39 protein-coding genes and 2 tRNA genes are annotated in these 54,979 nt (G+C 46.4%); 29 read left to right on the top strand and 12 right to left on the bottom strand.

Annotated elements, in window-relative coordinates; translation table 11 throughout:
- Window positions 1–197 precede the first annotated feature (197 nt).
- On the top strand, window positions 198–932 hold the full coding sequence (locus tag QLG00_RS05480; protein ID WP_004934138.1) for a class I SAM-dependent methyltransferase: 735 nt from the start codon (window positions 198–200) through the stop codon (window positions 930–932).
- 31 nt (window positions 933–963) lie between these two features.
- Here QLG00_RS05480 and QLG00_RS05475 read toward each other — a convergent pair whose 3' ends face one another.
- The 4 genes from QLG00_RS05475 to ompR all read right to left on the bottom strand — a co-directional run bounded on the left by QLG00_RS05475 (window position 964) and on the right by ompR (window position 5,480).
- Window positions 964–1,383: a GNAT family acetyltransferase gene (locus QLG00_RS05475; RefSeq protein ID WP_004934141.1), complete on the bottom strand. Its 420-nt coding sequence runs from the start codon at window positions 1,381–1,383 to the stop codon at window positions 964–966.
- 126 nt (window positions 1,384–1,509) lie between these two features.
- The gene (locus tag QLG00_RS05470) at window positions 1,510–3,024 is read right to left on the bottom strand and encodes an acetyl-CoA hydrolase/transferase family protein (protein WP_004934143.1); all 1,515 of its coding nucleotides are present in this window, start codon (window positions 3,022–3,024) and stop codon (window positions 1,510–1,512) included.
- A gap of 206 nt (window positions 3,025–3,230) precedes the next feature.
- Window positions 3,231–4,688 carry an ATP-binding protein gene (locus QLG00_RS05465; protein ID WP_004934146.1) on the bottom strand — a complete coding sequence of 486 codons (1,458 nt, stop codon included), beginning with the start codon at window positions 4,686–4,688 and terminating at the stop codon, window positions 3,231–3,233.
- Between the two features lie 27 nt (window positions 4,689–4,715).
- The gene (ompR, locus tag QLG00_RS05460) at window positions 4,716–5,480 is read right to left on the bottom strand and encodes a two-component system response regulator OmpR (protein ID WP_004934149.1); all 765 of its coding nucleotides are present in this window, start codon (window positions 5,478–5,480) and stop codon (window positions 4,716–4,718) included.
- Between the two features lie 517 nt (window positions 5,481–5,997).
- Here ompR and QLG00_RS05455 point away from each other — a divergent pair.
- Together QLG00_RS05455 and QLG00_RS05450 are read left to right on the top strand one after the other, a co-directional pair.
- Window positions 5,998–8,355, top strand: coding sequence for a Tex family protein (locus QLG00_RS05455; protein WP_076033139.1), 2,358 nt, complete (start codon window positions 5,998–6,000; stop codon window positions 8,353–8,355).
- A 301-nt stretch (window positions 8,356–8,656) separates the two neighbouring features.
- On the top strand, window positions 8,657–10,840 hold the full coding sequence (locus QLG00_RS05450; RefSeq protein WP_282470632.1) for a SulP family inorganic anion transporter: 2,184 nt from the start codon (window positions 8,657–8,659) through the stop codon (window positions 10,838–10,840).
- Window positions 10,841–10,904: 64 nt separating this feature from the next.
- On the opposite strand, the gene QLG00_RS05445 is transcribed toward QLG00_RS05450, so the two are convergent.
- Together QLG00_RS05445 and QLG00_RS05440 are read right to left on the bottom strand one after the other, a co-directional pair.
- Entirely contained in the window at window positions 10,905–11,792 is an 888-nt protein-coding gene (locus tag QLG00_RS05445; RefSeq protein WP_004934161.1) for an SDR family NAD(P)-dependent oxidoreductase, read from the bottom strand.
- Window positions 11,793–12,059: 267 nt separating this feature from the next.
- Window positions 12,060–13,343, bottom strand: coding sequence for an aminotransferase class V-fold PLP-dependent enzyme (locus QLG00_RS05440; protein WP_282470631.1), 1,284 nt, complete (start codon window positions 13,341–13,343; stop codon window positions 12,060–12,062).
- Between the two features lie 253 nt (window positions 13,344–13,596).
- On the opposite strand from QLG00_RS05440, the gene QLG00_RS05435 reads away from it, so the two are divergent.
- The 7 genes from QLG00_RS05435 (at window position 13,597) to QLG00_RS05405 (ending at window position 24,622) form a co-directional block, all read left to right on the top strand.
- Window positions 13,597–15,318 (top strand): thiamine pyrophosphate-dependent enzyme, encoded by a 1,722-nt coding sequence (locus QLG00_RS05435; RefSeq protein ID WP_004934166.1) that lies wholly within the window; start codon window positions 13,597–13,599, stop codon window positions 15,316–15,318.
- A 220-nt stretch (window positions 15,319–15,538) separates the two neighbouring features.
- Window positions 15,539–17,200, top strand: a complete 1,662-nt coding sequence (ettA, locus tag QLG00_RS05430; protein ID WP_025094646.1) for an energy-dependent translational throttle protein EttA — start codon at window positions 15,539–15,541, stop codon at window positions 17,198–17,200.
- A gap of 121 nt (window positions 17,201–17,321) precedes the next feature.
- Entirely contained in the window at window positions 17,322–17,711 is a 390-nt protein-coding gene (locus tag QLG00_RS05425) for a cation efflux protein, CzcI-like (protein WP_282470630.1), read from the top strand.
- Window positions 17,712–17,757: 46 nt separating this feature from the next.
- The gene (locus QLG00_RS05420) at window positions 17,758–19,161 is read left to right on the top strand and encodes a TolC family protein (RefSeq protein WP_282470629.1); all 1,404 of its coding nucleotides are present in this window, start codon (window positions 17,758–17,760) and stop codon (window positions 19,159–19,161) included.
- The gene (locus QLG00_RS05415) at window positions 19,161–20,414 is read left to right on the top strand and encodes an efflux RND transporter periplasmic adaptor subunit (protein WP_282470628.1); all 1,254 of its coding nucleotides are present in this window, start codon (window positions 19,161–19,163) and stop codon (window positions 20,412–20,414) included. Before QLG00_RS05420 ends, QLG00_RS05415 begins: the two co-directional genes overlap by 1 nt.
- On the top strand, window positions 20,404–23,574 hold the full coding sequence (locus tag QLG00_RS05410; protein ID WP_282470627.1) for a CusA/CzcA family heavy metal efflux RND transporter: 3,171 nt from the start codon (window positions 20,404–20,406) through the stop codon (window positions 23,572–23,574). The genes QLG00_RS05415 and QLG00_RS05410 overlap by 11 nt, the downstream gene beginning before the upstream one ends.
- Before the next feature lie 118 nt (window positions 23,575–23,692).
- A complete protein-coding gene (locus QLG00_RS05405) occupies window positions 23,693–24,622 on the top strand; it encodes a cation diffusion facilitator family transporter (protein WP_282470626.1) in 930 nt (309 codons plus the stop codon).
- 35 nt (window positions 24,623–24,657) lie between these two features.
- Here the strand turns inward: QLG00_RS05405 and QLG00_RS05400 are convergent, their stop codons facing one another.
- The 5 genes from QLG00_RS05400 to QLG00_RS05380 all read right to left on the bottom strand — a co-directional run bounded on the left by QLG00_RS05400 (window position 24,658) and on the right by QLG00_RS05380 (window position 27,257).
- On the bottom strand, window positions 24,658–24,996 hold the full coding sequence (locus QLG00_RS05400) for a hypothetical protein (RefSeq protein ID WP_004934189.1): 339 nt from the start codon (window positions 24,994–24,996) through the stop codon (window positions 24,658–24,660).
- Between the two features lie 94 nt (window positions 24,997–25,090).
- Window positions 25,091–25,166, bottom strand: a tRNA-Glu gene (locus QLG00_RS05395).
- Between the two features lie 25 nt (window positions 25,167–25,191).
- Window positions 25,192–25,267: transfer RNA gene (locus QLG00_RS05390), tRNA-Ala, on the bottom strand.
- 57 nt (window positions 25,268–25,324) lie between these two features.
- On the bottom strand, window positions 25,325–26,833 hold the full coding sequence (gene gltX / locus QLG00_RS05385) for a glutamate--tRNA ligase (protein ID WP_104123928.1): 1,509 nt from the start codon (window positions 26,831–26,833) through the stop codon (window positions 25,325–25,327).
- 127 nt (window positions 26,834–26,960) lie between these two features.
- A complete protein-coding gene (locus tag QLG00_RS05380) occupies window positions 26,961–27,257 on the bottom strand; it encodes a hypothetical protein (protein ID WP_004934193.1) in 297 nt (98 codons plus the stop codon).
- Window positions 27,258–27,661: 404 nt separating this feature from the next.
- Here QLG00_RS05380 and QLG00_RS05375 point away from each other — a divergent pair, with 404 nt between their 5' ends.
- The 8 genes from QLG00_RS05375 to QLG00_RS05340 all read left to right on the top strand — a co-directional run bounded on the left by QLG00_RS05375 (window position 27,662) and on the right by QLG00_RS05340 (window position 36,948).
- Window positions 27,662–28,663: a sulfate ABC transporter substrate-binding protein gene (locus tag QLG00_RS05375; RefSeq protein WP_282470625.1), complete on the top strand. Its 1,002-nt coding sequence runs from the start codon at window positions 27,662–27,664 to the stop codon at window positions 28,661–28,663.
- A 261-nt stretch (window positions 28,664–28,924) separates the two neighbouring features.
- On the top strand, window positions 28,925–29,836 hold the full coding sequence (gene rsmH, locus QLG00_RS05370; RefSeq protein WP_282470624.1) for a 16S rRNA (cytosine(1402)-N(4))-methyltransferase RsmH: 912 nt from the start codon (window positions 28,925–28,927) through the stop codon (window positions 29,834–29,836).
- A 9-nt stretch (window positions 29,837–29,845) separates the two neighbouring features.
- Window positions 29,846–30,178 carry a cell division protein FtsL gene (locus tag QLG00_RS05365; protein ID WP_004934203.1) on the top strand — a complete coding sequence of 111 codons (333 nt, stop codon included), beginning with the start codon at window positions 29,846–29,848 and terminating at the stop codon, window positions 30,176–30,178.
- Window positions 30,179–30,188: 10 nt separating this feature from the next.
- Window positions 30,189–32,027 (top strand): penicillin-binding protein PBP3, encoded by a 1,839-nt coding sequence (ftsI, locus tag QLG00_RS05360; protein ID WP_004934206.1) that lies wholly within the window; start codon window positions 30,189–30,191, stop codon window positions 32,025–32,027.
- 10 nt (window positions 32,028–32,037) lie between these two features.
- Window positions 32,038–33,534: a UDP-N-acetylmuramoyl-L-alanyl-D-glutamate--2,6-diaminopimelate ligase gene (locus QLG00_RS05355; protein WP_282470623.1), complete on the top strand. Its 1,497-nt coding sequence runs from the start codon at window positions 32,038–32,040 to the stop codon at window positions 33,532–33,534.
- Between the two features lie 8 nt (window positions 33,535–33,542).
- A complete protein-coding gene (gene murF, locus QLG00_RS05350) occupies window positions 33,543–34,949 on the top strand; it encodes a UDP-N-acetylmuramoyl-tripeptide--D-alanyl-D-alanine ligase (RefSeq protein WP_282470622.1) in 1,407 nt (468 codons plus the stop codon).
- Window positions 34,950–36,068: a phospho-N-acetylmuramoyl-pentapeptide-transferase gene (gene mraY, locus QLG00_RS05345; RefSeq protein ID WP_004934213.1), complete on the top strand. Its 1,119-nt coding sequence runs from the start codon at window positions 34,950–34,952 to the stop codon at window positions 36,066–36,068.
- A gap of 58 nt (window positions 36,069–36,126) precedes the next feature.
- Complete coding sequence (locus tag QLG00_RS05340; RefSeq protein WP_048764516.1) at window positions 36,127–36,948, top strand: putative RNA methyltransferase; 822 nt, start codon at window positions 36,127–36,129, stop codon at window positions 36,946–36,948.
- A gap of 18 nt (window positions 36,949–36,966) precedes the next feature.
- On the opposite strand, the gene ponA is transcribed toward QLG00_RS05340, so the two are convergent.
- Entirely contained in the window at window positions 36,967–39,498 is a 2,532-nt protein-coding gene (gene ponA / locus QLG00_RS05335; protein WP_034440435.1) for a penicillin-binding protein PBP1a, read from the bottom strand.
- 167 nt (window positions 39,499–39,665) lie between these two features.
- Here ponA and QLG00_RS05330 point away from each other — a divergent pair, with 167 nt between their 5' ends.
- The 11 genes from QLG00_RS05330 to QLG00_RS05280 all read left to right on the top strand — a co-directional run bounded on the left by QLG00_RS05330 (window position 39,666) and on the right by QLG00_RS05280 (window position 54,810).
- The gene (locus tag QLG00_RS05330) at window positions 39,666–40,736 is read left to right on the top strand and encodes a pilus assembly protein PilM (RefSeq protein WP_004934220.1); all 1,071 of its coding nucleotides are present in this window, start codon (window positions 39,666–39,668) and stop codon (window positions 40,734–40,736) included.
- On the top strand, window positions 40,723–41,361 hold the full coding sequence (locus tag QLG00_RS05325) for a PilN domain-containing protein (RefSeq protein WP_282470633.1): 639 nt from the start codon (window positions 40,723–40,725) through the stop codon (window positions 41,359–41,361). The genes QLG00_RS05330 and QLG00_RS05325 overlap by 14 nt, the downstream gene beginning before the upstream one ends.
- A complete protein-coding gene (locus QLG00_RS05320; RefSeq protein ID WP_076033126.1) occupies window positions 41,358–42,092 on the top strand; it encodes a type 4a pilus biogenesis protein PilO in 735 nt (244 codons plus the stop codon). Before QLG00_RS05325 ends, QLG00_RS05320 begins: the two co-directional genes overlap by 4 nt.
- A complete protein-coding gene (locus QLG00_RS05315; protein WP_004934225.1) occupies window positions 42,092–42,616 on the top strand; it encodes a pilus assembly protein PilP in 525 nt (174 codons plus the stop codon). Before QLG00_RS05320 ends, QLG00_RS05315 begins: the two co-directional genes overlap by 1 nt.
- A gap of 59 nt (window positions 42,617–42,675) precedes the next feature.
- On the top strand, window positions 42,676–44,772 hold the full coding sequence (locus QLG00_RS05310; RefSeq protein WP_171304758.1) for a type IV pilus secretin PilQ family protein: 2,097 nt from the start codon (window positions 42,676–42,678) through the stop codon (window positions 44,770–44,772).
- 36 nt (window positions 44,773–44,808) lie between these two features.
- Window positions 44,809–45,351: a shikimate kinase AroK gene (gene aroK, locus QLG00_RS05305; RefSeq protein WP_004934229.1), complete on the top strand. Its 543-nt coding sequence runs from the start codon at window positions 44,809–44,811 to the stop codon at window positions 45,349–45,351.
- Window positions 45,352–45,374: 23 nt separating this feature from the next.
- Window positions 45,375–46,463, top strand: coding sequence for a 3-dehydroquinate synthase (aroB, locus tag QLG00_RS05300; RefSeq protein ID WP_076033597.1), 1,089 nt, complete (start codon window positions 45,375–45,377; stop codon window positions 46,461–46,463).
- A 9-nt stretch (window positions 46,464–46,472) separates the two neighbouring features.
- The gene (locus QLG00_RS05295; protein WP_004944984.1) at window positions 46,473–47,321 is read left to right on the top strand and encodes a hypothetical protein; all 849 of its coding nucleotides are present in this window, start codon (window positions 46,473–46,475) and stop codon (window positions 47,319–47,321) included.
- Between the two features lie 455 nt (window positions 47,322–47,776).
- Window positions 47,777–52,258 carry a glutamate synthase large subunit gene (gltB, locus tag QLG00_RS05290; protein ID WP_282470621.1) on the top strand — a complete coding sequence of 1,494 codons (4,482 nt, stop codon included), beginning with the start codon at window positions 47,777–47,779 and terminating at the stop codon, window positions 52,256–52,258.
- A 73-nt stretch (window positions 52,259–52,331) separates the two neighbouring features.
- Window positions 52,332–53,753 carry an FAD-dependent oxidoreductase gene (locus tag QLG00_RS05285; protein ID WP_282470620.1) on the top strand — a complete coding sequence of 474 codons (1,422 nt, stop codon included), beginning with the start codon at window positions 52,332–52,334 and terminating at the stop codon, window positions 53,751–53,753.
- Between the two features lie 166 nt (window positions 53,754–53,919).
- Complete coding sequence (locus QLG00_RS05280) at window positions 53,920–54,810, top strand: metal-dependent hydrolase (protein ID WP_119690403.1); 891 nt, start codon at window positions 53,920–53,922, stop codon at window positions 54,808–54,810.
- The last annotated feature ends 169 nt before the right edge of the window (window positions 54,811–54,979 follow it).

Genomic DNA, 54,979 nt, shown 5'->3' with positions numbered 1-54,979 from the left:
CGCGATAGCTCAGTCGGTAGAGCAACGGATTGAAAATCCGTGTGTCGGCAGTTCGATCCTGCCTCACGCCACCATATTCAAAAAAGCCTCTGATTCAATCAGGGGCTTTTTTTTGTCTGACAATTTTAGCTTGCCTGTAAAAATTTTCACTTATAGTAGCGCTATACAGGAAGAATAAAATATAAGGACAATCAGGCGTGAAGGATTTATTTTCACTGGACAGTCGGCGTTACCAGCAAGCTCGACCGATATATCCGCAAGCCATGCTTCAGCATCTCTTGAGTTACGTGCATACGCGTGATCTGGCATGGGATTGTGGTGCAGGTTCGGGCCAGCTCACGCATATGCTGGCACCTTATTTTGAGCAGGTGGTCGGCACAGACATCAGTCAAAGCCAGCTCGATCATGCCGAATATTACGACAACATCAGTTATCAGGTTCAACCTGCCGAAAAAACCACCTTTCCCGACCATTGCTTTGATTTGATTACTGTGGCGCAAGCCGTACACTGGTTTGACTTTGAGGCCTTTTATGCCGAGGTAAAGCGTACCCTGAAACCCCGTGGCATTTTTGCCATTATTGGATATGGACTGATTGAGGTGGATGATCCCTTGTTCCATATGCAGATTCAGCAGTTGTATCATCACACCTTGAGAGGGCATTGGGATCCAGAGCGGCGTTATATCGATCAGCATTACCGTACCATTCCATTTCCATTTCAGGAAATCCAGATGCCGAACTTTGACATTCGCTTGCGTTGGAGTTTTAAGCAATTAATACAGTATTTAGGCACATGGTCTGCTGTTCAGCATTATATTTTGCAAAAAGGTACAGATCCATTACAGGAGCTAAATGCAGCTTGCGCCGATCTGAATCAGATCGTTGAGGTGCGCTTTCCAGTGCTGCTACGTGTGGGTGTACAGGTACGCTAATAACCCACCAAGAGCATGTTAGTTCGATACTCTAATCCGAGATCAGTCGTTTACCTAAACAAATGGCATCGACTTCTTCGTAACCCAATTCATCGTAAAAGCCTTGTACATCCAGATTGTCCTTGCGTAACAGCAACTGGACCTTGGGGCAGCCACGCGCGATCAGACGCTTTTCTAGTTGCTGAACCAGAGCAGTGGCAACGCCCTGACGCTGATACTGCGGATGAACGGCCAGATAGCTGATCCAGCCACGGTGGCCGTCGTAACCGCCCATGACGGTCGCTACCAGTTGCTCGTCGCGAAGAGCCACTAAAAATAGCCCATCGTTTTGTTCAGTTTTACGGAAAATATCAATTTCAGCATTGTTCCACGGACGGCTCAGCCCGCAAAGTTCCCATAAACTGACAATATCTTCGATATCGGTATGGCTAAACTGGCGAATCATAAACATGGGTTGTTCTTCTTGTGATGATGTTTAAGCCTTAAGATAAAAGAAAAGAAATCACTTGATAAGCCTTTTTTTTGTATAAAAAAAGCACCCTGTGATCAGAGTGCTTTGGGTGAAAAAAAGGAAGGCTTAAGCAGATTTGGCTTCAGGCTCGATGGCCAGCATGTGTCCATTTTCTTCAAAATTTACATGCCAAGACAATGCTTCGCGTAGCAGATGTGGCGTATGTCCGCCTTTAGCACATGCACGGTTGAAGTAGTCATTAAGCGCATCTTGATACAGTGGGTGAACACAGTTTTTGATAATCGCCACAGCGCGCTCGCGCGGTGCCAGACCACGTAAGTCGGCCAGACCTTGCTCGGTCACCAAGATATCAACATCATGCTCAGAATGATCGACATGCGACACCATTGGGACGATCGACGAGATGTCACCGCCTTTTGCAATCGACTTGGTGACAAAGATAGCCAAGTGTGCATTTCGTGCAAAATCGCCCGAACCGCCAATGCCGTTCATCATTTTGGTTCCACACACGTGTGTTGAATTGACGTTACCGTAAATATCGAACTCAAGTGCAGTATTGATGCCGATAATCCCTAAACGACGTACCAACTCAGGGTGGTTTGAGATTTCTTGCGGACGAAGTACCAACTTGTCTTTGTAGGCTTCAATGTTGCCAAACACTTTTTCACCGCATTTCGCCGACAGGGTAATCGAGCTGCCCGATGCAAACTTCATTTTTCCAGCATCGATTAATTCAAAGGTACAGTCTTGAAGTACTTCAGAGTACATGACCAAATCTTCAAAGTTTGAATCTTTCAGGCCAGTCAGTACGGCGTTGGCAATTGAACCAATCCCTGCTTGAAGAGGGCCGAGATTTTGCGGTAAACGACCTTCAGCCACTTCTTTTTCAAAGAAAGCGATCAGGTGGTTGGCAATGCCTTGGGTTTCATCATCTGGAAGTGTCACAGTCGATGGCGAATCGGCAGTATCGTTAAATACAATCCCGACAATTTTTGCAGGATCAATCTGAATGGCGCTGGTACCAATTCGCTCGTCTACTTTGGTCAGTGAAATTGGCTGACGTGTTGGACGGTATGACGGAATATAAATATCGTGTAAGCCTTCGAACGCTTCGCTTAAAGAGGTATTGATTTCAACAATCACTTTTTCAGCAAAGATGGCAAAGCTTGCAGAGTTTCCAACAGAAGTGGTAGGAATAATGCCGCCATCCTCAGTAATCGCAATGGCTTCAATTACAGCAACGTCTGGGCGTTTGAGCTGTAAATTACGCATTTGTTCAACTGTTTCAGACAAGTGCTGATCAATAAACATTACTTCGCCATTATTAATGGCACGACGTAAGGTATTGTCGACTTGGAAGGGTAGGCGACGCGCCAATACACCCGCTTCGGTTAACTGTTTATCGAGGTCATTCCCTAAACTCGCGCCCGTAATTAATGTAATTTTTAACGGGTTTTGTTTTGCACGTTCAACTAAAGCTTGTGGGACCGCTTTCGCTTCTCCCGCACGAGTAAATCCGCTCATACCCACAGTCATACCGTCTTGGATATATGCTGCAGCATCATCTGCGCTAATCACTTTGTTGTGTAATGAGGCCAATCGGATACGATCTAAAGACATGGGTTTACTCTCAATCTGTTTTAGTTCACATGCCAGATTGTACCGTTGTTCGTTTACTTTTGACGTCGTGTTAGGCTAAGGTCTAATTTTTGAAAAAAATACAATAATCATATTTTGTGATGTACGCCTAACTTATTTATTTATCTAGAAAATAACATTGAGAAATAAGTAGCGACTCAAACAGGCCTGCTGAAAATATGTTCGGCTTAAAATCGATCTGAGAAACTTTGCTTAATTTTTTCAATCGGATTGGCTGGTAGTGGCTCAGGGGTTAAATGCTTTGGAAGAGGTAATAAAATACGCGCTTCGAGCCCACCTTCAGGACGATTATGAATCAGTAGCTCACCTTGGTGGATATCGACAATCCGTTTGACAATTGCCAGCCCCAAGCCGCTGCCCTGAATTGTTCGCGCTGAATTACCGCGGACAAAGGGTTGCATCAGTTCTTCGATCTGATCTTCTGGAATACCTTCGCCGTGGTCGGCGACAATAATCAGAATATGATCGCCTTCGACCTGTGCGGTCAGTTCGATTGGCTCTGCACCATAGCGTTTGGCATTGTTAATCAGATTGGCAATCAGGCGTTTTAGCGACAAGCTACGTGCAGGAATAATCGGAACATCTTGTGCTTCAAAGTGAATTTCGAGCGGTTTAAATTGAACCACCAATTCTTGCAGCAAAATATTAATATTGGTGTCGCGTAGTTCTTCGTCGGAGCCATCGCGCATATATGAAATAAACTGATTTAAAATGGCGTCCATATCATCGACATCATAGACCAGCCCTTCTCGTAAAAACTCATCGGGTAGCATTTCGGCAGTCAAACGAATTCGAGTGAGCGGCGTACGTAAATCGTGGGAAATACCCGCCAGCATGATTTGCCGATCACGTTCGGTTTGCTCAAGTGTATAGATCATGTGATTAAACGCTTGATTCACCTGACGAATTTCTAATGGACCATGGTTGGTGCCCAAATAGGGCGCCTTACCGGTTTTACTATAGGCATTGGCCGCATTTTGTAAGCGGCGCAGTGGGCGGTTAAGCTGACGCACCAAAGTCAAAATAATAATGGCAGACAGAAGCGGAACGCCAAGCAGCCAGCCAAACACCAGCTCAGGGCTATAGTTGGCATAGGTTTTTAAGGGTTCACGAACCCAATTGCCGTGCATTTCTGGCGTTTGAATCCAGATACGTGGGCTTGGCTTAAACTGGAAATACACAATGACATTATCGACTTTTAGCTCATTGGCCAGTTTATCTTCAACATGATTGGTAAAGAAATCCGCAATCACTTTGTCGCGGACATTGGGATATTCTTTGGGGTCTGTAACGTACTCGATTCCGACTCTGTTTTTGAGCCATGTATCGACGTCAACCTCAACATCACGATGAAAAATACGAATGTCGGGGTTATTGACCAGTTCCAGCTCGACAGCCAGATAGCGCGCATGTTGCTGGATTTCAGGCAAATATAAGGTGCGCCAAAAAAACCACAGCGACATCATCAGACTAAACACCACCACGAACAGCACCAGCACCGTGGTGCGCATTGCAGCTGAACGCGGTTTTATTTTGTCGAGAAAGCGTTCCCATCGGGTTCGTTTACGTTCGGAATACGCAACGTAATCGGTATACGCTTGCGGGTCGATGGGGTCGAGCTTCACTCAATCATCCTAAGTCTAAATTATGCCTTATTCTGCACCATCTGGAACAAATACATAGCCCACGCCCCACACGGTTTGGATATAACGTGCGCGTGCTGGGTTGTCTTCGATGAGGCGGCGCAAACGTGAAACCTGTACATCGATTGAACGTTCCATTGCACCCCATTCACGACCACGCGCCAAATTCATCAGTTTGTCACGGGTCAAAGGTTCACGTGGGTGTTGCACCAAGGCTTTCAAGACTGCAAATTCGCCTGTGGTGAGTGTCACCACTTGGCCTTCACGAGTCAGGGTGCGTGTAGAAAGATCGAGTGACCATGGGCCAAAGCTCACCACTTCAACTTGCTGACTTGGGGCGCCCGGCACTTCACGAACCTGACGACGCAGTACCGCACGGATACGTGCCAGTAGCTCGTTTGGATTAAACGGTTTTGGCAAATAGTCATCTGCACCGGCTTCTAACCCTGCAATTCGGTCAGAGTCGCTGCCGCGTGCAGTCAGCATGATGATCGGGGTGTCGATATTAGACTGACGTAAACGACGACAGATACTCAAACCGTCTTCCATTGGAAGCATAAAATCTAAAACAATTAAAGAAAATAATTCGCGCTGAAGCAAACGATCCATTTGAGTTGCATCGTGGGCCGTTTTAACAACAAAACCTTTGTCTTCCAAGAAGCGTTGCAAAAGGGTGCGCAAACGTACATCGTCATCGACGACAAGAATCCGTTCGACGCGATCGGTGTCGTTATGTACAGTTTCAGTATGTTCAGCAGGTACAACTAAACTCATGATGTACTCCCTTTATTTAAGTCATAATTTATAGATTATTGGATCAATGCAGTATAATGCCGATATTCTTGTTTAGACTATGTATCAAATTGCTCAAAATTACAATTTTCGGCGAAATTTGAAACCAAAAAACAACATCTTAAAAGCATTTGATGCACTGTATATCTTTCATGAATATTCCAGATTAATCCCTATTCACCATTCTTTGTATTTATGCCTCTAAGTGACTGTTTTTACAAGTGACAAGTTGATGAAATTTGTACGTTCGGTGCCAGATTCCTTAAAATAAAACAGCAGCCCATAAATGACGTATTAAATGTGCAAAATATCACATCTGTTTGAGTGGCCGCTCAGACCTATTAAATAGAATAAATGTACTGTAATTGATTCGAATTTTTGTCAAAACCCAGCGCATGATTCAAAAAAACGTTTTGAATAAGTAAAACAAGTGTGGATTTTATAGTCTCGGTCTTTATAATCAGTGCTTTTAAACTTAATCCTTGTGGAATCGAACACGATGACTGACTTAGTTCAGCAGTTGGCAAGCGAGCTTGCCGTACGTCCAAACCAAGTAGAAGCTGCCATCCGTTTAATTGATGAAGGTGCCAGTGTTCCTTTTATTGCCCGTTACCGTAAAGAGGTCACGCAAGGCTTAGACGATACGCAACTACGCCAACTCGACACACGCTTGTCTTATCTGCGTGATTTATATGAACGTCGTGAAAAAGTCATTGAGTCGCTAAAAGAACAGAACAAACTTTCCGATGATTTATTGGCACGTGTTAACGCTGCCGAAACCAAAAATGCACTTGAAGAAATTTACGCGCCATATCGTCCAAAGCGCACCAGTAAATCATTCAAGGCACGTGAAGCCGGTCTTGGGCCAGTAGCAGAGCGCATTGTTGCCGAGCAAATTGAACCAACAGAGGCGCTGGCTGGATTTGAGCATGCCGATTATCCAGATGCCGAGAGCCAGCTCGATGCCGTACAACATATTATTATTGATGACTGGGCGCAAAACATTGCCTTGACCACAGAGCTTAAAAGTCTGTTCGCCAAGACGGCCAGCCTCAAAAGTACGGTGGCTTCTGATGAGAAAAAAGAAGTTGGTAAAAAATTCCGTGATTACTTTGAGTTTTCTGAAAACTTAAACAAACTCCCTTCACACCGTTTACTTGCCATGCTACGCGGTCGTCAAGAAAATGTGTTGGGCCTTAAAGTAGACGGACAAGACGATGCACCTTTGGCACGCATTGAAACCGAATACAATCTGGATCAAGTACAGCCACAAGCCCGTCAGGATTTTTTAAAGCAAACGGCAAAACTGTTCTGGTTAGGTAAAATTCGTCCGCAAATCGAGCATTCTTTGCTGACCGAAAAACGCCTTGCAGCCGAAGCTGAAGCCATGCAGGTATTTGCAGAAAACTTGCGTCACTTATTATTGTCTGCACCAGCGGGCAGTCGCACCACTTTAGGTGTCGACCCTGGTATTCGTACCGGTGTAAAGCTGGCTGTGGTCAGCGAAGCGGGCGATGTATTGGCGCACAGTACCATCTACCCATTTGCACCTAAAGAAGACAAAGAAGGCTCGATTGCCGAGCTTGCACGTTTGTGCCGTGAATACAATGTGGATCTGATTGCAATTGGCAACGGTACAGCAAGCCGTGAAACTGAAGCCGTTGTTGCTGAAATGATGGCTGCCAATACCGATCTTAAACTGACACGTGTAACAGTCAGTGAAGCAGGGGCATCGGTTTACTCGGCAAGCGAGCTGGCAGCAGCAGAATTGCCTGAACTGGATGTATCGATTCGTGGTGCCGTATCTATTGCCCGTCGTTTACAAGATCCATTGGCGGAGCTGGTAAAAATCGATCCGAAATCGATTGGTGTGGGTCAGTATCAGCATGATGTCAATCAGACGGGTCTGGCAAAAACGCTCGATGCGGTGGTTGAAGACTGCGTAAACGCCGTGGGTGTCGATGTGAATACCGCATCGTCTGCCATTTTGGGTTACATCGCCGGTTTAAACAAAGCGATTGCTCAGCAAATTGTGGAATATCGTAAAGAGCATGGCCGTTTTGACAACCGCCAGTCGTTGAAAAATGTACCACGTTTGGGTGAGCGCACCTTTGAACAGGCAGCAGGTTTCTTGCGTGTCTTGAATGGTTCTGAACCACTTGATGCGTCTGCTGTCCATCCGGAAAGCTACGGTTTGGTGGAAAAAATGGTACAAGCCAAAGCCACGACTGTAAAAGACCTGATCGGTAATTCGGAAATTATTCGCCAGATCAAAGCAGATGAGTTTGTCGATGACACCTTTGGTTTACCAACCGTTCAGGATGTATTAACAGAGCTTGAAAAACCGGGCCGTGATCCACGTCCGGAATTCCGCACAGCCAAATTCCGTGATGACGTGACCGAAGTGGCACAGCTCACTGAAGGCATGCAGCTTGAAGGCGTAGTGACCAATGTCACCAACTTCGGTGCATTTGTGGATGTCGGCGTCCATCAGGATGGTCTGGTGCATATTTCTGAACTGGCGAATGAGTTTGTCTCGGATCCGCACAAAGTGGTGAAGCCGGGTCAGATCGTACAAGTTCGAGTGATTCAGGTCGATGTTGAGCGTAAGCGTGTCAATTTAAGTATGCGTCCTGAAGGTTCAGAAGCGCCGGCGAAAGCTGCGCGTGCGCCACGTCGCGAAAATAATGAGCCACGTCCTGAGCGTAAGCCACAGCATAAGCGTCCACAGCAGGCTGCACGTCAAGGCGATTCGAGCAAAAAGCCACAGCGTGCTAAGCAAGAAAAGCCTCAAGAACAAAAAATTGGCGGCCTAGGTGCTTTGTTGCTCCAAGCCGGCATCAAAGGTTCTAAATAAAAAGTTTGTAAGTAAAACTGAAATAAAAAACCTCCTGATGGGGAGGTTTTTTTACGCCTATTGTTTTTGCTTTAGGTATTGTCATTTCAATAATAAACCAGAGCGCAACATGAGGTGAATCTGAAGATCAACAAAAAAGTAGCGAAATATGCCTCAACAATAACAACCCAACAGCAGAACTCAACTTTAAGTCACTAAGATTGTCAGACAATATCAAGGCGCTCATGAGGAAAATGAGTCGATGTTTCATCTAGAGAAACTCGAAGTTGCGCTTAAATTATTTTAAAAAATGGTTATTTTTATGACGCTATTTGAAGTCAAAAACAGGTTACATATTAAAGATGCGCTTTCGGGACTGGTGGTCTTTTTGGTGGCATTGCCCTTGTGTCTGGGCATTGCACTGGCCTCTGGTGCCCCGATTTTATCCGGAATTCTGGCAGGCATTGTTGGTGGCATTGTGGTGGGTTTCTTAAGCGGTTCGCACATTAGTGTTGCCGGACCTGCCGCGGGCCTGACGGCAGTGATTTTGGTACAGTTAGAACAGTTAGGCGGCAATTATGCCGCCTTTTTATTGTGTATTATCTTTGCGGGTGGCTTACAGATTTTGTTCGGTCTGTTTAAGCTGGGTTTCTTTGCAAATTATATTCCCAACAATGTGATTTTAGGGCTTTTGGCCGCGATCGGTGTGATCTTGATTGCAACGCAGATTCCGTATCTGCTTGGGCTTGGAAATTTCTCTTGGCGCGAACTCTGGAGCGATCAGGGTATCAATCCCAATATTCAGCTAGATGCCGGTGCCATGGCCATTGGGTTGCTTAGTGTTGTGGTCATTTTAGTCTGGGATAAAACCCCTTTAAAAAAACTGGTCTTGCCTTCGGCACTGATTGCAGTCTTGGTTGCAGCAGTGCTGAATTACGTCTTGACCTACTTACAGTCACCATGGACCATTCAGACTGAAAATCTGATTCAGTTGCCTAATCTGCTCAATGCGACAGAAAGTGCTTTTATTTTTCCCGACTGGAGCGCGCTCACCAACCCACTGATTTATACTGGTGCGATCACTTTGGCAGTGGTGGCCTCGCTTGAAACGTTGTTAAATTTGGAAGCCGCCGACAAACTTGATCCACATAAGCGTGCCTCACCACCGAACCGTGAACTCTGGGCGCAGGGCACAGGCAATATTATTTCGGGTTTGATTGGTGGAATGCCAATTACATCAGTGATTGTGCGTAGCTCAGTTAACGCCAATACTGGCGCACGCAGTAAATGTTCCACCATTATTCATGGAATATTATTGTTACTCGCGGTGCTGTTTTTTGTGCCCCTCATGAACATGATTCCATTGTCTGCGCTGGCCGCAATCTTGATTTTAACAGGCTTTAAACTCACCCATCCAAGTCTGTTTAAAAAGCTTTATCAGCAAGGCTGGACGCAGTTTATTCCGTTTATGATTACCTTGGTGGCGATTTTACTGACCGATTTGCTTGTCGGGATTTTAATTGGTTTGGCCAGCAGTATCGTGTTTATCTTGTATGGGAATCTGCATAAAGGCGTGCGTGTGTATCGTGAAAAGCATTTGCACGGTGTGATTACCCGAATCGAACTGCCTTCTCAGGTGACTTTTTTAAATCGGGCATCGCTTATTTCTGCGCTTGAACGGGTACATAAGCATGAAAAACTGGTGATTGATGCCACACAGTCGGACAGTATCGATCCTGATATTTATCAAGTGATTCAGGAATACCAAAACGAAACAGCAATAAAACGCCAGATTGATTTAAAGTTGATCGGTTTTAAACAACATTATCAAGAACTCGATGATGCTGTATTAGATATCGACATCAGCACACGTGATTTGCAGTCCAAACTTAAGCCATCGGATGTGCTGAAATTACTTAAAGAGGGCAATCAGCGCTTTGTTAAAAATGAGCGTTTGCAGCGCGATATCTATCGCCAGATTCGCGTTACGGCAGATGAAGGCCAGCATCCGATTGCAGCAGTGCTGGGGTGTATGGATTCGCGTGCACCGACAGAAATGCTGTTTGATGTCGGCATCGGTGATTTGTTCAGTTTGCGTATCGCAGGAAATGTGGCCGGTCAGAAGGTGCTCGGCTCACTTGAATTTGCCTGTCAGGCCAAAGGCGCAAAAGTGATTGTGGTGTTGGGTCATACCGACTGTGGGGCAGTGACCAGTGCCTGCCAGCTGGCCTTGCAGAAACAAAGTGTGGCAGATATTAAGGAAATGCCGCATATTCAATATGTACTTGGGCCACTGATGCACTCGGTGGATAATGTCTATGACATCATGCAGCCTCGTAGTCTCACGCCCGCGTTTATTGATCAGGTGACTGCCATGAACGTGCATTACAATATTCAGTACATTATCAAGCACAGTGCCGTACTTCGAGAGATGCTTGAGCATCAACAGATTGATATTGTAGGCGCCATTTATGATGTGAAAACAGGCAAAGTCAACTTTCTCTGATCCCGACTTGATATTTCAAGTATAAAAAAAGCCTCTCATATAAAGAGGCTTTTTTTATACAAACTTACCAGTGTTCACCTGGGAATAAACGGGCGTAGGCACGCTGGAGCAAATTCAATTTTTCCTGTTCACCAATCGCGGCTGTCGAGCTTGGGAACAGATTAAAACCAATCGACATCAGAATATTATTGATATCCGGTGCAATCGCATAGGTAATTGAGGCCAAACGTCCAAGATGGGTCGCAATACGTTTTGGTCGTTTCACAATCGCGTAGACAATCAGATCGGCCGCTTCGTCTGGTGAAAGTGTCGGAACGTACTTATAAATTTTGGTCGGCGCGATCATTGGCGTACGAACCAAAGGCATGTAAATAGAGGTGATTGAAATTTTATGCTTGAGGACTTCGGCAGACAGGCAACGACTAAATGCATCTAGGGCAGCTTTAGACGCCACATAGGCAGAAAAACGTGTGGCATTGGCCAAAACACCAATCGAACTGATATTAATGATCTGACCATTTTTACGTTTGATCATATGAGGCAAGAGATTCAAGACCAAGCGCACTGCACCAAAGTAGTTGAGCTGCATGGTTCGTTCAAAATCGTGAAAACGGTCATACGATTCATGAACAGCACGGCGGATTGAACGCCCCGCATTGTTAATCAGGTAATCGACGTGATCGACATGTGCCATAACCTGTTTAGAAAGTTCATCAATGGCATTCATGTCGGTCAGGTCACACGGAAAAATAGAGGCGTGCCCACCTTTTTGCTCAATTTCAGCTTTTACTTCTTCAAGCGTTTCTTGAGTTCTGGCCACCAGTAAAACATGTGCTCCCGCAGCAGCAATCCGTTTGGCAATCGTCAGACCAATACCGCTAGAGGCACCTGTAATTAAGGCAACTTTACCTTTTACGTTCTGTTGAAAAAGAGCTTCAAGTTTTTTATTCACGCGTTTTTCCCTGATTTATGTCACAAAGCAATGGCTATAGTTATTTTAGTCGATTAGGTTCTTCAATAGGGTGAAATGAGACTCGTCGATGAAATTAATCTAAATTGATTTAAAGAAAAAATCTAGTAATAAGTCCATGAAATTACAAAAGTTTTTAGAGTAATTGCTCTAATTGAATTTAGCGGATAAGTTTACTTTTAGCACAAAATATTGAAGCAGTACAACAAAAAAAGCCTCTATTGAGAGGCGCTTTTTATAAAAGATCATTTACACCCGAGCCAATGCCTGTTCCAGATCGGCAAGTAAATCGTCAATATGCTCAATTCCAACCGAGAGTCGAACCATATCTTCTGAAACACCTGCAGCCTTGAGCTCATCTGAATTTAACTGACGGTGTGTGGTGGTAGCAGGATGACACGCCAGACTTTTTGCATCTCCGATATTGACGAGGCGGATAAAGAGTTGCAGTGCATCGATAAAACGCGTTCCGCCTTCACGACCATGCTCAACACCAAAGGATAATATGCCTGAGGGCGTACCCTTCACATATTTCTGAGCCAGCGCATGCTGCGGATGTTGCTCTAAACCCGCGTAATTCACCCATTTGACTTTCGGATGCTGTGTTAAATATTTCGCAACTTGAAGCGCATTTTCGGTATGTTTTTGCATGCGTAAAGAGAGTGTTTCAAGGCCCTGTAAAATGAGAAAAACACTCAAAGGGCTAATCGCTGCGCCTGTATTACGAAGTGGCACCACGCGCGCACGGGCAATATATGCGGCTTCTCCCAAAGCCTCAACATAATTGACGCCGTGATAGCTCGGATCTGGCGAATTTAACACTTTAAAGCGCTCAGGATATTTCGCCCAAGGAAATTTGCCGCTGTCGATAATCACGCCACCAATGCTATTGCCGTGACCGCCAATATATTTGGTCAATGAATGCACGATAATATCGGCACCAAATTCAAACGATTTTTGCAGCACGGGAGTGGCCACGGTATTGTCGACCACCACGGGCACGCCATATTCGTGGGCAATCTGGGCAATTGTTTCTAAGTCGATAATATTACCCAAAGGATTGCCTATCGATTCTACAAAAACCAGTTTGGTTTTCTCGTCAATTAAACTGCGCAACTGCTCTGGTTGTTGGTAATCAAAAAAGCGTACCTCAATACCCTGCTTGGGAAGGGTATGCGCAAATAAATTATAGGTGCCACCATACAGTGTAGACACAGACGCAATATTGTCGCCGGCTTCGGTGATGGTTTGAATGGCATAGCTAATGGCGGCCATACCTGATGCCAGTGCCAAGGCACCAATTCCCCCTTCGAGTGCGGTAAGGCGTTGCTCCAGCACGGCTGTAGTAGGGTTCATAATTCGCGTGTAAATATTGCCTTGTACTTTTAAATCGAAGAGGTCTGCACCGTGCTGGGTATTGTCGAAGGCATAAGACGTGGTTTGATAAATCGGAACGGCCACGGCTTTGGTGGTGGGGTCGGGCTGGTAACCTGCATGAATAGCCAGTGTTTCGTCTTGGTAGCGATGTGTCATTGTTTTTATTGAAGTGATCAAAGAATGATCCATTTTTTTAGCATATTCTTTATGCATGATTTAGACGTTTTTATGGAAAGTTCAGCAGGTTTAAGCATAATAATTTTAAGCTGGATTTTTGCCCAGCATCTTTATGACTTTACACGATGTTGAGAGAACGCCACAAAAACTTACTGGCAGTCTGAGCGTGGCAAGAACACTATAAAAATACAAGTTATTCAATTCATGATAAAAAAGCTGGAGAAGTGAAATAATGAGTACTCAAAAAGTATCTGATATTATCATTGAGGTGCTGGAGCAAGCAGGTGTTCAACGTTGCTACGGTATCGTGGGAGATACCTTAAACCATGTCACTGACTCTATGTCGAAGAGTAAAATTGAATGGATTCATGTGCGCCATGAAGAAGTAGGTGGCTTTGCAGCAGGTACAGATGCATTACTCAGTGGTCACTTAACGGCATGTGCTGGTTCTTGCGGGCCGGGCAGTCTGCACTTTATTAATGGCTTGTATGAATCACACCGAAACCGTGCGCCTGTTATTTTGATTGCCAGTCAGATTTCAACCGAAATGGCAGGATTTATCGACTTCCCGCAATATGTCGATTTTAAATCGGTTTATGCGAAAAATTCGGTTTTTTGTGAAGAAATCACGCAGCCTTCTCAGGCCAGACATATCATGAGTATGGCATGTCAGGCTGCCCTGACCAAGCGTGGTGTCGCCGTGGTCATTGTGCCAGCCAACATCAGTGAAGCATCGGCTGAAGCAGGCTTGCCTTTCGTGCCACGCCAAACACATCCAGACATATTGCCAAGTCAATCCGAGCTTAAGCAGATCGTTGAGCTGATTTCACAGCATCAAAAAATTGGTATTTATGCTGGTGCAGGATGTGAAGATGCACATGATCAGCTCGTGGCTTTTGCAGAGAAGTTAAAAGCACCTGTTGCCCATACTTCACGTGCCAAGGATTTTGTTGAATATGACAATCCGTACAACATGGGCATGACGGGTATTTTTGGCAATAAAGCGGGTTATCACACCCTCATGGATTGCGATTTACTGATTTTGCTGGGGGCCGATTTTGCATGGGCACAGTATTATCCAAGTCATGCCAAAATCTTGCAGATCGATATTGATCCGACACATTTAGGGCGACGCCATCCCATTACACTCGGTGCGGTAGGTAAAATTTCCTCGACGCTCAATGCCTTATTGCCACTACTTGAAACACGTCAAGAACGCGCATTTTTGGATCATTGTCTTGAACTGAAACATCAGAGTGATGAAACACGCCATAAAGAGGAACGCGTTGGAAAAGACGGACTGATTCATCCGCAGTATTTGGTGTCTTTGCTGAACCGTTACGCCGATCAGGATGCAATTTTCTTTGGCGATGGTGGCTCACCGATGGTCTGGGTGCTCAGACATATTGATGTAAACGGTAAACGCCGAACCTTTACCAGTTTATTGCACGGCACGATGGCCAATGCCATGCCACAGGCACTTGGCGCACAAAAAGCCTTTCCGAAGCGTCAGATTATTGCACTTTGTGGAGATGGGGGCTTGGCCATGTTGCTCGGTGATTTACTCACCACCATTCAGGAAAAACTACCGATCAAGATTGTGGTGTTTAACAACAGTTCACTGAATTTCGTGGAGCTTGAACAAAAAGTGGAAGGAATGCTTGACCATTATACGGACTTGGTTAATCCTGATTTTGGCAAGCTGGCCAGTGTGATTGGGCTGCATGGGCAGACCGTAACGCACGGTGCTGGCTTGGAGCAAGCAGTCGAACAATTTTTAAAGCATGATGGCCCAGCATTACTCGATGTGCATACTAATCCGATGGAACTGGTAATGCCGCCAGATCCGAATCTGAATCAGGTGTCGTCTACTTCACTTTATGCAATCAAGGCCTTGATGTCGGGCCGAGTAGATGACGTTAAAAATTTGTTGGTGAATAATTTTATTAAATAAATTTATTTAAAAGTATGCATCTTTGAGTCGGGATATCAGCAAAAAATGCATGATCTAGCGTCATGCATTTTTTATATCAGGAAACAATTTTGACGACATTTATCAGTCATAAAAACCGATTAAACTCAATCACGCCTTATTTTTTTGCCGCGTTCAGCATATAATAGCTGCTATTTTTCGCTCATTGCGATCTGTTGGTTTTTCAATTGAGGAGTCCTAAGTGGCCCAATATATTTACACGATGAACCGAGTGTCCAAGATGGTTCCGCCAAAGCGCGAAATCCTCAAGGATATCTCTTTATCATTTTTTCCGGGTGCCAAAATCGGTGTGCTCGGCTTAAACGGGGCAGGTAAATCGACCTTGCTTCGTATTATGGCGGGCGTAGACAAAGATTTCTCAGGTGAAGCACGTGCACAGCCGGGCATCAAAATTGGTTACCTCGAGCAGGAACCACCGCTAGATCCAAATAAAGACGTGCGTGGCAACGTTGAAGATGGCGTGCGTGAAGCCCTCGATGCGCTTGAGCGCCTTGATCAGGTTTTTGCTGAATATGCAGATCCAGATGCCGACTTCGACAAATTAGCCAAAGAGCAAGAAAAGCTTGAAGCAATTATTCAAACGTGGGATGCACATAACCTCGACAACCAGTTGGAAATTGCGGCAAATGCCTTGAATCTTCCAGCATGGGATGCCGATGTCTCTTTGCTTTCTGGTGGTGAGCGCCGCCGTGTTGCACTGTGCCGTTTGCTGTTGTCGAAGCCAGACATGTTGCTTCTTGACGAACCAACGAACCATTTGGATGCCGAATCGGTGTCTTGGTTAGAGCGTTTCTTGAAAGATTTCCCGGGCACCATCGTGGCGATTACGCACGACCGTTATTTCCTCGATAACGTCGCCGAGTGGATTTTGGAGCTTGACCGCGGGCATGGTATTCCATACCAAGGTAACTATACCTCTTGGTTAGAACAAAAGAATGCGCGTTTAGAGCAGGAACAAAAGCAAGAAGAATCATTTGCCAAAGCCTTGAAGAAAGAGCTTGAATGGGTTCGTTCGAATGCTAAAGGTCAGCAAAAGAAAAACAAAGCGCGTATGGAGCGTTTTGAAGAGCTGAACTCGAAAGAATTCCAACAACGAAATGAAACCTCTGAAATCTATATTCCACCTGGCCCGCGTTTGGGTAACAAAGTGGTTGAGGTTGAAGGCATCAGCAAATCATTTGATGGCCGTTTGCTTTATGAAAACCTGACCTTTACCGTTCCGCCAACGGCAATTGTTGGTATCGTGGGTCCAAACGGTGCCGGTAAAACCACCTTATTCCGTATGATGACTGGCGAGCAGCAGCCTGATACCGGTACGGTCACACTGGGTGAATCAGTGAAAGTGGCGTATGTAGGTCAGATTCGTGACACCTTAGATAACAACAAAACCGTATGGGAAGAAGTTTCTGGCGGTTTGGATATCTTAAAAATTGGTGATTACGAAATCGCATCGCGTGCTTATATTGGTCGCTTTAACTTTAAAGGCCAAGATCAGCAAAAACGTGTAGGTGAATTGTCTGGTGGTGAGCGTAACCGTTTACAACTGGCGAAAATCTTGCAAATGGGTGCCAACGTTATTTTGCTGGATGAACCATCAAACGACTTGGATATTGAAACCTTACGTGCGCTTGAAGATGCCATTCTAGTGTTCCCGGGTACTGTAATGGTGGTCTCGCATGACCGTTGGTTCCTCGACCGTATTGCAACGCACATCTTGTCATTTGAGAATGAACAGCCAGAATTCTACACAGGTAACTATGCAGAATACGAAGCGTACCGTCAGTCTCGCTTAGGTGACGATGCAGTGCAAAAGCGCAGCAAATACAAAAAAATTACAGGTTAATTCCTGCATGAAAAACCAGCCTACGGGCTGGTTTTTTTATATCAGCATGTGTAGGTAAAAGTAATTTTATTACATGCCACAGCGTTGCTATACTTGGCACGATTTTAAATGATGGCTTTGTATGAAGCGCTCGACTGTTTGGATAACCGTCTTGATGAGTTTGTTCATGTTCCAAACTTTTTGGAATGTGGCGGCCGCGTTTTGTGCACACGAATCGACCACTGCAACGGTGTCGTATCATTTTGGTCATCATGCGCCAGTGGCAGAGTCACATGCTGCACATTCATTCAGCGTATCTACAGCGTCAAATCCTGCGGTATTTCAGGATCATCACGATCATTTACCCACCTGCTTACACATATTGTCTATTGCTGAGCAGCAATCTGCCACAGAGCCATTACGTTTGGGTCAGCTGATTCAGCAGCATTATAGCTGGGCAAACGCGTATCAGTCGCCGCATTTATTTCACCCGAACCCGCCGCCTATTTTAACCCCGCTATTGGTGGGGTAGCCAAAACAACCCACCAGAAATATTAACTATTTCACAGGGTTATTTTATGTCTATTTTTCTTTCTTTACCGCGCGTATTGCGCGTGGATACGCATGGCGCTTCATTGATGCTCGGCGGGATATTACTGGGCGCATTATGGGTTTCACCCCCAGTATATGCAGCACAATACACATCGCCAGCTCATTCTAGAGCTGTTCAAACCACATCATCTGCTCTTCATTACGCCGAGATTTTAGCAAAAGTTCAACGTTATCAGGCGCATGTTCCGGTCTGGGAGGCCCAGCAAAAAATAGCCTATGCTGCCGTTCGGCAAAGCCAGCTCTGGTCTAATCCAAATGTGACTGTGCAACAGACCGGTTTTCAATCTGGCGATGATCAAGAGCTTGAGTTTGGGATGAGTCAAAAACTGGATCTATTTGGTGAACGCCGCGCCGCAACGCGATTGGCACAGATACAGGTGCAACAGGTCAATCATCGACAAATGTTATTCGATGCGCAGCTGAAACTGATTGTTAAAGCTGCCTATGCCGAGGTGGTGGTGGCTGATCAGCAGCATGCCATTTTGCTCAAGCAACTCAGCAGTAGCCAAAAAATTCTGGATGCTGCGCGTTTACGCTATAAAGCGGGCAGTATCGCACAGGTCGATTTTGATCGGAGTCTGATGAATCATGTTGAAAATCAACGTGCCTTTCAAGAAAGTGAACTTGGCTTAAATCTGGCCAAACAAAAAATGGCGGCACTTTGGGGAGAGTCAATCACGAACTATCAGGTGGCAGATGACACCGCAGCGATCTGGCCCGCTACAAGTACTTCTTTCGATGCGAAACCCAACCTATATACACGAGCCGTGCAGTTGCAGGCCGAGCAGCAGCGTTTAGAAATAGATTATTTAAAAGCACAGCGTCGGCCCAATCCGACCGTCACGCTTGGAGTGGTACAGAGCAAGCAGGCAGGCATGAGCGGACGTAATAATCAAATTCGTGCCGCTGTTGAAATTCCACTGAATCTGATTGATCGACAGCAGTATGCCTTGCAGGGCTATGCCGCCAAGCAGCAACTGTTAGATCAGCAGCAGCGTTTTTATGCACAGCAAAACCTCAATCAGCTCAAGCGACTTCAAACCGAGTTAACAGGGTTAAATACGCAATATCAGTTGATGCAAAAACAGCAGATCCCGCTCTCAGTCGAGGTACTCGACAAAATGCTACTCGGTTTTCAGGCGGGAAAATTCAGCATAACCGATGTACAGCAAGCTGCTTTGCAATTGCATGAGCAGCAGCTTAAAAAAAATCAACTTTTGAAACAGGCATGGCAAAGCACGCTGCAACTTGAAGCACGCACACTCGGGATTTCACCCGATACGATTATGTCGGCCGATGCCTTGGAACAACTCCAGTACACCCTCTGGCAAGACACGCAAAGCCTCAATACTGGTAATGGAGCAAACTAATGTTAACAAAAAAATCGCAGTGGTTTTGGGTGGTGCTGGTATTGATCATCAGTCTGGTCGTGGCAGGCATATTGCTATTTTCCGGCAAAAAATCGAGTGCTATGAAGGGGGGTGAAGCTGAGCATGCACATGCAGAGGCGCAAGAGGCTAAGACTGAAGAATCCGGTCATGAGGCACATCAAGAAAAAGCCACAGAGGCGCATCAAGAAGAGCAGCCCGAACTGATCTTTACAGCCCAGCAGCTTCAGCAATTTGGCATTGTGACTGATCGTGTGCGTTTGGGCGAAATTCAGCAACAGACCCGGCATCCAGCCAAACTGGTGGTCAATACCGATGCGCAGGCGCATGTGGGAGCATCTTTTATGGCGCAAGTCGAGCAAGTGAATGTCAGTCTTGGACAGTCGGTTAAAAGAGGGCAAGTCTTGGCGACACTGTTTGTTCCCGAGTTGATTGATCAGCAGGCCAATTTAAGTCTGGCACGTGAAGCACTCAATCTTGCAGCGCAAGACTATCAACGTGAGAAGCAACTGATGAATCAAGGGGTGTCTGCACGTCAGGACTATCAGCGTGCATACAATGCCTATCGTCAGGCACAAATTCAAGTTCAGGCGGCGACACAGCGGCTTTCGGCCTACGGGGCCAGCGCAGGAAGTCAGGGCCGATACGCTGTGCGTGCGCCGCTGAGTGGCACCATCAGCAGCAAAGACATTGTGGTGGGCGAGCAAGTCGCGACAGGTAAACCTTTGTTTGTCATTGATCAGCTCGATCAATTATGGCTGGAGTTTATTTTGCCCAATAGCAGCACAGTCGCCATGCAACCGGGTCAAAAAATAAAATTTATTTCCTTGCAAACCCAACATGAGTTTGAGGCACAAATTCAGAGCTTAATCGCACAGGCCGATCAAGACACTGGCCGTCTGCAAGTACGTGGCAAGGTGCTGACTGCGGCCAAAGAATTACGTCCGAATTTGATGGTTAATGTGCTGCTCGAAACACCTCATGCTGCACCTGTTTTACGTGTAGACAAGCGTGCGGTTCAGCAACGAGAAGGCCAGTCGGTGGTGTTTGTGGTCTTTCAAGACAAAAAAGGGCTGCGCTTTGAGCCAAAGCCTGTACAAACTGGTCGCTACTCAAGCGATGGTGCATGGGTTGAAATTGTTTCTGGGCTGACCCAACAGCAGCAGTATGTGCGTGAGGGGAGCTTCGTTTTAAAATCTGAACTGGAAAAAGGCGAGGCTGAGCATGGACACTAAGCACACAGATAGCTTGCCGCCTGCACAAGGGCTTTTTGATCGTTTGATCCAGTTCGCCATCCAGAATGCCATCTGGGTGTTGCTGTTTATGGTCGCATGGATCGGTATCGGCATTTACAGCTACAAAAATCTGGCGATTGACGCTGTTCCCGATATTACCAATGTACAAGTTCAAATCAATTCACAAGCCAATGGTTTTACTGCAACCGAAGTGGAGCAGCGGATTACCTATCCCATTGAAAATGCCATGGCCGGATTGCCCAGCATGGAGCAAACCCGTTCGATTTCCCGCTATGGTTTGTCGCAAGTCACGATTATTTTTAAGGATGGAACCGATATTTATTGGGCACGTCAGCTGATTAATCAGCGTTTACAGGAAGCAAAAAGTGCACTTCCAGCGAGTGTCGATCCACAAATGTCGCCAATTTCGACAGGGTTGGGGGAAATTTACCAGTGGGTGATCAAGGCTGAACCTCAGGCTAAAAAACCCGATGGCTCATCCTACACAGCAATGGATCTTAGGGAAATTCAAGACTGGATTGTACGTCCGCAGTTGCAGCGTGTGCCGGGAGTCGCCGAAATTAATAGCATTGGTGGATACAATAAAACCTATATTGTATCGCCAGATTTAAATCGGTTGCAGCAGCTTAATCTTTCCCTTACGACACTGCAACAAGCCCTGACCGACAATAACGAGAACCGTGGTGCAGGATTTATCGAAGACAATGGTCAGCAACTCACCGTCCGTGTGCCAGGCATGTTAAGCAGTATTCAAGACATCGAAAATGTTACGCTAGAGACCAAAAGTGGCTTGCCAATACGTGTCTCGGATGTTGCAAAGATCTCGATCGGACATGATCTGCGTACGGGTGGCGCCACCTACAATGGCGAAGAAACCGTGCTCGGCATCGCCATGATGATGATGGGCGAAAACAGCAAAACCGTGGCGCAGGCACTCGATACCAAAGTGGCACAAATCCAGACCTCTCTACCCGCGGGTGTGGTACTGGAAACCGTCTATAACCGCAGTACCTTGGTGGATCGGGCCATTCAGACCGTGGCCAAAAACCTGATTGAAGGCGCCATTTTGGTGATTGTGGTGCTGTTTATTTTTCTGGGTAATTTTCGGGCGGCATTGATTACCGCGTGTGTGATCCCGCTGTCGATGCTATTTACGCTAACGGGTATGGCACAGCAGCACATCAGTGCCAACCTGATGAGTCTGGGCGCACTCGATTTTGGCATCATTGTCGATGGTGCAGTGGTCATTGTGGAAAACTGTATCCGTCGACTGGCCGAAGCACAGCAGCTTCAAGGCCGTCTACTCACCCGTCAGGAGCGTTTTAAAGAAGTCTTTTTGGCAGCAAAACAGGCTCGTCGGCCGCTGCTTTTTGGTCAATTCATTATTATGGTGGTGTACTTGCCCATTTTTGCATTGTCTGGTGTTGAGGCAAAAATGTTTCATCCTATGGCGATTGCGGTGGTCTTGGCACTTTTAGGCGCCATGATTTTGTCGATTACCTTTGTACCCGCGGCTGTTGCCCTTTGGGTGACTGGAGAAGTGAAGGAAACCGAAAGCCGTTGGATGCTGGCACTGAAAAGAGCTTATGGAGCGTTGCTAGATTGGGCGTATGCATGGCGCCGTGTGGTGCTTACCGGTGTGGTTGGTATCTTACTCATTACAGCCGCGATATCGACCCGAGTGGGAAGTGAATTTGCACCACAGCTCAGTGAAGGAGATTTTGCCTTGCAACTGATGCGTGCACCCAGCACAGGAATTGAGGAATCACTAAAAATTCAGACACAGGTTGAACAACAGCTTTTAAAGCAATTTCCAGAAATCAAAGCGATTTTTGCACGAACAGGCACGGCAGAGGTCGCCACCGATGTGATGCCGCCAAATATTTCAGATGCCGTTATTTTGCTTAAACCACGTAAAGAATGGCCAGACTCAACCGAAACCATAGATGAACTGCGTGCTCGTATGTTGGATGCCGTGGCACAGCTACCGGGCAATAACAGCGAGTTTTCCCAGCCCATCGAATTACGTTTTAACGAACTAATCTCGGGCGTACGTAGTGATATCGGAGTCAAGGTGTTTGGCGATGATCTACAAGTTCTAAATCGTGAAGCAGAAAAAATCGCTCAGCAGCTTAAAACCATTTCAGGCGCCAGTGAGGTCAAAGTCGAGCAAACCGATGGCTTGCCGTTGCTCAATGTGAAGATCGATCATGCCTTGGCCGCGCAATATGGCCTCTCGATCAAAGCCATTCAGGATCTGGTGGCAACCAGTATCGGGGGCGCGAGTGTGGGGCAAATTTTACAAGGAGACCGACGCTTCGACTTTGTAATTCGACTAGATGATCAATTGCGTACTCCGCAGCAACTGGCGATGCTGCCGTTGCAATTGCCCAATGGTGGCCTGATTCAATTACAAGATGTGGCCATAGTAGAAACGATTTTGGGCTTTTCACAGGTGAGCCGTGAAAATGGCAAACGCCGTGTCATTGTGACCGCCAACGTACGTGATCGAGATCTCGGCTCTTTTGTGGCAGAGATGCAGCAAAGCTTGGCCCAGCAAAAATTGCCGAGTGGTTATTGGCTAGGTTATGGCGGGCAATTTGAAAATCTGGCTTCAGCCGCCGCACGCATGCAAATCGTGATTCCGCTGGCTTTGCTGATGATTTTTATTCTGCTCATGGCGGTATTTCACGACCTGCGCGAAAGCTTGCTGGTTTTTAGTGGCGTACCATTTGCGTTGTCGGGCGGTATTGTGGCGCTCTGGCTTCGTGATATTCCCTTGTCGATGTCGGCAGGTGTCGGATTTATTGCACTTTCGGGGGTGGCCGTGCTCAATGGTCTGGTGATGCTGACCTTTATTAAGGAGTTGCGCTCGACTCTGGATGTGCATAGCGCCACATGGCGCGGCGCGATTCTCCGCTTGCGCCCAGTGTTGATGACAGCATGTGTGGCATCGTTTGGTTTTATTCCTATGGCACTGGCCACAGGTACAGGAGCAGAAGTGCAGCGACCTTTGGCAACTGTGGTCATTGGCGGGATTTTATCCTCGACGCTGCTCACCTTGCTGATTTTACCCGTGGTATATCGCTGGATGAATGAGCGACGCGAACAAAAACACGCAATTGCTACCGATCATTAAACCACTGTAACGGGTCTTCATGTTACATCATGATGTCATGAAGACTCGATTGACTATTTTAAAACGTACATAGAGGCGTCTATTTACAACACATCGATTCAAAAATAAGGAGTTCAGTATGGGGACACATCACGGGCATGATCATAGTCATGCTGTTGTGACACAAGACAATGCCAAAAAGTTAACCTTTGCCTTGGTATTGACCTGTATTTTTTTAGTCGTCGAAGTGGTGGCTGGCTTCATTACACAAAGTTTAGCGTTGTTGTCCGATGCGGCGCATATGTTTACCGATGCTGCTGCCCTCGCAATTGCACTGGTGGCCATCAAAATTGCCAAACGCCCGGCAGATGACAAACGAACCTTCGGTTATCAGCGCTTTGAAATCTTGGCGGCCTTATTTAACGCCTTAATGTTGTTTGTGGTGGCGATCTATATTTTGTACGAGGCCTATCAGCGCTTTAGCCAACCTCCCGAAATCCAGAGTATGGGCATGTTGATTGTGGCCAGTCTCGGCTTGATCATTAATTTAATCTCGATGAAAATTTTGATGTCGAGTGCCACTGAAAATCTGAATATGAAAGGCGCTTATCTTGAGGTGCTCAGCGATGCTTTGGGGTCGGTTGGCGTGATCATCGGGGCAATCGTGATTTACTTCACCCAGTGGTATTGGGTCGATACCATTATTGCGGTCGCGATTGGCTTTTGGGTCTTGCCTCGTACATGGATTTTGCTGCGTCAGAGCATCAACATTTTGCTAGAAGGAGTGCCTGAAGAAATTGATGTGGAACAGCTTCGAGAGGATTTATTAAATTTAGAGGGAGTTGAAAGTATTCATCAGCTTAAGGTTTGGGCCATTACCTCTAAAAACATTCATTTAACGGTTCATTTGTTTGCACCTACCGCGGATCGTAATGCTTTGTACCATGCGGCCTATGAAATGCTGTCGCACAAACACGGCATTGCTGAAATTACCTTACAGATAGAAGAAGATGAATGTGTGGCACATGCACTTTCTCATGCACACCCAGAAAAAAACCATCTGCACTAACAGATGGTTTTTTTACATATGTCACATCAGATGACTTAGATTTGCCATTCGTGATGACATTCACGGCATTTCCAGTGTTTTTGCGATTGCATAAAAGATTGCATCGACAATTTAAAATCTGGTAAATCTCGCCAAAACATCAAACCAGAGCCCGCAGCCACCACAAAAACCACCACGGTTGCAATTTGCAGGTTGGTACCAGCGCCATCTCCAAAAATCCACATACTTAAACTGATCAGAACCAGTAATAGCAGAATAAAAATAGAAGGCAGCAAAATCACCAGACTTTTAGGAACCACGGGGCGTGCGCTGGTGGTGCCTTGACTAACCGGCATGATTTTTACACTTTGACATTTGGGGCAACGGTATTGCATGGGATCTCCATCTGGCTTTTTTCTCATTTTAGCGAAGAGTCAGCAAAATCAGAAATAAAAAAAGCCGCTGTAAGTCAGCGGCTTTTCTTGAATTTGGCGTCCCTACGGGGATTCGAACCCCGGTTACCGCCGTGAAAGGGCGATGTCCTAGGCCTCTAGACGATAGGGACTTGTGAGGCTACACAATCTGAGATTTGGTGGAGCCAAGCGGGATCGAACCGCTGACCTCTACAATGCCATTGTAGCGCTCTACCAACTGAGCTATGACCCCAGTCTGTGTGAGCGCAATATTAGGGGGATTGCGCTCATCCGTCAACTATAAAATCAATTAAGATTGATCAACTGCTTCATTTTTCGGCAATTTCAAGCTTTCATTGAGTTTTTCCCACACTTTTAGCTCTTTTTTGCTCGGTGCACCTACAATTTCAAGCGCACGACGTAAACGGGCGAAGGTTAAATCCGGGCCTAAGGTCACCATCGATTGCATCACTGGAGTAGAGCTGGTCGATCCGGCAATTGCAATAAAGAACGCAGGCATGAAATCACGCAGCTTGATGTCCATTTGATTGGCAAGATCCATCAGAATCTGACTCACGGTCTCGTTGTTCCAAGTAAACTGACTTTCTAAGCGCCAGATTGCAAATTGCAAGCTTTGGCGAACCTGTTCACTGCTTAGTTTTTTGCTTTCAAACATCTCTGCCGTAATGGTAGGCATATGATTAAAGTAAAAACCAGCCCAATTCACTGCCTCAGACAGCAAGTTGATACGTGGCTGAATCGCAGCAGCAATATCTTCAAGCGTCGCACGATCATTTTTCCAGCTGAGCAGGCGGTCAAGCAATTGCCCCGGCGTAAGCGATTTAATCCATTGCCCATTGAGCCAGTTTAATTTGTCGACATCAAAAATTGGACCGCCTAAAGATACACGTTGAATATCAAAATGCTCAATCATGTCTTGAAGCGTGAAGACTTCACGCTCGTCTGGCATAGACCAGCCCATGCGGCCCAAGTAGTTCAGCAATGCTTCTGGCAATACCCCAATATCGCGGTAATAATTGATCGATGTCGGGTTTTTACGCTTGGAAAGTTTGGATTTGTCTGGATTACGTAGCAACGGCATATGGCACAGCGTTGGCATTTCCCAACCAAAATATTGATACAACAACTGATGCTTCGGCGCAGACGGTAACCACTCTTCACCACGCAAAACGTGTGTAATTTCCATGAGGTGGTCATCCACCACGTTGGCCAAATGGTAGGTAGGTAAACCGTCTGTCTTGAGCAAGACTTGCATATCGACCTGTGCCCAAGGGATTTCGACTTCACCACGCAGTAAATCGTTAAATTTACAAATTCCCTCTTCAGGTACTTTCATGCGGATCACATGGGGTTCACCCGCAGCCAGACGGCGCTGTACTTCTTCTTCAGAAAGCTTGAGTCCGCGACCATCGTATTTTGGGGTTTCGCCACGCGCCTGCTGTTCGGCACGCATTTGGTCGAGTTCTTCTGCGGTTGCAAAGCAATAAAACGCGTGACCTTTTTCAACCAAATCCAGTGCGTATTGCTTATAAATCCCCATACGTTCAGATTGACGATACGGCGCATGTGGGCCACCCACATCTGGCCCTTCAGACCAGTTCAATCCTAACCAGCGCAAAGAATCCAAAATCATTTGCTCAGATTCTGGCGTCGAACGAAGCTGATCGGTATCTTCAATACGTAAAATGAATTCACCGCCATGTTGTTTGGCAAAGCACAGATTAAACAAAGCAATGTAAGCTGTACCTACATGGGGAAAACCGGTTGGAGAGGGTGCAATACGCGTACGAACTTTCATAGGGCCTAAAAAAACAAGATGAAATTTGAGAGACAGTATAACGGAAAAAGCCTGATATCTAGACCATTAATTTTAGTCAGAGATCAGGCTTTTGATGAATCACGTAGTGGGGGCTACGTTTAGAAAATTACGAGCTATGTGGTTGAAAGAGCGACTGGACAAAACGTGAAAAGCGCTGATGCTGCGTCGCAAAAAAGTTTTGAGATGCGGTCACGCGCAGACTATTGAGCATGATCAGGTCGTTGTCGTTGCCTAAGGCCGAGACATTGCGTTTTTGCTGATTGAGCGCCTTTTCAATTAAAGGCGACGGAGCAGTGGTGATTCCAGATGTTTTGACTGCACTATTGTCGAGTGATGCAGCAAATCCCATAGGCGCTAGAATACTTAAGCTCAAGCTGAGCCCCAAAATTTTAACAAACTGCATGTTCATTTCCCCAAAATTACAACGATGAATTGTTTTTAGCGTCCATCTTACGTAGCACTAATTGTACAAATTCACCATGTTTTATCAATATAAAATTTGAACTACGTCACATTTTTTACAAAAAGACAAAGAACTTGGTGAGCTTTTAGCGCGCTAGAGAGACTCCGCTGCTCCAAATCTATTATTTAGAAAAACTATGGACAAACAATGAAGATTGTAAGAATGATTCCTATTTGTTAAGTCAGGCTACACTTAATCTGATGATAAACATGAGTTTAGCCGAAAATTTATGCATAGCAGAAATAGCGATGAAGACTTATTTTTTTCGTATAACTATCCGATTGTAACTTTGTTTATGCTTTAAAGAGGTTTTTCTTATCAAAAAATAGTAAAGGTGAACAACAATGAAAAATATTTTAAAGTTGTCTTTTGTGGCATTGCTGGGGTGGGGTGCAGTACAAACGCATGCAGCAAAAGACTTTTTAAATGTGTCTTATGATCCTACACGTGAATTTTATCAGGAATATAACCAAACCTTTTCACACTTCTGGAAATCGCGAACAGGGCAGGAGATTAATTTTAAACAGTCACATGGTGGCTCTGGAAAGCAGGCACGAGCGGTCATAGATGGTTTACAGGCCGATGTGGTGACCTTGGCCTTGGCCAATGATATCGACGAAATTGTCAATGCCGGTCTGATCAAGAAAAACTGGCAGCAGCAATTTCCAAACAATGCAGCGCCGTATACGTCGACCATTGTATTTTTGGTTCGTAAAGGTAACCCTAAAGCCATTAAAGACTGGAATGATCTGACCAAACCGGGCGTGGAAATTATTACGCCAAATCCAAAAACTGGAGGAGCACCACGCTGGATTTATCTTTCGGCATGGGGGTATGCGCTGAAACAACCGGGGGGTAATGACAGCAAAGCCCGTGCCTTGGTTAAGGCCTTGTATCAAAATGTCAAAGTACTCGACTCGGGAGCGCGTGGCTCGCTGACTACTTTTGCCGAACGAGGCATTGGTGATGTTCTATTATCTTGGGAAAATGAAGCACTGCTGGCGACACAGGGCCTTGGCAAAGATAGGTTTGAAATTGTTTATCCTTCAATTTCGATTTTGGCTGAGCCATCGGTGGCGATTGTCGATAAAACGGTCGATAAGGATGGAAACCGTAATCTGGCCAAAGCGTATTTGAACTATCTGTATTCACCTGCGGGGCAAACACTGGCAGCCAAATACAACTTTAGACCGCGTAATCCACAGGTTGCAGCAAAATATGCAGCGAAATTTCCCAAGATTAAATTATTTACCATCGATTCCGTCTTTGGTGGCTGGGCCAAAGCGCAAAAGACCCATTTTGTGAATGGCGCCATCTTTGATCAGATTTATACAGAAAAGCCGTAATGTCGCATGATCTGAAGGGAGGTTGTATCTGCTGAATGTTTGAGCAGTTGAAGTGAGGGTAAAAGGCCAAAAATTCATCTGCTTGCTTTCAGTTTGAGTCAGACTGTGCTAAGTAATTGATTTAAAGCTAAACAAAAAAGAAAAATTAAATGAATTTATCGATAAAAAGTAATATTTCCCTACAAAAAGACATTTGGAGCTTTGCTCAAACAAGGTGATAATGTGCAGTTAAATTTTTAACATTTTTCTGACGCCTTACCTATGTCGCATATTTCTGTCTTACTTCATGAAACTGTAGATGCCTTACTGGCCAATCGCGACACAGGAATTTATATTGACGGCACCTTTGGCCGTGGCGGTCATACCCGTTTATTGCTGTCCAAACTGGGCCCAGATGCGCAAGTTTACGGATTTGACAAAGACCCGCAAGCGTTGGCGGTGGCACACCAGCTTGAGCAAGAAGATTCACGCTTTCACATTATTCATGCCAGTTTTGCCGATATTCAAGCCGAGTTGAACCAGCGGGGCATTGAGCATGTCGATGGCATTATGGCAGATCTTGGTGTGTCTTCTCCGCAGCTCGATCAGGCCGAACGTGGTTTTAGTTTTATGCAAGACGGTCCACTCGATATGCGTATGGACAACTCTCAGGGTCAGACCGCCGCAGAATGGTTGCTGCATATTGAAGAAGAAGCGTTAGCCAATATTATTTATCAGTATGGCGAAGAACGATACAGCCGCCGTATTGCCAGAGCCATTAAGCAAGCGGGTTTACTTGAAACTACAGCACAACTGGCGGAGTTGGTAAAAGCTGCACATCCGAAGTGGGAAAAACATAAACACCCAGCCACTCGCACCTTTCAGGCGATTCGAATTGCCATTAATAAAGAGCTTGAAGATATCGAGCAGTTTTTGCCACAGGCGGTCGATTTACTCAAACCTGAGGCCCGTCTGGCAGTGATTAGTTTCCATTCGCTTGAAGATCGATTGATTAAGCAGTTTATTCAAAAGGAATCGACCATTGCAGAAGATTCTGGCTGGGGCATGCCGCAACAGCAAATCGATACGCGTCGTTTAAAGAAAATTTCCCGGATACGGGCCAGTGAAGAAGAAGTAAAAGCCAATCCGCGTTCGCGTAGTGCATGGCTTCGGGTTGCTGAACGTTTAGTATAAAGGCAGAGCATGGATAAAAAAGACAACGTGGACAAAGCAGGATCATTGCCGATAAAAAAAATGATGGTATATGCCACAATGGTGATTCTGGTTTTTGTTAGTGCGCTGATGGTGGTATTTCAGGTGTTTGAGTATCGGCACGATTATCGAGAACTGAGTGGCTTCATGCGTGAAAAAGATGATCTGAATGCCGAGTGGGGACGCTTGCTGATTGAGCAACAAACCTTTGGTGCAACTGCGCAAATTGGTTCACGTGCCGTGACCCAATTACGCATGTACTCTCCACCTGCTGCGCAAACGGCAGTCATTTCATTGCCTATGACCTCTGAGCAAAAACACTAAGGCCTGCTGTATGATCGACAAGCGAACCAAGCAAACAAGAAAAAAACAGCAATCTATTACAGAGAAACCCACGCTGGCGTTTGATCTGTGGCGGTTCTACTTACTGTGGGCAGTGGTATTGCTCTGCTTTGCCATTTTGATTGCACGTGCCTTTTATGTACAGGTGATCAATAAGGATTTTCTGCAAAACAAGGCCAATGCCAATATTTTAAGAACAGAAAAGCTCAAAGCGATGCGCGGCGTGATTAGTGATCGTCATGGCGTGCCACTGGCGATCAGTACGCCAATTATGCGGGTCGTGGTTGATCCACGTGACTATTTCGATACCAAAAAAGAATACGATGAAATTTCTGCCGAGCTGAAAAAAGATCCGAACAATCGCAAGCTCAAGCGACAGTTACCAGACAAAAACCTTAATTTGGATGAACTGGCCGATGCAGTCGGGATGGATCGTGCTGAACTCAAAAAGCAGATGTATGCCCGACCGCGTTCGCGCTATCTGGTTTTGCAAAAAGAGATTCCGCCGCAGCAAGCAGATCTGATCATGAAGCGTAATTTTCAGGGTGTTTATACCGAGAAAAACTATAAGCGTTTCTATCCACAGCCGCAGGCCAATGCCCAGATCATAGGTTTAACCAATAGCGAAGGCATTGGGGTTGAAGGCTTGGAAATGCAGCTGAACAAGCAACTGGCCGGAATTGATGGTGAGCAGAAAGTCATTCGTGATAAGCGCGGTAATCGTTTAAAAATCTCCGAAGTCATCCGAGAGGGTGAGCCGGGCGAAAATATTACCTTGAGTATCGATTCACGTCTGCAATACATCATGTATCGTGAGTTAACTGCTGCGGGTGTGGCCAACAATGCGCGTTCGGCCTCTGCCATTGCAGTAGATGTAAAAACCGGTGAAATTCTGGCGATGGCGAGTTGGCCATCGTATAACCCGAATGACAAAAATGGTCTGTCAAATAAGGATGCCATGCGTAACCGCGGCGCGATTGATATGTTCGAGCCGGGCTCGACCATGAAGCCTTTTACGGTGGCAGCAGCGCTCGAAAGTGGTCAATATACGCCAAATACCATTGTCAATACCTCACCGGGCTCGATGCGTTTAGGCTGGCATACCATTCGTGATACGCATAACTATGGCGCGCTTACTCTAACAGGGGTAATTGTAAAGTCGTCCAACGTCGGTTCTGCCAAAATTGCCCTTTCGCTACCGAAAGATTCAATTCCGACCTTTTTCCGCCGTGTCGGTTTTGGTCAGCGCTCAGCCGTACATTTTCCCGGCGAGAGTGGTGGTCTGATTTTACCTGCAAGCAAGCTAACCCCGTCGCAAATTGGAACCATGGCCTACGGTTATGGCCTCAATGCCACCATTTTACAGTTGGCGCAAGGCTATGCCATGCTGGCCAATCATGGGGTAAAAATGCCATTGAGCCTGCGTAAACTGGATGAAAAACCTAAAGGTGAGCAGGTCCTCAACCCAAAAATTGCCGATCAGGTGCTGATGATGCTTGAGCAGGTGACGATGCCTGGGGGAACTGCAACACAGGCCAATATTCCGGGATATCGTGTTGGGGGTAAAACAGGAACCGCGCATAAATTACGTGCCGATGGTAAAGGCTATGCACAAAATGAATACCGCGCCCTGTTTGCGGGTGTAGCGCCAGTGAGCGATCCGCGCTTGGCCATGATTGTGGTGGTGGAAAACCCGCAAGGACGTTACTACGGCGGTTTGGTGGCAGCGCCTGTATTTACCAGAATGATGCAAGAATCACTTCGCTTAATGAATGTTCCACTCGATAAACCATTGGATACGCCAAGTAATCCAATTTTAAAACGCCAATAAGAGGTGGAGAATGCGCGTTTCATTTCAAATGATCGCTGCAGTAGATGCGGCGGTTTGCTGGCGAGATCAACCGTTTCAGGGATTTTGTCTCGACAGCCGTTTTATTAGAAAAGATCAGCTTTTTATTGCACTGACCAGTTATTCACAGCCAGAAAAAACCCGTGCTTTTGCCGAAGCGGCACTGGCACATGGTGCTTTAGGTGTGATTTGCGAACAGCCTTTGGGGCTGGAAAAAGAATGGGTGTGTCCAGATGTCCGCCACCGCATGGGTATCTGGCAACGTGCTTATTTGCAGCATACTGCACCTGTTGAGCCTGCACGGATTGTCGCCGTCACGGGGACCAATGGTAAAACCACCATTTCACGCCTGATTGCAGAGCTATTGACTCTACAACATCAGACCTGTGCCGTGATGGGCACCACTGGTAACGGAATTTTACCGCATTTAAATCCATCGACGCACACCACACTCGACGCACTACAGCTTCAGTCTGCCTTACATGACTATGCACAGCAAGGCGCCAAATTTGCTGCGCTAGAAGCCAGCTCGCATGGACTAGAGCAAGGCCGACTGCAAGGCTGTGCTATTGAAATCGCGGTATTTAGTAATTTAAGTCGTGATCATCTGGATTATCACGGCACGCTGGAAGCGTATGCAGAAGCCAAGTCGCGTTTGTTTGCCTTTGAATCATTAAAAGTTGCAATTATTCATCTAGACGATGCCTTTGCACCGCTCATGCTGCAAGTGGCTCGCGCGAATCCCGCTCAGCCTAAAGTGCTTACCTATTCGCTTCAACAGGCCGCAGACTATAGCGTTAAAGATTTAAGTTTTAGCTTGGAAGGCGCGCGCTTTACTTTGGTTACGCCGCAGGGCGAGTATCCGGTACACAGCCCATTGCTTGGGCATTTTAATGTCGAAAACTTGGTTGCTAGCTTAATTGCAGCAGAGCAAGCTGGTTTTGATCTGGCAGTGCTTTGTGCAAGCACCCTACAGCTCAAAGGCGCGCCAGGGCGTATGCAAGTGATCCGCGATCAAGAGCGCGTTTTTGTAGTGGATTATGCCCATACACCAGATGCGCTTGAACAAGTGCTGAAAACTTTGCAGCGTCATGTCGGACAGCGTTTATGGGCGGTGTTTGGTTGTGGTGGCGATCGAGATCGGGGTAAGCGCCCGCTGATGACCCAAGCAGCCTTAAATGGCGCAAATCCAGTCATTTTGACATCGGATAATCCACGGACAGAAAATCCAGAGCAGATTTTTACAGATATGAAAGCCGGCATCGATTTTTCTGGTCATGAGGTGTATGAACTACATGATCGACGTGATGCAATCCGTTATGTGGTCAATCATGCACAAGCGGGCGATATTGTGGTGATCGCTGGAAAAGGCCACGAAAATTATCAGGATATTCAGGGTGTACGCCATTGGTTTGATGATGTTGTCGAGGTACAAAATGCCCTAGACGCTCAGCATCAATCGATTTCTTCGGCCTCTTCTGCGCAGTAGGTTTTTTTATGCATACGTCGACAACCAGTACGGTGCCACTCGAGCCGTGGACCGCAGCACAATTACAGCACGCGACCCAAGGCCATTGGCACAACGGGCGTGCGCCAAGTACGCAAATTAAAAGAATTTTAACAGACTCACGCCACGCCGAAGCCGGCGATGTATTTCTTGCCCTCAAAGGTGAGCGCTTTGATGCCCATGACTTTGTGGCACAGGTGGCTGCCAACGGCTGTCAGATCGCGATTGTAGAGCGTCCACTGGATTTAGACATTTGCCAATTGGTGGTTTTGGACACCCGCTTGGCGCTTGGGCATTTGGGCGCTTATCGTCGTCAGCAATATCCAGACTTACAGGTCATGGCGCTAACTGGAAGTAGTGGTAAAACCACCACCAAAGAAATGTTGGGTAGCATCTTGTCGCGACTGGCGCCGACGCTGGTCACGCGCGGTAACTTAAATAACGATTTGGGTGTACCGATGATGCTGCTTGAGCTAAAACCCGAGCACCGTTATGCGGTCATGGAGCTGGGTGCCAGTCATCAGGGCGAAATTGACTATACGTCGAAACTGGTACAACCTCATGTGGCGGGTATTTTAAATATCGGTACGGCACATTTGGGTGAGTTTGGTGGGCGTGATGGTATCTGTCGTGCAAAATCCGAGATCTATCATCATATCGACGCTGCAGGCACTTCAATTGTGCCGGCCAATGACGACTTTACCCAGCAGATTCGCCAGGCCGTCCGTACCCAAAAACATTTAAGTTTTGGTGACGGGGGCGAGGTATATGCCACGGATGTGGTGCTGCATGCACAATCGAGTGAATTTCATCTACATACTCCACGTGGTCAAGCGCATGTGATTTTGCCCTTTGCCGGTGAACATAATGTCGATAATGCATTGGCCGCAACTGCCTTTGCCTTGGCAATGGGTATTGAGCTGAATGATATCGTGACAGGGCTTGAGCATGCGCAAGGCGCTAAAGGACGACTCAACTTTATTCGTCACCAGCAGCATCTGTTTATCGATGATACCTACAATGCTAATCCGGGATCCATGCGGGCTGCCGCAGGCGTACTGGCGCAGCAGATCGGTGTAAAAGTGATGGTGACGGGTGATATTGGTGAGCTCGGTGACGCCAGCACGCAGGAACATTTCGATTTAGGGCATGATCTTGTGCTCGAAGCGATTGATTATGTCGTGGCGGTAGGTGAGTATGCGGCTGCCATGCAACAGGGTGCCCAGCGTAGTAAGCATCCAGAAAAATTAACTGCGTTTGCAACACAGGCAGACGCGCTGCCATTTTTAATTGAATTAACACACCAACATCAACCCCAGTCCATGAGTTTCTTGTTTAAAGGTTCTCGTTATACCCATATGGAAACGTTGATGGCTGATTTGATGGAGAAACTTTAAATGCTGTTATGGTTGTTTGAACATCTATCGGGCTATAACAGCTCGTTCCAAGTGATTCGTTATTTAACATTACGTTCGTTGCTCAGTGTCCTTACGGCACTGGCAATTGGCTTGATGCTTGGTCCGATGATGATTCGTAAACTACAAGCATTGAAATACGGTCAGGCCGTTAGTTCTTTTGCACCTGAAAATCATGCCAAAAAAATGGGAACACCCACGATGGGCGGTGTCCTCATTTTACTCTCGATTGGAATCAGCACCTTACTCTGGGCAGATTTATCCAATCCATACGTTTGGATTGTGCTGGGCGTGATGGTGGTTTTTGGCGCTGTGGGCTGGGCCGATGACTGGATCAAAATTCGTTATAAAGACAATGCCGGACTGCCTGCACGTAAAAAGTTTTTCTGGACGTCGCTGGCCTCTATTGGTGCGGGAATCAGTTTGTATGTGATTGCACAACATCAAGACAATCCGATTCACACTGCCAACATGCTGGATTTATTGATTCCATTCTTTAAAAATCTCACCATTCCGTTGTCGGCCATTCCTTTGGGTCTGGCATTTATTGTATTTACTTATCTGGTAATCAATGGCGCTTCCAATGCGGTCAATCTGACCGACGGTTTGGATGGTTTGGCCATTATGCCGATTGTAATGGTGGCAGCAGGTTTAGGGGTATTTGCGTATTTGGCTGGTGACATCCGTTTTGCCAATTACTTGCATATTCCATATGTGAAATATACCTCTGAGCTGGTGGTGATTTGCTCGGCGATGGTGGGTGCAGGCCTTGCATTTTTATGGTACAACGCACACCCTGCGCAAATCTTTATGGGTGATGTCGGTGCACTTGCACTGGGTGCGATGCTGGGCACGATTGCAGTTATGGTGCGTCAGGAAATCGTATTTGCCATTATGGGCGGTGTCTTTGTGATGGAAGCCGTTTCGGTATTTTTACAGATCGGATCGCTGCGAATGCGCAATAAGCGGGTGTTCTTGATGGCGCCGCTGCATCACCATTACGAAAAACAAGGTTGGAAAGAGACGCAGGTCGTGACGCGTTTCTGGATTATTACAATTATGCTGGTGGTTTTGGGGCTAATGACTTTAAAATTGCGTTAAGCTACCCATCAGACAAAAAGAGCCGGCACCGCCGGCTTTTTTTATGAGGAAACCGAATATGAATGTGTTGATGTGCCCGGTGTGCGGCGACAAACTGGCGCTTAATCAGATGACTTGGCGCTGTACGCAAGGACATAGCTACGACGTGGCCAAACAAGGCTATGTAAATTTGCATGTGGTGCAGCACAAGCACAGTAAAAGTCCGGGCGATACCCCTGAGTCGGTTCAGGCCCGACGTGCTTTTTTAAGCGAGGGATTTTATCAGCCTTTACGCGATGCGTTAGAAGCTGAACTCGCCAGCTTAAATCCAAAGTACTTGCTCGATATTGGCTGCGGCGAAGGATATTACACCGATGCCATGCAACAGCATGTAAAGCACTGTATTGGGCTGGATATCGCCAAGACGGCGGTTCAACGTGCAGCAAAACTGAATCGACAGGTGACGTGGGTGGTTGGAACTGGCGCAGTGCTACCGGTACTGGATCAGTCCATAGATGTCTGCACCAGTCTATTTAGTCCGATTCCCCAAAAGGAAATTTTACGTGTCCTTCAACCGGAAGGTTACTTGATAGTGGCCACGCCAGCACCCCAGCATTTACTTGGTATGCGCGCGGCCTTGTTTGATGAAGTGAATCCGCATACTCCTGAAAAGTTTGTCGAGCAGCTTCAGCACGATTTCGAACTGGTTAAATCTGTGAGTGTGGAAAGTACGTTTGATTTAAATCAAATCCAACTCAAGCATTTAATCGCCATGACGCCATATGCGTATAAAGCTAAAGCTGAAAAACGAGAAGCACTTGAAGCGCAAGAGGGCATGCACCTCACCGCAAGTTTCCAGCTTTATCTATTTAAAGTCCGAAAAAAACAGCCATCAATTTGATGGCTGTTTTTTTTTCGATTAAGTGACCTGATTAATCAGGCCTTCTAGCGCATCGCCGCGTTTGGGCGCATCGCTTTTCTTGGGTGTCGATGGCGCGGTATTCGATGGTGGAACCTGAATCTCTTCACCCGGTAAATCGGCAAAATCACTGTCAGGTGTTGCAACAGGTGCCACAGGCGCAGGCACATATAGCGGACGTGCCAGCGGTGGTGAGGCTTTATCGTCATTGCGATTATTAATTTCAATGGTTGGTTTTTCGCGTGAAATTGGCGCTTTGGCATTTTTGTCCAGACGTACCCACGCAGATGGTGTATTTTTTAGCGACTGATCCATGAAGTTGGTCCAGATCGGTAGTGCTGCAATACCGCCATATTCACGTCGGCCCAGCGTTGTAGGCTGGTCGAAACCGACCCATGCCACTGCAACGAGTTTGCCATTAAATCCTGCAAACCAAGCGTCTTTGGCATCGTTGGTGGTACCGGTTTTACCGCCTAAATCGTCACGACCAATTTTAAGCGCCGCGCGCCCTGTACCATGCAAAATAACATCCCGAAGAATATTGGCCATGTCATAAGCTGAACTGGATTTTAAAATCCGCTGTGCTTGACGATAGTTGGCAGTGTCTTCAGATGCTGTTACAGCAGGAGCGGGTGGTTGCTGCAAGGTCTGGTTATTGACCTCAATCACTTCATCATCTGGGGTTTGAGGTGCTGTATCTGTAGCAGCAGGCTGTTCATTGATACAAGGAATACAGGCATACTCAGGTTTTGCTTCAAAGATGACTTTACCGTAAGCATCTTCAATACGACGGATAAAGTGCGGTTGAATACGATAACCGCCGTTGGCAAAAGTGGCATAGCCAGTTGCCATCTGGATCGGTAAGACTTGCGGGGTACCCAAGGCAATCGTGAAGTTGCGTGGAATCTGATTGTCTTGCAAACCAAAATCCATCAGCAACTGTCGGGCCCGTTCAACGCCCACAGTTTGTAATAAGCGCACCGAAACGGTGTTACGTGATAAATACAGCGCTCGACGTAGTGGAATCATGCCTAGATAGCGGCCATCGGAGTTTTTCGGCGACCAGCGTCCGATGGTAATCGGGCTATCGTTGACCATGGAGTACGGTGTCATACCACGCTCAATGGCCAAGGCATAAATAAACGGCTTGATGGTCGAACCCGGTTGACGCCAGCCTTGTAATGCGCGGTTAAATTTTGATTGGTAAAAGTTATATCCACCCACCACGGCTTCAATCGAACCGTCATTTGGATTCAATGCAATTAATTGACCTTGAACCCGTGGAATTTGCACCAATGACCAAGCAGATTTATCGTCATTCGGACGTAAGCGCACAATATCTTTGACTTTCACAATCTGCGACGCGCGTGACGGCAATTCGCCTACGCTATTGGCATTGCGATAGCGGCGTGCCCACGACATTCCCGACCAAGGCACTGTGACAGTCTGTCCATCCTGCATGCGTGCTTCAAATGTATTGCTTCCGACTTTAATGACTTCTGCAGGAAAGGTATTGGCATAAGGAATAAATTGATTCAGCGGTTTGTCATGTGCCTCTGCACCTCGCCAGCCGTGTCTGCGATCATAGGCTTCAAGTCCATCTTGTACCGATTGCTCGGCGTAAGCTTGGCGCTGGCTATTGATGGTGGTGTAAACCTTATAACCAGAATCGACTGCCTGTTCACCAAACTTTTCGACCAGCTCTGCACGTACCATTTCACCAATATACGGGAAGCGGTTACTTACACCACGGTCTGGCATATCGAGATTGATGGGTTCGGCCACTGCTTGTTGATACTCGGTCTGATTGATATAGCCAAGTTGCAACATGCGTCCTAAAATCCAGTTTCGGCGCTCAAGTGCGCGCTCTGGATTAACCACGGGATTGTACTTAGAGGGTGCTTTAGGCAAGCCCGAAATCATGGCCATCTCAGCAATACTGAGCTGATCAAGGGTTTTGTTGTAATAGATCTTGGCGGCGGCCGCGATACCATAAGCATTTTTTCCCAAGAAAATTTTATTGACATATAGCGTCAAGATTTCTTGTTTACTCAGGTTTTGCTCAATTTTTCGCGCCAAGAAAATTTCAGTCAGTTTACGTTTTAAAGTACGCTCTGGCGATAAATAATAGTTTTTCGCCACCTGCATGGTAATGGTCGAGCCACCCGTTTGTACATTTGAACCGGTTACGGTTTCACTTAATGCACGCCCCAAACCCTTAAAACTAATCCCGCTGTGCTCAAAAAAAGATGAGTCTTCAGCTGCCAAAAAAGCATGAATAAAATGTGGTGGAATTTGATTATATTCAACCGGAACTGAAAGTTTACCGCCATATTCTGCGATTAATTGATTGTCTGCGGTATAAACCTGTAATGGTTTAAGCAACGGCGCCTTTTTCAAGGAGCTCATTTCAGGCAAAGACGGGGCAATATAGAGATACATGCCATAAAAACCCATCGGAACTGAGACAAGTACCATGATAATGAACAAAAAAAATGGGTGAACGCGGCCTGAACTGGATAGCTTTTTCATAACAAGTGGGTTTTAATAAGAGCTTAACGCAAACTAATTGTGGGTCAGTATATCCTTTAGAATAGCGGATTGTTAGATGAGATATTGTATCCGCATAAAATTAATGACCTAGATATAATTAGCCCTTGCTTCTTTGGGGGACAGAAAAATAATAGGACACCATTTACGTGCTCAGATTATACCGTAAAACCAATAAGGGGTTGGTTGGGGTTGATATCAGTTCGACTTCGGTCAAAGTACTCGAGCTCTCTGCCAAAAATGATCGTTACTGTGTAGAAAGTTATGGCTTGATTCCGCTGCAAGAAAGCAGTGTAGTTGAGAAAAATATTCTTAATCCTGAAGCGGTGGCCGACGCATTGACGCGCGCCATCAATCTGGCCAATCCACAAGCGACCCAAGCGGCCATTGCAGTGCCCACCTCAATGGTCGTACACAAACTGATCGAAATGGATGCCGACATGACCGATGATGAGCGAGAAGTTCAGATTCGAATGGATGCCGAGCGTTTTATTCCATTTCCTTTAGATGAAGTCAGTCTTGATTTTGAAGTCACGCCAGAACGCCCAGCCAATCCTAATCGGGTCAATGTCCTGATTGCAGCGACACGTACCGAAAATGTCGATACGCGTGTTGAAGTGCTAGAGTTGGCAGGTTTAACGCCTAAGGTGGCAGATGTTGAAAGCTATGCCATGGAGCGTGCATTTCAGGTTTTTGCCGATACCTTGCCGATGGGCGTAAGTACGGTGGGAATTTTAGATATTGGCCATACCATGACCACGCTGTCGGTGATGCAAAAGGGCAAGATTATTTATACCCGCGAGCAGGTTTTTGGCGGTAAACAACTCACTCAAGACGTTCAAAAACGCTATGGAATGTCTTATGAAGAAGCAGGACGTGCCAAAAAAGACGGCTCGTTGCCCGAGGATTTTACCGCAGAAGTGTTTGAGCCCTACCTAGAAGCGCTGGTTCAGCAGGCGGCGCGTTCATTACAGTTTTTCTTTTCATCTTCGCAGTACAACGAAATTGACCATATTTTGCTCGCAGGCGGAAATGCCAATATTCCGGGGCTAGCCCGATTGTTGCAGCAAAAACTGGGCTATCGGGTGACGGTGGCCAATCCGTTTTTACAAATGGATTTTTCACCACAGGTGGATGTTCGCAAGATCGAAAATGATGCTGCATCGCTCATGGTGGCATGTGGGCTGGCCTTGAGGAGTTTCGATGATGACACGCATTAACCTCCTTCCATGGCGCGATAAACTGCGAGAAAAGCGTAAAAAAGAATTTATTTTACTTAGTGGTTTGGTGGCAATACTCGGATGCGCTGCCGTTGCATTGGGCTGGACGTATTTTAATTTCAAGCTTAATGATCAAGAGCAGGCCAATCAGTTACTTATTACTACCAATCAAGCCTTAGACCATCAACTCAAAGCACTCGATGGTTTACAGCAGCAGCGAGATGCGATTGTAGAACGGATGAAACTGATTCAGGGCTTGCAATCGCAGCGTCCTGTGGCAGTTCGCCTCATTGATGAAATTGTTCGGGTTACACCAAACAATATGTATCTGACCAAATTTACCCGGACTGGCGATAAATTCACGCTAGAAGGCCGAGCCGAAAGCCCGAATACCGTAGCCGAATTATTACGCAACCTTGAGGCATCGCCTTGGTATCGTAATGCTTTTATGAATTCATTTCTGGCGGTCGACGATACCAAAGAGAAGGCGCCAACGTCTGTTGTGCCAAGACCTGAAGAAGCATACGGTAGTTTTGTGGTCAGTGTCGATTTGGGTGAAATTGGTGTGGCCTATGCGCCACCAATCACCACTGCAACAGCAGCCAATGCGGGGGCCAAGCCATGAAACGAGATCCAGTCGATCACACGGCACCTGAGCAAGCACCTGTGCAGAAAAAACGCATGACGGTGGATAAGTTTTTTCAGCAGTTTAATACGCTCGACATGAGCAATTACGGGAGTTGGCCCAAATCGGTCAAAATCACCTGCTGGATATTTATTTTTTTCTTAGTGGTGGCGCTTGGTTATTTTGTCATGATTCGTCCGCAGTTAGACGCCATACAGACCGCGCGTGCGCAAGAACAAAACCTTCTGAATGAGTTTAAAGAAAAAGAATCCAAACTACGCAATCTACAGCAGTATCAGCGTCAATTGGTCGAAATGCAGGCCAGCTTTAATCAGCAACTGACGCAACTTCCAAAGGAAAGTGAGATTCCGGGCTTGGTCGAAGACATCAACATGACGGGTGTGAACTCGGGTTTAAAATTTAAAAATATTCGGCTTGAAAATGAGGTCAAACAAGAAATTTTTGTAGAGCAGCCAATTTCGATTGAAGCCACGGGTGACTACCATGCTTTTGGTGCCTTCGTCAGTGGTATTTCGGCCTTGCCGCGTATCGTGACCATGCATGATTTTGTCATTGAAGCAAAACCTGCCAAAGAAACCTCGGATATTCCGCAGGTCGATTACAGCGTCAAGGCGAAAACATATCGTTATATCGGTGTAGACGAGCAAAACGCTGCCTCGTCGGTTCAGCCATCTGCCGCACCCGCAGCAGCACAAGGGGGGACACCTTAATGATACGTCAACTTCTGTGCTTGAGTGTGGTGGTGCTGGGGCTTGCGGGTTGTGACTCACGCATTGACAGTGTGCAGCAGCAAATGGCCGCTATTCGAAGTCAGCCACCGTTACCGATTGAGCCTGCGCCTGTATTTATGCCTGTTCCGCCCTACCTTTATTCTGCCAATCAGTTACGCAATCCATTCTTGCCGAACTCGATTGCCGCAGAACTCAAGGTGATGTCTGGAAAACGCGTTTACCCAAATCTATCCAGACCCAAACAGCCACTTGAAAGTTATGCGCTTGAATCATTAAACATGAAAGGCAGTATGCGCCGCATCAATGGCCAAATTCTGGCATTAATTCAAACGCCTGATGGTGAAATTGAGCGTGTACAAATTGGCAATTATATGGGGCTGAATGAAGGGCGGATTGTAGCCATCTCACCCACACAAATTGATTTAATGGAAATTGTGCCAGATGGACGTGATGGATTTATTGAACGGCCACGATCTTTGGTTTTAATTGGACCGAAGCCCTAGTGCACAGGGGAATAATAATGAGAAAAAGCTTGAACGTTTTTATGCTTGGGGGAGTCTCGATGAAACAGGTAATTCGTCAATTTACGATGGCAAGTGTGACCTATGCCGTGATGCAAGTTGCAAGTGCGCAGGTCGCCATTACCAATGTCGTCCCGATGACGATTCCGGGACAAGGGACCGAAGTGCGGATTATGTTTAATGGACTGCCGCCACAACCTCAGTCGTATCAACTTGAGCAACCTTCTCGTCTGATTCTGGATTTCGATCAAGCCACGCAAAAACTGGCCAAACGCAGTATTGCGCTCACCAGCAATGAAGCCTCGGGAATTGAAGTCAGTGCAGATGAAAAACGCGCCCGTGTCACGGTGAATCTTAAAAATTCAGGTGCGTTTACCACACGTGCAGAAGGCAATGTCTTCATTCTTAAAATTAATAATCTGGCCTCTGCCGCGACCCCACTTGCCGCTCCAGCCCCAAAAAACCAGCTTTCTATTGGAAATATTGGATTTCAAAAAGGAGCACAAGGTGAGGGGCAGGTGGTGATTGATCTGCAAGGCAGTACCACGCCTGTCGATGTGCAGCAAGAAGGCAGCAAGGTGGTGGTGCGTTTTCCCGGCATCAAAATTCCGACGCATCTGGCGCGCCGCCTGAATACCACCGAGTTTGCAACGCCTGTGGCATCGATTGATGCATTCAATAATGGCAGCAACGGTGTGGTCTCGATTCAGTCGACGGGGAGTTATGAATACATGGCGTATCAGGCCGAAAATAAACTTACCATCAGTCTAAAGCGCCCACAAGATAATGTCAGACTAAACTCAAAAAACAACCAAAACTATACGGGTAAGAAGATTTCACTGGATTTTCAAGACATTGAAGTACGCCGCGTATTACAGTTACTGGCCGATTTTACCAATATCAATATGGTGACCGCAGATTCTGTACAAGGCAATATTACCTTGCGCCTTAAAGACGTGCCGTGGGATCAGGCGCTGGATATTATTTTAAAAACAAAAAATCTGGACAAGCGCCGTAATGGGAATGTGATCTGGATAGCGCCTGTCACCGAAATGATCAAGTCTGAAGAAGATGAAGCCAAAGCGATTGCACAAAGTACCAAGCTCTCGCCGTTACAAACCGAGTTTATTCAGCTTAAATATGCCAAAGCGGTAGATATTGAAAAATTGATTACTCAAGGTCGAAACAGCGGTACTACCAGTACTGCTACGACTGGTGGTGCGACGGTGGAGCCTTTGGGCGATAGCGTTGGCACTTTGTTAAGCCCGCGTGGCACGATTTCTTTTGATCCGCGTACCAACACTCTTATCTTAAATGACACTGCGCAAAAGATTGACCAGATCCGACGCATGATTGATTTGCTGGATATTCCGGTGAAGCAAGTCATGATTGAAGCACGGATTGTGCGTGCATCAACCTCGTTTAGTAAAGAAATGGGAGTGAAATGGGGCGTCTTGTCGACAGGCAATGATTTACAGGTCACAGGTAAAAATTCAACCTTATGGAACTTGCGTAATGGCGACACCATTAACAATAACTTAAGTGTTGACTTAGGGGTATCGACAGCAGGCGCCAGCAGTATTTCATTTGGTTTAATCAGTTTGTCTGATTTTATGCTGGACTTGGAGCTGTCTGCTTTGCAGGCTGACGGATACGGCGAAGTGATTTCAACACCGAAAGTGATGTCCGCCGACAAGCAAAAAGCCAAAGTAGCAACCGGTGTAGAGGTGCCGTATCAGTCCACCACCAATTCGGCAGCAGGATCAACTGCCACAACCTCATTTAAAGAAGCATTGCTCAGTCTGGAAGTCACACCCAACATTACCCCAGACGGTAAAATTTTGATGGAACTGAATATTGCCAATGACTCGATCAATAGTTATGCCCAAAACGGTGAGGCCATTTTAAATAAAAATGCGATCAATACCAATGTCTTGGTGAATAATGGTGAGACAGTTGTCTTGGGTGGTGTATTCGAACAAACCACGTCTAATGCGGTGACCAAAGTGCCATTTTTAGGTGATTTGCCTTATGTGGGGCGTTTATTTAAAAAGACCGCAAAAAGTGAAGCGAAAAATGAACTGCTAATTTTTGTGACACCTCGAATAGTTAATGACACTATTGTTGGAAATCATTAATATAGTTTTAATTCAAGTAATTCAATAGGTGACTCCTTGCCAAGCAAAGAGTTTGACAGCCTACCCAATATTTATTTGGTAGGTCCCATGGGAGCAGGAAAGACCACCGTTGGGCGGCATTTGGCAGAATTGTTGGGGCGTGAATTTCTCGACAGCGATCATGAAATTGAACGCAGAACAGGTGCTACAATTCCATGGATTTTTGAAAAAGAAGGTGAATTGGGCTTTCGTGGCCGAGAAACCAATGTGCTCGATGATCTTACCTCTCGTCACCATTTGGTATTGGCTACAGGTGGTGGCGCTGTCACCCAAGCAGCAAACCGAAACTATCTAAAAACACGCGGCGTCGTGATTTATCTATTTACGCCTGTCGAGTTACAATTACAACGCACCTATCGTGATAAAAATCGTCCTTTATTGCAGGTCGAGAATCCGGAGCAACGCCTTCGAGATTTACTCAGTACCCGAGATCCGTTGTACCGTGAAGTGGCCCATCATATTATTGAAACAAATCAAGGCGCAGCACGTGATCTTGCCCAGCAAATTTTACGCGTGATCTTAACGCCCCAATTGCACTAGTTTTCTCACCGGTTTAAATGTTTATGCAAACACTTCACGTAGAGTTAGGCGATCGCCGTTATCCAATCTTTATTGGTAGTCAATTACAGCCACATAACCTGCTTGCGCCGTATATCAAAGGTCGTCAGGTGATGATCGTGACCAATACCACGCTGGAACAGCTCTATCTGCAACACTATGTAGATGCGTTGACTGCTCTAGACAAGCAAGTGGCTGTATGTGTGCTGCCAGATGGCGAGAAATACAAAAATATCGAGCACTTGAATCTTATTTTTGATGCGCTGCTCCAAGCCGGGTTTAATCGGGATTGTACCGTGCTGGCACTTGGTGGTGGCGTGATTGGCGATATGGCTGGCTTTGCCGCAGCGAGTTTCCAGCGTGGCGTATACTTTATTCAGGTGCCAACCACATTGTTGTCTCAAGTTGATTCAAGTGTCGGTGGAAAAACAGGCATTAATCATCCATTAGGCAAAAATATGATCGGGGCCTTTAAGCAGCCTGAAGTGGTCATGGCCGATATGTCACAGTTAAAGTCTTTACCACCGCGTGAGCTGTCTGCGGGCCTAGCCGAAGTGATTAAATATGCCTTGCTCGGGGATCTTGAATTTTTGGCATGGCTCGAAACACACATGGACGAGTTGGTCGCTGGAAATGAAACTTTGCTTGCAGAAGCGGTGTATCGCTCATGCGCTCATAAGGCGCGAATTGTAGCAAACGACGAAAAAGAGCAGGGTGAACGCGCTTTACTTAATTTGGGTCACACCTTTGGTCATGCCATTGAATCATATTTGGGTTATGGTGAATGGCTGCATGGCGAGGCAGTGGCAACCGGTATGGTTATGGCGGCTGATTTGTCGCAGCGCATGGGCTGGATTTCTGAAGCAGATCTGGCGCGTACAAAAAAGATTATTCAGCGTGCGCGTTTGCCGATATCATGTCCGCAAATTCCGTTGGACGCATTTTTGTCTTATATGTCGCATGACAAGAAAGTGCTCAATGGACAGCTAAGACTGGTATTATTGCAGCGTCTAGGTCAGGCAGTCATTACCAAGACTTTTGATGTCGATCAAATGAAAGCCGCAATTCTTGCAAATCAAACTGTAAATCAATAAGGTGAATGCATGACAGCACATCGCACACTATGGCAAAAAATTCAGCATTACAGCTGGCTGGTGTGTGCGCTTGTCTGTCTGTTTTTTGCATTGGTGTTTTGGGCAATTAACGACACCGACAAGCTGGTCGAAATGGATCGTACTGATATTGCGCAAACCCAAGTGCAAATTCAACCCGAGAAAGTGGCGGCCACCAGTCATCTTGGGATGCTATCTCAAGAAGTGAAACCTCTGGATTTAACCACCCGCGTGGTCACGGCCAGTTTGCATGAGTCCGAGTTTCGGGGCACCAAGTTCGTCAGTGAAAACAAGAAAAGCTGGACGATAGAGCTTTTTCGCGCTTCAGATGAAGACATTATTAAGAACTATTTAAAAACTCGTGCTGACCGAAATCAGTTTTACTACTTCCGTCTAACTGGGCCCGATCAGCAAGAGCAATATATGCTGGTTTACGGCACCTTTGGAAGTGAGTCTGCTGCCAATTCGCAGTTAAAACAGCTTGAATTAAAACTACCGGCATCGGTTCGCCCGCATGCAGTATCTTTTGCCAGTCTGGCGCCTCTGGTGAATGATCTGGGGTCTGACGAGTTGGGGCTGGTGGCACAATTGCATGAAATCAATTTAAAACCAGCCGCATTGCCGCGCGTGGAACCTCAAACTTTTAATCCATTGGCAAACGCGCCGAGCTCATCTACGACCAGCACCACGGTTACGCGCCGTGATGCGCAAGGCAATGTGGTGGATGTTCGCCAGTCACGCTCCAATGCCGAATTACCAGCGTCTTCAACCAAAGCATCAGCCATCGATCAAAAGGCACCAAAACAGACCGAGCGCGAAATCAGCGACCCATTTAATTGACGATAAAAGAACCAAAATAGAGCATTATTTTTGATCAATATTAAAATTGTGCAATATTTTGGTGCATTTTAAAAGTGTACTTTTAATTTTACAGAATGATAAAAAATATTATTGCTATACAAATAAATAAGTTAACCATTTATAAATAAATGTGGCATCTTTTTTGCATGTTTGATGCGCTAATTGATCAATTTGTCCTATTTTGGCGCTAAGCCGTCATAAAATTCAATTAGCATGCGAAATCGTCGTTTCGCCTGCTTTAAAAAAGTGCGAAATAACTCAACACGTTTTTGTCATGAAGTTGCTGCCATATAGAGCTAAAAAAGCGTATATTCAGGAAGTAACGCAAAAATGGGTTGTGGAACATTTAGCTTTACGTGAGTAATGAGACAACGTCGCGAAGAAATAATTGATCGTTATACGCTCGAAAGAGCCATGTTGAAGAAGGGTACGCTATGCATTTGCCATCGCCTCACACTGTAGCTCCCGCTCAAGGTTTATACCAACCGGATGAGTTTAAAGATAACTGTGGTTTTGGTCTGATTGCCCATATGAAAGGGGATTCTAGCCACCATCTTGTACAAACCGCAATTCACAGTTTAAGTTGCATGACGCACCGTGGTGGTATTGCCGCAGATGGTAAAACCGGGGACGGATGCGGTCTACTATTGGCTATGCCAAAGCAATTTTTCCGTGAAGAAGCAAAAAAGCTCAGTGACATTACACTCAGCGAAATTTTTGCAGTCGGTACGGTGTTTTTAAATATTGATCCTGCCTTGGCGCAACATGCAAAAACGATTTTAACCAAAGAAATTGAAGCGGATGGCCTGCGTGTCATTGGGTGGCGCGTTGTTCCAACCAATAACGACGCGTTAGGCGAAATTGCTTTGCAATCATTGCCGGGCTTCGAACAAGTATTTGTGAACTGTCCAATGGGCGTGACTGAGGTTGAATTCAACCGTAAGCTCTTTTTAGCGCGCCGTCGTGCAGAGCAGCAACTCAGTAACGATCCGTTGTTTTACGTGACCACGTTATGCTCGACCGTAATTAGCTATAAAGGCCTCATGATGCCAGCAGCGATTGCGGACTTTTATACCGATTTAGCAGATGAGCGTCTTGCATCGCATATTGTGGTGTTCCATCAGCGCTTCTCGACCAACACCTTACCGCGTTGGCCGTTGGCACAGCCGTTCCGTTATCTTGCCCACAATGGTGAAATCAACACGATTACTGCCAACCGTAACTGGGCAATGGCGCGTACACCAAAATTTGAAAATCCACTCCTTCCTGGTTTGACCAAGCTCACACCGATTGTTAACCGTACCGGATCAGACTCATCTAGTCTCGACAACATGCTTGAGATTCTGATCGGTGGGGGAATGGATCTATTCCGTGCCTTGCGCATGCTAGTACCGCCTGCATGGCAAAACGTTGAAACCCTAGATGCAGATTTACGTGCATTTTATGAATTTAACTCAAAGCACATGGAAGCATGGGATGGCCCTGCGGGTCTTGTGATTCAAGATGGCCGTCATGCCATTTGTATGCTAGACCGTAATGGTTTGCGTCCAGCGCGTTGGGTGATTACCAAAAATGATTACATCACTTTGGCCTCTGAAATTGGGGTATGGGATTATCAACCAGAAGATGTAATTTCGAAAGGCCGTGTCGGTCCGGGTCAGATTCTGGTGGTCGATACCTTTACAGGTAAAGTGCTGGATACACAAGATGTCAGCAACCATCTTAAACGTATGCGCCCGTACCGTCAGTGGTTACGTGAAAACTCGCTGCGTCTACAAGGTAGCCCAGAGCTTGAAGAGCATTTAATTGATAAAGGCTTGGCAGGCGACAACCTGAAAGCTGCACAAAAAATGTTCTTGGTCACTTTTGAAGAACGTGACCAGTTGTTACGTCCTATTGCTGAAAGTGGTCAAGAAGCGGTTGGTTCAATGGGTGATGACACGCCAATGGCGGTATTGTCTCGTCAGGTGCGTCCTGTATCGGATTACTTCCGTCAGCAGTTTGCACAGGTCACCAACCCGCCAATCGATCCATTACGTGAATCGATTGTGATGTCGCTTGAAACCTGTATGGGGCGCGAGCAAAACGTATTTGAGCAAGGGCCAGAGCATGCCGATCGCCTGATTATTTCAAGTCCGGTATTGTCAAACTCCAAAATGCATCAGATTCGTACCCTCGGACGTAAAGGCTACGAAATTGCCGATATCGATCTGAACTATCCAGAAGAAGAAGGCTTACAGGCGGCGATTCAGCGTATTTGCGAGGCATCTGCACAGGCGATTCGCGATGGTAAAACCTTGCTGGTGATTTCGGATAAGAAAATCCGCGAAGGTTACCTACCAGCCAATGCAGTATTGGCCACTGGCGCCATCCATCACTATTTGATCAATACCGGCTTACGTACCGATGCCAACATTATTGTTGAAACCGGTGTGGCGCGTGACCCGCATCAGTTTGCAGTGATCTTGGGCTTTGGTGCGACTGCGATTTATCCATACCTAGCTTATGACGTGATCAATGACTTGGTTGCCAAGGGTGAACTCCTCGGCGATCCGGTACACGCTCAGGCCAATTTCCGTAAAGGTATCGAAAAAGGCCTGTTGAAAGTCCTTTCAAAAATGGGGATTTCAACCGTTGCATCATACCGAGGCGGTCAGTTATTCGAAGCGGTGGGACTATCGAAGGAAGTCGTCAATACCTGCTTTATTGGTGTACCAAGCCGTATCGAAGGCGCAACTTTTGCCGATCTTGAAAATGACCAGAAAAAACTGGCCGCAACTGCATGGCAAAATCGTCAGCCGATTGACCAAGGCGGTATGCTCAAGTTTGTATTTGGCAAGGAATATCACGCCTTTAACCCAGACGTGATCAATGCATTACACAGAGCTGTACGTTCTGGCAATTACCAAGACTTTAAAGAATACGCCGAACTGGTCAACAACCGTCCGGTAGCAACTATTCGTGACTTGTTCAAGCTTAAAATCAGCAATTCAATTGCGCTTGAACAGGTGGAGCCGGTTGAGCAAATCTTACCGCGCTTTGACTCGGCAGGGATGTCGATTGGTGCCTTGTCGCCAGAAGCGCATGAAGCCATTGCGATTGCCATGAACACCATGGGTGGACGCTCAAACTCGGGTGAGGGCGGTGAAGATCCAGCACGTTACGGTACCATTCGTAACTCGAAAATCAAGCAGATCGCATCGGGCCGTTTTGGTGTGACACCGGCTTACCTTACTTCTGCAGAAGTGTTGCAGATTAAAGTGGCACAAGGTGCAAAACCAGGTGAAGGCGGTCAGTTACCGGGCGGTAAAGTCAATAGCTTGATCGCGCGTTTGCGTTATGCGGTGCCGGGTGTAACCTTGATTTCACCTCCTCCACATCACGACATTTACTCGATTGAAGATTTGTCGCAGTTGATTTTTGACTTGAAACAAGTCAACCCGCAGGCAATGGTATCGGTTAAACTGGTGTCTGAGCCGGGTGTAGGAACAATTGCGGCGGGTGTAGCAAAAGCCTATGCCGACTTCATTACTATTTCAGGCTATGACGGCGGTACTGCTGCATCTCCATTGTCTTCGATCCACCATGCTGGTTCGCCTTGGGAATTGGGTTTGTCTGAAGCGCATCAGGCACTTCGTGTGAATGACCTGCGTGGCAAAGTACGCGTACAGACAGATGGTGGCCTCAAAACCGGTTTAGACGTAATTAAAGCCGCCATTTTGGGTGCGGAAAGTTTCGGTTTTGGCTCGACTCCAATGATTGCATTGGGTTGTAAATACCTACGTATTTGCCACCTTAACAACTGTGCAACCGGTGTAGCAACTCAGCAAGATCACTTGCGTAAAGAGCATTATATTGGTGAGCCAGAAATGCTGATTAATTTCTTCCACTTTATTGCGGAAGAAACACGTGAATGGTTGGCTGCACTAGGTGTCGTATCGCTTAAAGATTTGATTGGCCGTGTCGACTTACTCGAAATCTTGCCGGGTGAAACCGACAAGCATGCCCATCTAGACTTAACACCTTTAATCCAGTCGCATCCATCGGCTGAAGGCAAGGCACAATATTGTCAAGTTCAGGGCAACCAGCCGTTCGACAAAGGCATTCTTGCTGAAAAAATGGTGAGTGCAATGCTCCCTGCAATTGAAGCAGGTACTGGCGGCGAGTTCAATTTCGAGATTGGTAACTGTGACCGTTCAATTGGCGCACGTTTATCGGGCGAAATTGCACGCCGTTATGGCAACCTCGATATGGAGGCGCATCCGGTCGTACTTAACCTTAACGGTACAGCAGGTCAGTCTCTGGGAGTATGGAATGCCGGTGGTTTGCACATTAAGCTTGAAGGTGATGCCAACGATTACGTAGGGAAAGGAATGGCAGGTGGTCGTATCTCGATCTTCCCACCAAAAGGTTCGCCGTTCCAGACTCAAAATACTGCCATCATTGGAAACACCTGCTTGTACGGTGCGACTGGCGGTAAGTTATTTGCTGCCGGAACTGCGGGTGAGCGTTTTGCAGTACGTAACTCTGGTGCATTTGCTGTTATTGAAGGTGCGGGCGATCACTGCTGTGAATATATGACCGGCGGTATCGTGACTGTATTGGGTAAAGTGGGGCATAACTTCGGTGCCGGTATGACCGGTGGTTTTGCATACGTTCTGGATCTTGAAAATAACTTCGTCGATTACTACAACCATGAGTTGATTGATTTAACTCGTATTTCAACTGAATCGATGGAAGATCATCAAGAAAATTTACTGCGTATTCTGGATGAACACATCAAAGAAACAGGCAGTGCATGGGCGTATAAGATCCGCAACGAGTTTGATTTCTACAGTCGCAAGTTCTGGTTAGTCAAGCCAAAAGCTGCTAACTTACTGACGCTGTTGAAAGCAACCAAAGCCGATCCTCAATAATTCCACTACTCATATTTTGACAGGCAAGTGTGGATAACTTTCGAGTTTTCCACACTGACCCACGGAGCAAGACATGGCAGAGCGCCTAAATAATGACTTTCAGTTTCTGGATGTAGCACGCCAAGATCCAGAGAAAAAAGATATTGATGTCCGCAAATCTGAGTTTGTGGAAATTTATAAACCGTTCACGGCTGAAGTGGCTGCCAATCAGACCCATCGTTGTTTGGGCTGTGGTAACCCGTACTGTGAATGGAAATGTCCGGTACATAACTATATTCCAAACTGGTTAAAACTGATTGCAGAAGGCCGTATTTTTCAGGCGGCAGAATTGTGCCATCAAACCAATACCTTACCGGAAGTGTGTGGTCGTGTGTGCCCACAAGACCGTTTGTGTGAAGGTGCATGTACCCTCAATGACGGTTTTGGTGCGGTAACAATTGGTAATGCAGAAAAATATATTAACGATACAGCCTTTGCACTGGGCTGGCGTCCAGATATGTCGTCAGTGAAATGGACCGATAAAAAAGTGGCCATTATTGGCGCAGGCCCGGCAGGACTTGGCTGTGCAGATATTCTAGTGCGTAATGGTGTAAAACCGGTGGTCTTCGATAAGCGCCCTGAAATTGGTGGTTTGCTGACTTTCGGTATTCCTGAGTTTAAAATGGAAAAAGACGTGATGAAGCGTCGCCGTGAAATCTTCACGGGCATGGGCGTTGAATTCCGTTTAAATGTTGAAATCGGTACGGACATCACCATCGACCAGTTACTGCAAGATTACGATGCAGTATTTATGGGAATGGGCACCTACACTTACATGAAGGGTGGTTTCCCGGGCGAAGAGCTTGAGGGTGTGTATGATGCACTGGATTTCCTGATTGCCAACGTAAACCGTACGCAAGGCTGGGAGCAAAACCCAAGCGAATACATCAGTGTTGAAGGCAAGAAAGTGATCGTGCTGGGTGGTGGCGATACGGCAATGGACTGTAACCGTACTTCGATCCGTCAGGGTGCGGAGCAGGTCACCTGTGCATATCGTCGTGATGAAGCCAACATGCCGGGTTCACGTCGTGAAGTAAAAAATGCGCGCGAAGAAGGCGTTAATTTCTTGTTTAACCGTCAGCCAATCGAAATTGTGGGCGAAAACGGCCAAGTGACTGGCGTCAAAGTGGTGACCACACAGTTAGGTACGCCAGACAGTCGTGGCCGTCGTAGCCCAGAACCGATTCCGGGTTCCGAAGAAGTTCTAGCAGCAGATGCCGTATTATTGGCATTTGGTTTCCGTCCAAGTCCGGCAGACTGGTTTGCACCTGCCAATATTGGTTTGGATGGCTCGGGTCGCGTACTTGCTGCTGAACAACAACAATATAAATTCCAGACATCTAACCCGAAAATCTTTGCGGGTGGCGATATGGTGCGTGGCTCTGACTTGGTTGTGACTGCAATCTGGGAAGGTCGTCAGGCAGCAGAAGGTATTTTGGATTACCTCGACGTGTAACGTTAAAACATCCAAAGACCCATTTCCAAAAGCCTGCACGGATGCAGGCTTTTGTCATTTTTGTGCATTAATCGGGTTGAGCAGTTCGGTCAATTGTACAAGCAGTTTTGCCATAGGGTTTTATCGATTCACTCGCCATACTCGAAAAAAACAGCAGGATTCGGCCATGGCAACAGTGATTCAGCAGGCATCGAAAGCATATCAGCAGCGTCCTAAAGCGTTGGGCATTACCGTGCGGCGCTTACAATTCCATCCTGAAAAAATCAAGCGGCATTACTTTGCCAATTCACCTGTCATGTCGCATTTGCTCACTGCACTGTCATCGACCTTTCCGGTAGGAGAGCAGTTTTTTGTGCATAGCGTGCGTAACGTGCGTGATCGAATTGCAGATCCACAGCTTCAGGCTCAAATTGCAGCTTTTATTGGTCAAGAGGCGATGCATTCCAAGGCGCATACTGAGTTTAATGATGCATGGCGCAAAGACGATTATAATCTGGATCGCTTTCAAGCATGGCTCATGCGAAAAGATCGTCATGTACGTAATTTGCATCCGAAAGTGCAGCTTGCCATTACCTGTGCATTTGAGCATTTTACTGCTTTGTTGGGAGGCTATATTTTAAGGCATCCTGAGGTACTCAGTACATTAGATGAAGATGCCATGAAGCTCTGGGTATGGCATGCGATTGAAGAAATCGAACATCGTGCTGTGGCCTTCGATGTGTACCAAGAGATTTATGGCGATCATAAGCTGCGCACTCTGATAATGCGAAGTGTCACCACAGGCTTTGCCAGCCTTACCTTTTACTCGGCCAGCAAACTGTTCATGCAGGATCGACGTAAAAGCTTACCTAAAGTGGGCGCTAATCTTTTCGGGGTTTATTTGGTGGCCAAAATGTTTGTGCAATTATTGCCAGAATATCTGGCCTATTACAAACCAGATTTTCACCCTGCCGATCACGATTACAGCGAACTGATTGCATACTGGAAAGAAAAAATGGCGGCAGATTATGATATGCCGGCATTTCAGGAGACTTCCGCCCAGCTTCGTTACAGCTGAACCTGAATCAACCAAAAAGCGGGCGTCTGGCCCGTTTTTTTATGATAAAGAAAATAAACAAAACAGCGCCAAAATCCTCGTTACAATGCCTTTCACGATTACAGCGAACTGATTGCATACTGGAAAGAAAAAATGGCGGCAGATTATGATATGCCGGCATTTCAGGAGA

The organism is Acinetobacter sp. V89_7 (assembly GCF_029967895.1).
Classification (GTDB): domain Bacteria; phylum Pseudomonadota; class Gammaproteobacteria; order Pseudomonadales; family Moraxellaceae; genus Acinetobacter; species Acinetobacter soli.
Note: the sequence above shows the minus strand (reverse complement) of the source record. Positions and strands in the feature narration are given on the sequence as shown.

Excerpts from the sequence above, each read along its gene's own strand:
- QLG00_RS05405 (WP_282470626.1), top strand. The coding sequence starts at position 23,693 with ATGGGGACACATCACGGGCATGATCATAGTCATGCTGTTGTGACACAA.
- ponA (WP_034440435.1), bottom strand. The coding sequence starts at position 39,498 with ATGAAAAAGCTATCCAGTTCAGGCCGCGTTCACCCATTTTTTTTGTTC.
- rsmH (WP_282470624.1), top strand. The coding sequence starts at position 28,925 with ATGTCGCATATTTCTGTCTTACTTCATGAAACTGTAGATGCCTTACTG.
- QLG00_RS05435 (WP_004934166.1), top strand. The coding sequence starts at position 13,597 with ATGAGTACTCAAAAAGTATCTGATATTATCATTGAGGTGCTGGAGCAA.
- QLG00_RS05410 (WP_282470627.1), top strand. The coding sequence starts at position 20,404 with ATGGACACTAAGCACACAGATAGCTTGCCGCCTGCACAAGGGCTTTTT.
- QLG00_RS05355 (WP_282470623.1), top strand. The coding sequence starts at position 32,038 with ATGCGCGTTTCATTTCAAATGATCGCTGCAGTAGATGCGGCGGTTTGC.
- QLG00_RS05475 (WP_004934141.1), bottom strand. The coding sequence starts at position 1,383 with ATGTTTATGATTCGCCAGTTTAGCCATACCGATATCGAAGATATTGTC.
- QLG00_RS05380 (WP_004934193.1), bottom strand. The coding sequence starts at position 27,257 with ATGCAGTTTGTTAAAATTTTGGGGCTCAGCTTGAGCTTAAGTATTCTA.
- QLG00_RS05400 (WP_004934189.1), bottom strand. The coding sequence starts at position 24,996 with ATGCAATACCGTTGCCCCAAATGTCAAAGTGTAAAAATCATGCCGGTT.
- ompR (WP_004934149.1), bottom strand. The coding sequence starts at position 5,480 with ATGAGTTTAGTTGTACCTGCTGAACATACTGAAACTGTACATAACGAC.
- QLG00_RS05470 (WP_004934143.1), bottom strand. The coding sequence starts at position 3,024 with ATGTCTTTAGATCGTATCCGATTGGCCTCATTACACAACAAAGTGATT.
- QLG00_RS05420 (WP_282470629.1), top strand. The coding sequence starts at position 17,758 with ATGTCTATTTTTCTTTCTTTACCGCGCGTATTGCGCGTGGATACGCAT.
- QLG00_RS05425 (WP_282470630.1), top strand. The coding sequence starts at position 17,322 with ATGAAGCGCTCGACTGTTTGGATAACCGTCTTGATGAGTTTGTTCATG.
- gltB (WP_282470621.1), top strand. The coding sequence starts at position 47,777 with ATGCATTTGCCATCGCCTCACACTGTAGCTCCCGCTCAAGGTTTATAC.
- QLG00_RS05280 (WP_119690403.1), top strand. The coding sequence starts at position 53,920 with ATGGCAACAGTGATTCAGCAGGCATCGAAAGCATATCAGCAGCGTCCT.
- QLG00_RS05365 (WP_004934203.1), top strand. The coding sequence starts at position 29,846 with ATGGATAAAAAAGACAACGTGGACAAAGCAGGATCATTGCCGATAAAA.
- QLG00_RS05320 (WP_076033126.1), top strand. The coding sequence starts at position 41,358 with ATGAAACGAGATCCAGTCGATCACACGGCACCTGAGCAAGCACCTGTG.
- QLG00_RS05285 (WP_282470620.1), top strand. The coding sequence starts at position 52,332 with ATGGCAGAGCGCCTAAATAATGACTTTCAGTTTCTGGATGTAGCACGC.
- QLG00_RS05440 (WP_282470631.1), bottom strand. The coding sequence starts at position 13,343 with ATGACACATCGCTACCAAGACGAAACACTGGCTATTCATGCAGGTTAC.
- QLG00_RS05295 (WP_004944984.1), top strand. The coding sequence starts at position 46,473 with ATGACAGCACATCGCACACTATGGCAAAAAATTCAGCATTACAGCTGG.
- QLG00_RS05340 (WP_048764516.1), top strand. The coding sequence starts at position 36,127 with ATGAATGTGTTGATGTGCCCGGTGTGCGGCGACAAACTGGCGCTTAAT.
- QLG00_RS05450 (WP_282470632.1), top strand. The coding sequence starts at position 8,657 with ATGACGCTATTTGAAGTCAAAAACAGGTTACATATTAAAGATGCGCTT.
- gltX (WP_104123928.1), bottom strand. The coding sequence starts at position 26,833 with ATGAAAGTTCGTACGCGTATTGCACCCTCTCCAACCGGTTTTCCCCAT.
- QLG00_RS05455 (WP_076033139.1), top strand. The coding sequence starts at position 5,998 with ATGACTGACTTAGTTCAGCAGTTGGCAAGCGAGCTTGCCGTACGTCCA.
- QLG00_RS05310 (WP_171304758.1), top strand. The coding sequence starts at position 42,676 with ATGAAACAGGTAATTCGTCAATTTACGATGGCAAGTGTGACCTATGCC.
- QLG00_RS05415 (WP_282470628.1), top strand. The coding sequence starts at position 19,161 with ATGTTAACAAAAAAATCGCAGTGGTTTTGGGTGGTGCTGGTATTGATC.
- ftsI (WP_004934206.1), top strand. The coding sequence starts at position 30,189 with ATGATCGACAAGCGAACCAAGCAAACAAGAAAAAAACAGCAATCTATT.
- aroB (WP_076033597.1), top strand. The coding sequence starts at position 45,375 with ATGCAAACACTTCACGTAGAGTTAGGCGATCGCCGTTATCCAATCTTT.
- mraY (WP_004934213.1), top strand. The coding sequence starts at position 34,950 with ATGCTGTTATGGTTGTTTGAACATCTATCGGGCTATAACAGCTCGTTC.
- QLG00_RS05325 (WP_282470633.1), top strand. The coding sequence starts at position 40,723 with ATGACACGCATTAACCTCCTTCCATGGCGCGATAAACTGCGAGAAAAG.
- QLG00_RS05315 (WP_004934225.1), top strand. The coding sequence starts at position 42,092 with ATGATACGTCAACTTCTGTGCTTGAGTGTGGTGGTGCTGGGGCTTGCG.
- murF (WP_282470622.1), top strand. The coding sequence starts at position 33,543 with ATGCATACGTCGACAACCAGTACGGTGCCACTCGAGCCGTGGACCGCA.
- QLG00_RS05375 (WP_282470625.1), top strand. The coding sequence starts at position 27,662 with ATGAAAAATATTTTAAAGTTGTCTTTTGTGGCATTGCTGGGGTGGGGT.